Raw genomic sequence first — 56,153 nt, 5'->3', positions numbered from 1 at the left:
CCGCGCGGGTTCCGTCGTAGCTACGATCCAGCAGCAGCCACTCGTTCAGCGAGTCCAGCAGTGGCTGCACGTCGCCGACCGCCGGGCAGTCCGGGTGCTCCTCGCGGAGCTGGTCCAGCAGGTCACGGGCACTGGAGGCGTGCAGCAGCACCTGGTAATTGGCCCGGCCCCGGTCGAACGCCCGCAACAGCCACAGATACTCATTACGCTTCTCGGCCGCCGCGAAGTGGAACAGCCGCATCCGGTCGTCCAGCGTGAACGCGTCGATTCCGAAAGAACCGGTCCCGACAGGGCTGTCATCCACTGGAGTCTCGTCGGTGAGGGGCTTGGGGAGGTCCACTGTTCCCGTCCGGCTCAAGAGATCTGTGAGGACCCATCAAGCATGGCGCATCAGACCGACGACTCCGGCCATCTATGTCCCCTTCCAGCCACACTCCGCCGGAACCGTCGTCGCGTCAGGTGAGGATGAGCGGGCCGCTGGTGGTGAGGGCGCGCAGCACCTGGAGGGCCGCGCCGCGGCTGAGCTGGTCGTGGTGGCGGGCTGATGCGTCGAAAGTCTGGCGGCCGGGCACGGATACGGAGCACCTGCAGGAGAAGGGAGGTCGCTGCTCAGCATAGCTGGGCAGGTCCTGCCCCGACGGACCGCCTCAGCTGATCTTACTTGCCTCTGGACTGCCGATCTCCCTGAACAGCGCCAACGCCTCGGGCACTGGCGCGTGGGGTCGTTGCAGCCGGTTGGGGGGAAGGTTCGGAGGGGGTGGCGAAGGCGGCGGTCAGAGCGAGGGCTCCGGCCAGAGCGAAGGCGGCGGCGAAGCCGCTGCCTGTGATGAGCGCGCCGATGGCGCCTGGTGTGGCGGCGGCCACCACGTTCTGGGCGGTGTTCTGCGCGCCCAGCGCGCGGCCGGCCCAGGAGTTGCCGGCCAGTTCGGAGACGGCGGTGAAGGCCAGGCCGTTGCCGCTCATCGCGACGACGAGCGCGGCGATCACCAGCGGGGTTCCCCACGGGGTGGAGGCCGCCGCGGCGAGCAGGGTCATGCAGGTGGCGTTGATGACGGCCAGCCGACGCATGGGCCCGACCCTGCTGCCTGCCCGGTCCGACCACGCGCCGCACAACAGCCGCCCGCCCGCACCGGCGAACTGGGCGGCGGCGATCAGCTGCCCGGCCGCTGCGGCGTCCCAGCCCCGCGCGGTGACCAGGTAGGTCAGCGCGAACGCCGAGGTGGTGAACTGAGGCAGGACCAGCAGCATGCTCGCCCCATGCACGCGCCACAGCGCAGCCGTTCGGTACGGCGAGGCCGTACGCTCCCCCGGCGCGGCCTGTGGGCGCGGTGGGTCGGCCACGAACACCCCGACCGCCAACGCGGTGACCGCGCAGATCGCCGCCATGGCGAGCAGGGCGCCGGAGACGGTGGCGAAGCGGGGCGCGATGATCCCGGCGAGGGCGACGCCCAGCGGCTGCGCGGTCTGCCGCCACCCCATCGCGACGCCGCGCTGCCGCTTGGAGAACCAGCCGAGCACCACCCGCCCGCTCGCGGCGTTGGCCGCGGCTCCGCTCGCGCCGGCAAGTGCGAGAAGGACGGCCATGGCCACGGGCCGACTGGTGGTCGAGGCGCCCCAGAGGAACGCGGCGGCCAGTGCCAGGCCCGCGGTCATGGCCAGGCGCTCGCCGTAACGGTCGGCCACCCAGCCCCAGGCGATAAGCGTGCACAACATCCCGGCGCTGGGTGCGCCGACGAGGATCCCGGCCTGCGCCAGCGTGAGGTGCAGCTCCTCCTGGAAGGCGGGGAGCAGGAACGGCAGCCCGTACATGAAGACGCATCCAGCGCCCTGCGCGGCCATGCCCAGGCTCAGCATGGCCCAGCGGTTGGGGGATCTCATGGCCGCCACCTTAGAACTTTCTCAGAAGTTAAGACAATGCATCTCAAAGTATGAGAAGGTTCTGCGACGGCCGAGCTGGACGCTCTAGCGTCCGAACGCCAACGGCGGACCGACCGCCGGCTCACCACTCAGCTCGCGGGCGGACTCGGCCGGCCGTCCAGGGCACTGACGCGGCTCACCAGGAGGTCCACGAACCTGGGGTGGTCGAACTCGAGGGCCACGTGGGTGTTGGGTGCGTGGCCGGTCACGCCGTGCACGTCCACGACGGTGGTGCCACGGGTCAGGCCCTGGCCGTACTCGACCTCCACGTACAGGTGGCTGGTGTGCACGATGCCGGGTGCGACCACCTCGGCCACCGCGAGCGCGTCGTGCTGATAGGTGTCCGTCGTGCCGTAGCGGTCCTGGTGGAAGCGGCTGTAGAAGTCGACCGCCTCCGCGACGAAGTGGGCGATGTCGCCGCCGGTCCGCAGGACGTCCACATCCTGCGGGGTCACCACCGACCGGTCTGTCACGTCCAGGCCGACCATGGTCAGCGGAAGACCGGCGGCGAAGACGCGATGCGCCGCCTCCGGGTCGGTCCAGACGTTGAACTCACTGGTGGGCGTCGAGTTGCCGCCACGGGCCACGCCACCCATCACCACCAGCCTGCCGATACGTGCGGCGGCCGCCGGGTGTGTGGCGACGAGCAGCGCGATGTTGGTCAGCGGGCCGATCGCGACGATGGTCACCGGCGCCGCGGAAGCCAGCAGATGTCCGGCGATGAAGTCGACGGCATGTGCGTCCACCGGGCGGGTGCTGGGCGGCGGCAGCGGCAGGCCGCCCAGGCCGTCGCTGCCGTGGACGTACTCGGCGGTCCTGGGGGCCTCGCGGATCAGCCCGCGTGCGGCGCCCGCGGCCACCGGAACGTCGGTGCGGCCTGCCAGTTCGAGGATGCGCAACGCGTTGGCGGTGGTGTTGGCGAGGGTGGTGTTGCCGGCGACGGTGGTGACACCGATCAGGTCGACCTCGGGGCTGCCCAGGGCGAGGAGCAGCGCGAGGGCGTCGTCCAGGCCGGGGTCGGTGTCGATGATAACGGGGATGGTCACTTGACTTTCCATTCGTCTACCTGAGCTGCCGTGGGCATGGCGCTCTGTGCGCCTTCGCGGGTGACCGTGAGGGCTGCGGTCGTTGACGATGATGCGTCGGCACGGGCGAGCGCTTTCTCAGCCCGTGACCGTCTCCCCCGGTGTGGGAGACGGTCACAGCGCAGGGTCGGATCGACGTTCAGGCTGGCCCAGACCGCGATGTCGGGGTCAGCGGCTCACTGGCTCACGTACTGGTTGGTGTAGTACTCAGAGGGCGGCAGCACCTTGTCCAGCTGGCCCGCGTCTTTGAGCGCCTGGCCGAGCTCGGTCCACTGCGCGTCAGTGGCGGTGAACAGGCCCTTGGATGCCTTCAGCAGCGGGACCGTGGCTTTCCACTGCGCCAGGTCGGTGGCATAGCCGGTGGTCTTGAGCTTGTGGAAGGTCTCGTAGGCCTTGACGGCGTCCTCCGGGTGCGCCATCGCCCACTCGGTGGCCTTCGCGGTGGCGGCCAGCCACTTGCGGGCCAGATCAGGGTTCTTCTGCAGCCACTGCTTGTTGCCGGCGTAGTTCCAGATGGGGATGTCGGGTGCTCCGGCGGCGGTGGCGAGCAGCGTCTCCGGCTGCTTGCCGGTCTCCTGGGCGTACTGCGGGGCCGCGAAGTTGGTGGTGTTGGTGGCGGCGTCGATCTTGTTCGCGATGAGCAGCGGAACATCGCCGTCGGTGGCGGTGATCTGCTGGATGTCCTTGGTTGTCAGGCCGGCGCTCTTGAGCACCACACCCAGCATCGCCTTGGTCCACGCGTCGTCGAAGACCCCCACGCGCAGGCCCTTGAGCGAGGCACCACTGATCTTCTTGCCGGGCGGAGTGAAGAAGCCCCAGTTGTTGGTCTGCGACAGGTTCGCGATGGAGATGACCGGCAGGCCCTCCTTGGCCGCGAACATCTGGTCGGTCAGGGTGGTCTCGGCGATGTCGGCCTGGCCGCTGGCGACGAGCTTGACCGACGAGGAGTTGTCCGGCGGCGGCACGAGCGAGACCTGGAGGCCCTCGGCCTTGTAGAAACCGTTGCTGATGCCGACGGTGTAGGGGATCCAGGTGATGTCCGGGGCGATCCAGTCGGGGGCCACCTTCACCTCGGTGAGACCGTCGGCGGTCTTGGCGGCCGGGCTGCCACCACCGCAGGCCGCCGTCAGCGAGAGCGGCAGCAGTGCGGCCGCGACCATCCATGTGGAGAACTTCATCGTGAGCCTTTCGTGTCTCGGGGTGCGCTAGGGCGGAACCAACGACGGGCCGTCCCCCGGGTTCGCCAGGGTGTGGAGAGGCGTTCGAGGATGGTCATCAGCAGGAATCCGGTGAGACCCACCGCGGTGAGCAGCAGGACGTCGGCGTACACACCGGCGGTGTCCAGCCGTGAGTTCTTCAGCAGCAGGTCCTTGCCGAGTCCAGGGGTGATGGAGGCGGTCCACTCGCCGATCACCGCGCCGGTGACGGCGTACGCCGCGGCGAGCTTCAGCGCGGAGAACAGCGGGGTGAGGGTGGCCGGCAGGCGTACGAGCAGGAAGATCTTGGTCGCTCCCGCGCCCATGGAACGCGCCAGGTTGACCATGCCGGCGTCGATGCCGCTCAACCCGTCCAGGACGTTGACGACCACGGGGAAGAAGACGATCAGGCCGACGATCACCAGTTTGGGGGCCAGACCGTAGCCGAGAATGATCACCAGTGGCGCCGCGATGGCGACGATGGGGACGGCCTGGCTGGCGATCAGGATCGGGTACAGGACGCGGTGCACGATCGGCACGTGCGCCATCGCGACGGCCAGCAGGAAACCCACCCCGGTACCGAGGAGGAATCCGACCACCGACTCGTACACCGTCTGCCCGGCCAACGAGCGGACGTTGTCCCAGTCATCCATCAGGGCCTGCCACGTCCGGTGCGGGCTGGGAAGTACGTAGGGCTGGACGTGCAGGACGCTCACCGCCAGTTGCCACACCGCCAGCACCAGCAGAACGGCGAGCAGCGGCGAGGCCAAGCGCAAGACCTTCATTTGGCCTCCTTGTGGTACAGGCCGGACAGCACCCGGCTCTTCAGATCCATGAACTCGGGGGTCATCAGGGTGTCCACGGTCCGCGGCCTGGGCACGGCGACCTCATGGACGGCCTGGATGCGACCCGGCCGCGCCGACATCACGACCACGCGGTCGGCCAGGAAGACCGCCTCGTCCACGTCGTGCGTGATGAACAGGACCGTGCGCCCCGAGTCGGCCCAGACCTCCAGCAGCCACTGCTGCATTTCCAGACGGGTCTGCGCGTCCAGGGCGCCGAACGGCTCGTCCAGCAGCAGCACGTCCTTGTGGAAGGCGAGGGTGCGCATCAACGCGACGCGCTGCCGCATGCCGCCGGACAGAGCATGCGGGTAGTGGTCGACGAAGTCGCCCAAGCCGTACCTGGCGGCCAGTTCGCGCGCGGCCGCCCGGTCCGCCTTGGTGGCACGGCCGGTCAGCGCGGCGCCGAGCACGATGTTGCCGGTGACCGTGCGCCAGGGGATCAGCAGGTCCTTCTGGAACATGTAGCCGACGTGGCCGGGCTTGCCGGCGATGTTCGCGCCGTCCATCATCACCTGGCCCGAGGTCGGCTGCTGCAGACCCGCGATCACGTTCATCAAGGTGGTCTTGCCGCAGCCGGACGGGCCGACGAGGGTGATGAACTCCCCGTCCTTGACCTCGATGCTGGTCTCCGCCAGGGCCAGCGTCTCGCCGAACCTGACCTCGACGCTGTCGATGGTGAGCTTGTTGTCTGTCATGACGGCGTCCTAAGGGTGTCGCGGACCACGAGCTTTAGTGGGCACGAGGCGTCGGTCGTCGGGGATAGCCGTTCGTGGGCGCGGACGACGGCGTGGAGGGGGGCCGGCCTCTGTGGACGGTCACGCGGACGGGAATGTCACACGGATCGCACGGACCGAACATCCCGACACGTCACGGCACGCAACGTGGTCTGCGACGGCACCGCGGCACTGGGCGCCGGCCCTGCCGCCGTACGTCGGCCACGACGCGTCGTGTTGATGTTCAGCCTGGTCTCGACGGCGTTCCCTCATCGATTGGAGGAATATAGGGGGTCCACCGAGGGCGATGTCAAGAGGGGATTTCCACGGAGACGAAAGTTCCTTGCGAACGACGGACCCGCGGGGACAAATTTCGCCCCACCTCTTGCGCTCCGGATTAATACGTGTTCGGATTAATCGTCGCGGGGCTCGATAGGCCGTTCCCTCCTCATCGTGCAAGCCCTGTGCCCACACTCCTTCGTCACGCAAACCTCCAGGTCATGCGCGCTCGCCGGGCGCGATGCCGCTATTTCCTCCTGCCCTGTGGAGGCAGCCCATGTTCGATCTCTCCTCCGTCGACCTGCTCGATGCCTTCACCCGCGAGCTCCAGCTGTGCAAGTTGAAGAGCGACGAACACGTCGTCGTCCTCGCCGAGCCCAGCAGCCGCGGGGACTACGTGGCGGCCGCCTACGGCGCCGCCAAGGCGCTCGGCGCGCACGTCATCGCCGCGACCGTCCCCGGCGGTTCGCCGGCGCCCATGCCGAGCACGCACACCGGCGCCGGCCCCGGGCTGGTCTCCGTGCTCAACGACACCGTCGCGCAAGACCTGCTGAAGTCCGCCGACCTGGTCGTGGACCTCACCCGTGAGGGATTCATCCACGCCCCGGTCCAGCAGGAGATCCTCGCCGCCGGAACCCGGATCATCTTCGTCTGCGACGCGCCCGACGTGCTCATCCGCAACCTTCCCGGCGCGGGCGACAAGGACCGCGTGCAGCGCGGCGTCGACCTGCTTCGCGGGTCGTCCACCATGCGGGTGACGTCCCAGGCGGGCACCGACCTGACCGTCCAACTGCGCGACTCCCACCCGATGTTCCAGTGCGGCTTCGCCGACGACCCCGGCCGCTGGGACCACTGGCCCAGCACGATGGTGATGTGCTGGCCGGAGATCTCCGACGGGCGCATCGTCCTGGCCGGGGGCGACATCCTGCTGCCGTTCAAGGAGTACGTGCGGGAACCGGTGACCCTGGAGGTGGCCGGCGGCCACATCACGAAGGTGACCGGCCGCGCCGAGGCGGAGTTGCTGTCCACGTTCTTCGACGACTCGCAGGACCAGTGGGCCCGGAGCCTGTCGCACATGGGCTGGGGCCTGATGAAGACCGCGGACTGGTTCGCCACCGCCATGTACGGCAAGGACGAGCTCATGGGCATGGACGCGCGGGCGTTCGCCGGGAACTTCCTCTGGTCCACCGGGCCGCATCCGGTGCTGAACCGGGAGTCCTACGCCCACCTGGACATCGCCATGCGCGGCTGCACCGTCAGCGTGGACGGTACGGATGTCGTGGTCGACGGCAGACTCGTCGCGGACTGACCCCATCAGGTACTGGAACGACCTCGACATTGCCCTTCGGAGGAACGGTGGCGTGCAGCCAGTCGTATGAAGTCACCATCGTGGGCGCCGGTCTCGGTGGGCTGACCGCGGCGCTGTCGCTGCGGCAACGCGGACTGCGCGTCCTGGTGCTGGAGCAGGCGCCCGAGCTCGGCGAGGCCGGCGCGGGCATCCAGACCGCGCCGAACGCCAGCCGGATCCTGATCGGGCTGGGGCTGCGCAGGCAGCTCGAGGCCATTCACACCGAACCGCTGGACCAGGTGCGGCGCCGCTGGAAGGACGGCAGCGTCATCGGCCTGACCTCGCTGGGTGACTACTGCAAGCGGAACTACAACGCGCCCTACTGGCACTACCACAGGGCCGACCTGCACAAGGTGATCCTGGACGCCTGCCTGGACCCGGACGGGCCCGGCCCGGTGGTCGAGGTGCTGACCGGCCGCAAGGTGGTCACGCTCGACCGTGCGAACCCACAGCGCCCGGCCGTGGTGACCGAGCGGGACGAGCGGTACGAGTCCGACGTCCTGATCGGGGCGGACGGCATCCGCTCGACCGTCCGCGACCTCATGGGCGCCCCCGAGACCCTGCGCTTCTCCGGCGAGATGGCGTACCGGGCGCTCATCCCGGGAAGCCTCATCGCGGCCGACCCGGCGACCCGCTGGCTGGTCGACCGCTTCCAGAGCACGATCTGGTACGGGCCGGACCGGCACCTGGTGCACTACATGATCCGCGGCGGGGAGTACCTCAACGTGGTCGCGATCGTGCCCAGCACCGATGAGGTCGCGGAGAAGTGGACGGTGCCGTCCACCGCCCAGGACCTGGTGGAGGAGTTCCCCGGCTGGGACGACCGGGTGGAGGCGATGCTGTCGAAGGCCAAGGAGGTCTCCTGCTGGGCCATGTACTACCGGCGGCGCGACCCGGTCTGGCTGGACGGACGGGTCGCCCTGCTGGGCGACGCCTGCCACGCCATGCTGCCCTACCAGGCGCAGGGCGCCTCGCAGGCCATGGAGGACGCCGCGGTGCTGGCCGAGGAGCTCGGCGCGGTCACCGCGGGGGGCGTGGAGGGGGCGCTGCGCCGCTACGTGGACAGGCGGGCCAAGCACGCCGGGATGGTCCAGGAAGCGTCGCTGCGCAACAAGGACTTCTACCACATAGTCGACGGTCCCGAGCAGGAGGCCCGCGACCGGAAGCTGCGGCACTTCAGCGGGGAGTCGGACGTGTCCTACGACTGGCTCTGGCGGGGTACCCCGCTCAACGACCCCGATCTGGAGACGTTCGGCTACCAGTTCCACCAGTAGGGCACCGCCGTCCGCACGTCCGGATCGCCCCGGCCGCAGACCTGACAGGAGGACCATGAAGCCTGCCGCATTCACCTATCACCGCGCACGGGACGTGGCGGGAGCGATCCGGCTGCTGGCCGAACTCGGCGACGAGGCGAAGATCATCGCAGGCGGGCAGAGCCTGGTCGCGATGATGAACTACCGCCTGGCCCGGCCCGCCCACCTGGTCGACATCGGCCGTATCGGCGGGCTCGACCACCTGCGCGGCGACGGGAGCACCCTGCGCATCGGGGCGCTCACCACCCACCACGCGGTTGAGGTGGCCACCGACGCGTGGCTGGGCAGGGGCTTCACGCTGCTCCGCGACGCCATGGCCTGGGTTGGACACCTGCCGATCCGTACCCGGGGCACGGTCGGGGGCAGCCTCGCCCACGCCGACGCGACCGCGGAGTGGTGCCTGCTGGCGGTGCTGCTGGACGCCGAGATCGTCGCGAGTGGCCCGCGGGGCACGCGCACGATCGCGGCCGGGGACTTCTTCCACGGGTTCTACACCACCGCCCTGGCGGCGGACGAGATGATCACCGAGGTCGTCTTCCCCCGCCCGGCGCCGCACTCCGCGCTGCTCGAGTTCGCCGAACGCCGGGGCGACTTCGCGATCGTGTCCGCCGCGGTGGACCTCGACGTCGACGAGCACCGCGCCGGGCGGGCGGTGCGCGGAGGCCGGGTCGCCCTGGGCGGCGTGGCCCCGGTCCCGGTGCGGGTCCCCGAGGCCGAGGCGGTGCTGGCCGAGGGCGGCCAGGCGGGACCCGACCTGTTCCGGCGGTGCGCCGCCGCCGCGGCGGCGGCCATCGATCCGCCCGGCGACGGCAACGGCAGCGCGGACTACCGCAGGGCCCTCACCCAGACCTTGATCGAGGACGCGTGTGCGAAGGCGGTGTCGAGATGAGCGCCCACACGACGGAGAGCCGGCACGCTCCGGCCGGGCGGTACGTCGGCGCCTCGGTTCCCCGGCGGGAGGACCCCCGGCTGCTGACCGGGCGCGGGCGTTTCGTGGACGACATCCGGATACCCGGGCTGCTCCACGCCCAGTTCGTCCGCAGCCGCGTGGCCTCGGGCGTGGTCACCTCGATCGACCTGTCCGCGGTGCTCGACGTGCCCGGCGTGGTCGCCGCGTACACGGCCGCCGACCTGGATGTCATCGGCATCACAGCGGTGCTCGACCGGCCCCGGACGCAGTTCGTCCCCACCGAGATGCCGATCCTGGCGCGCGACCGGGTCCGTTTCGCCGGCGAGCCGCTCGCCATCGTGATCGCGGAGGATCCGTACGCCGCCGAGGACGGTGTCGAGGCCGCCGCCGTGACCTACCAGGTGCACACCCCGGTGACCTCCGCCGAGCAGGCGCTCGAACCGGGCGCGCCCCTGGTGCACGACGAGGCGGCGGACAACGTCCTGCTGGACGTGTCGATGTTCGCCACCGAAGGCATCGACGAGGTGTTCGCCGAGGCCCCGTGCGTGGTGCGGGTTCGTACCAGGACCGGACGGCAGAACGCCGTCCCGCTGGAAACGCGCGGCGCGGTGGCCGACTGGGACGACCGCGACGCGCAACTGGTGGTACGGACCTGCACCCAGGTCCCGCACCAGGTGCGCACCGTCATGGCGCGCAGCCTGCGGCTCGACGAGCGCGCGGTCCGCGTGATCACCCCCGACATGGGCGGCGGGTTCGGTCAGAAGTGCGTGGTCGGACGTGAGGAGATCGCCGTGGCGGCGGCCGCGCTGCGCCTGCGCAGGCCGGTCAAGTGGATCGAGGACCGCAAGGACGCGCTGACCGCGTCGTTCCTCGCCAGGGAGCAGCGCTACGACGCCCGTGCCGCGTTCGACCGAGACGGCCGCATCCTCGCCCTGGACGCCGACATCGTGTGCGACATGGGCGCGTACTCCTGCTACCCGTTCACCGCCGCGGTCGAGCCGCTGATGGCGTCCGCCGAGATGCCGGGGGTCTATCGCGTTCCCGCCTACCGGGTCCGCGGCCGCGCCGTCACCACCAACAAGGCGCCCAGCGCGCCGTACCGGGGGGTGAGCCGGCCGCAGTACGTGATGGTGATGGAGCGGCTGTTCGAGCGGGCCGCCCGGGAGCTGAAGGTGGACGCGGTGGAGCTGCGGCGCCGCAACCTCATCACCGAGTTCCCGTACAGCGGAGTCAACAACATCACCTACGACGCCGGCTCCTACCTCGACTCGCTGAACCTGTGCGAGCAGGTGCTCAAGGACGAGGGCTGGTACGACCTGAAGGCGGCCGCGGCGGCCGGAGGGCGGCACGTCGGCATCGGATACTCCTGCTTCAACGAACGCACCGGCTACGGCTCCGGCGCGTTCGCCCAGCGCAAGATGTCCGTCGTCCCAGGGTTCGACATGACCGAGGCACGGATGGACACCACCGGATCGGTCACCATCACCACCGGAACGCTGAGCCACGGCCAAAGCCACGAGACGACGCTGGCGCAGATCGCCGCGGACGAGCTCAAACTGGACATCTCAAAGATCAAGATCGTGCAGGGTGACACCGACCGGGTCATCTACGGCTGGGGCACCTTCGCCAGCAGGTCGGTCGTCGTGGGGGGCAGCGCGGTACGGCTGGCCGCCGTGAAACTGGCCGAGAAGCTGCGGATGCTGGCCGCGGGACTGCTCGACACCACGCCGGACGACGTCGAGCTGGACGACGGCCGGGTCCGGCGGCGCGACGACCCCGGCCGCGGCCTCGGCTACGCGGAGCTGGCCGACATCGCCTACCTCAAGGCGCACCTGGTGCCCAAGGACCTGGAGCCGGGGCTGTCGGTCACCGCCACGTTCGACGTGTTCACCGACGGGACCTTCGGCAACGCCACGCACGGCGCGGTCGTCGAACTGCACAAGGGCACCGGCAGGGTGGAGATCCTGCGCTACGTCTGCGTGGAGGACTGCGGGGTGGCGATCAACCCCATGGTGGTCGAGGGCCAGTGCCGGGGCGGGATCGCGCAGGGCATCGCGGGCGCCCTGTTCGAGCAGGTCACCTACGACGAGCAGGGCGAGCCGTCGGCCACCGGCTTCCTGGATTACAAGGTGCCCACCGCGAGCGAGATCCCCGACGTCGCGATCCACCACCTGGAGACCCCGAGCGCCCTCACCGAATCCGGTGCGAAGGGCGTCGGCGAGGGCGGAACCATCGGCGCCCCCGCCGCGGTGCTCAACGCGGTCAACGACGCGCTGGCGCCCACCGGGGTCGAGCTGAACGACACCCCCATCACCCCCGAGACGGTGCAACGAGCCCTGGAGCAGGCGTCATGACGGACCGGCAACTCATCACCCTCCGGGTGAACGGCGAGCCGTACGAGCTGGTGATCGAACCGCGTCGCACGCTGGCCGACACCCTGCGTCAGGACCTCGGCCTGACCGGCACCCACCTCGGGTGCGAACACGGCATCTGCGGCGCGTGCACCGTGCTGGTGGACGGGGCGCCGGCGCGAGCCTGCCTGATGTTCGCGGTGCAGGCGGAGGACAGGGACATCCGTACCGTCGAATCGCTGGCCGACGGTGACGAGCTGAGCGATCTGCAGCGGGCCTTCTCCGCGCACCACGCGTTGCAGTGCGGATTCTGCACCCCCGGTTTCCTCATGCTGGCCGAGGGCTTCCTCGCCGAGCGCCCAGAGGCGACCAGGGAGGAGATCAGGGAGCTGGTCTCGAGCAACCTGTGCCGCTGCACCGGCTACCAGCCGATCGTGGACGCGGTCGAGGACTGCGCGAGGCGGCGGCAGGCGAGCCGGAGGGAACACGACCGCGCCGCGTGCGGCGAGGCAGAGAGGAGCGGCCATGCTGCTGGAGCATGAGATCACCGTGCCAGGAGGGGCGGACCGGCTGTTCGCCCTGTTCAACGACATCGAACGCGTCGCATCCTGCATGCCGGGGGCGACCCTGGAAGGCCGGGACGGGGATGCCTACCTCGGCCGGGTAACGGTCAAGATCGGCCCGATCACGGCCGCGTACGCGGGCAGCGTCCGCTTCCTGGAGGTCGAGCCGGACGACCGCCGGCTGCGGCTGCAGGCCAGCGGCGCCGAGACGCACGGCAGCGGCGACGCCGAGGCCGCCATCGACCTGGTGGTGTCCGACACCCCCGCCGGCGCGCTGGTTCGGCTCACCACCGACCTGGTCATCCGGGGCAAGATCGCGCAGTTCGGCAAGGGCGCCATCAAGACCGTGTCGGATCGGATCCTGCACCAGTTCGCGCAGAACCTCGCCGGCCTCCTCGCACAGGGCGGCGCCGCCGAGCCCGGCGGCCTCGACGCCGTGCCTGCCCCCGCCGCGGCACCCGCCGCCGCCACACAGGCGCCGCCCCGCCCCGCGGCGGCCGAGCTCGACGGGCTGTCGCTGCTCCTCGGTCCCACCCTCTCCAGGTACGCGCCGGTGGCGGCGGCGTTCGCGGTCGGCCTGTTCGAAGGCTGGCTGCTCTCGCGGGCGTTCGGGCGGCGCGGCTGCCGATGCGAGGCGAAGAACGGGAGCATCCGATGAGCGGGCGGTACGGCAGGCAGACCGACATCGTCTACGACCGCGCCGGTTTCGGCGCCCCGATGCGGCGCGGACGCCGCCCCGCCCTCGTGGTCGTCGACCTCACCCGCGGGTTCACCGAGGACGCCTTTCCCTCGGGCGCCGACCTCAGCGACGTGGTCGAGGCGACCGGCACCCTCATCCGGGCGGCCCGGCCGGCCGGAGTGCCCGTCATCTTCACCGCCATCGTGTACACGCCGGCCGAGGCCACCGGCGACGCGGTCACCTGGCTGCAGAAGGCGCAGGGGATGCGGGCGATGCTCGAGGGCAGCGACGAGGTGGCGATCGATCCGCGGCTGCCCCGGACGCCGGACGACGTTCTGATCACCAAGAAGGGGGCGTCCGCCTTCTTCGGCACTTCCCTCGCCGCCACCCTGGTCGGGCTGGGCTGCGACACCGTCGTGGTGTGCGGCGCGACGACCAGTGGCTGTGTCCGCGCGACCGTGGTCGACGCGGTTCAGTCCGGTTTCCCCGTGCTGGTCCCGCGCGAGTGCGTGGGAGACCGAGCCCAGGGACCGCACGACGCCGCCCTCTTCGACATCCAGGCCAAGTACGGCGATGTCGTCGAGCTGGCCGACGCCGTCGGCTATGTCTCCCGACCCACCGATCCCGTCCCCGTCGTCTGACCGGGTTGCCGTCACAGGAGGTCCGCATGGCCACGAGATCCCTCTACCAGGCCGCGCTCGCCGATCTGGCCGACGTCCCGGCGCGCAGCCGGTGGGTCGCCAGCGGCCCGGTGCGGCTGCACGCGCTCGACTATGGCGGCGACGGGAGGCCGCTGGTCGTGCTGCCCGGCATCACCAGCCCGGCCATCACCATGGACTTCGTCGCCCGCCGGATCGGCGACCTCGTGCGGCCGATCGTGCTGGACGTGCGCGGCCGCGGGCTCTCCGACGGCGGCGGAACGTACTCACTGGAGGAGTACGCCGAAGACACCGAGGCGCTGATCCGCGGGCTCGGACTAGAAGCGCCGCTGCTGCTCGGGCACTCGATGGGCGCCCGTATCGCAGCGGTCGTCGCGGTGCGCGCCCGGGTGCCGCTACGTGGCACCGTGCTGACGGATCCGCCGATGAGCGGACCGGGCCGGGGCCCGTATCCGACGTCCCTGGAGGTCTTCCTCGCCCAGCTCGAACAGGCGAAGCGGGGCACCGACGCCGACGAGGTGGCCAGGTCGTGGCCACGGTGGGCGCGCAGGGAGCAGGAACTGCGTGCTCGCTGGCTCTCCAGCTGCGACGAGCGGGCGATCACGCTGACCCACCGCGGCTTCGAGACCGAGGAATTCTTCGACTGGTGGCCCGCGGTGCCCGCCCCCACGACGCTGATCTACGGTGCGGACAGTCCTGTGGTCACCGCGGCCGGAGCCGAGGAGGCGGCGCGGGCGAACCCTGCGGCCACCCTGCTGAAGATCCCCGATGCCGGGCACATGGTCTTCTGGGACAACCCGTCCGCCTCGATCGACGCGCTCAGGCAGGTCCTCGGCGCCCTCTCCCAGTCCCCCTGATCGTGGCGTCGAAAATGCCGTACGTCCCGTTTCCTCATGCTTAAGTTGGCCCTCATGGATCACCACGCCGGTCGCCCGGCAGACCCCCCCGCCATTCCCCCCGCACTGCTGGCCGCCCCCGGCTACCTGGTACGGCGCCTCTATCAGGCCTATCTCGCCACTTGGGTACGCAAGGTCGACTCGACGCTGACCGGCCCGCAGTTCGCGCTGCTCACCGCCGTCAACGCCAGCCCTGGCATGGACCAGCGTACGCTCGCCTCCGCCGTGGCGCTGGACAGCTCGACCATGACGGACGTCGCGCGGCGCCTCGAGGACCAAGGGCTGATCGCCCGCACACCCGCCGCCTCGGACGCGCGCCGCAAGCTGCTCTACCTCACGGACAAGGGCAGGGAGGTACTCGGCGCGGCCGACCGCCGGGCCCGGGAACTCGACGCACTGCTTCTGCAGCCGTACTCGGCCGAGCAGCGCGAAGAACTGATGCGCCTCATGACCGCTCTGGCCGACCACTGGGAGGGGCTCTCCCAGGGGTCCTGATCCGCGGACTCCCCGGCGACGGCTCCCCCGTCCGCACGCCGTTCCGCGGCGCCGCACCCTATGCCGATGACGAACCCAGGTGCGCGTACGGTCGCGCACCTTCACCCCGAGCCGCCTGGAGACCACCGTGAGAACGCACCACATCGGGATGATCGTGCCCAGCTCCAACCTCACCATGGAGACCGAGTTGCCCCGCATGCTGCGGGAACGGGAGGCCGTCGAGCCGGACGACCGGTTCGTCTTCCACAGCAGCAGGATGCGGATGCGGCACGTCACGCCGGAGGAGCTGCGCGCGATGAACGCGCAGACCGAGCGGGCCGCTCTGGAACTCGGCGACGCCCGCCCCGACGTGGTCGCCACCGCCTGCCTGGTAGCGATCATGGCCCAGGGCCCCGGGTACCACTGCACGGCGGAGGACCAGATCACCACCGTGCTGGCCGGCCAGGGGGTGTCCGTGCCCGTGGTGTCGAGCGCGGGCGCCCTGCTCGATGGCCTCGCCGCGCTGCGGGCTCGCAGGATCGCCATTGTCACCCCGTACATGAAGGAGCTCACCAAGCTGGTCGCCGCGTACATCGAGGACTCCGGCGTCGAGGTGGTGGACGCGCTGAGCCTGGAGGTCCCCGACAATCTGGCGGTCGCCCGCCTCGACCCCGAGGACCTGCGGCGGCACTGGCGCCGGCTCAACCTGACCGGCGTGGACGCCTTGGTGCTGTCGGCGTGCGTGCAGATGCCCTCGCTGTCGGCGATCCAACCGGTGGAGGACGAGGCCGGTCTGCCCGTGCTGTCGGCGGCCACGGCCACCACCTTCAAGATCCTCACTGAGCTGGGCCTGCCGCCGATCGTGCCGGGCATGGGCAGCCTGCTCAGTGGCCGGGTCTCCCCCGCCCCCCTGACCGCGTGAATGTTCGCGGACGTCATGAAAGGCATGGCTCAGCGGTGGAGGCACGCCCTGACTGCCCTTCCGAACGCCGCGCGCTCGCCGCCGGCGAGCTGGTCTCCAAAGTTTCGGGTCGACGACCGAGCAGTCGACGGTGACGCCTATCGTCTCCTTGACCGCGGAACGCTCGGTCGGCGAACTCCGCGGCCTGGTGGACCGCCGAGACGGCGAGAACCGCTGCGAACGCCCTCGACCATCAGCCCACGGGCAACGCCCCCGGTGGCCACCAGGAGGTCAGTCCCACCGCTCGACGACAGGCACTCCGTCCCATCCCGCCACCAGAGTGTCCGGTCCAAGCTGGCCGTTCGGCAACTTCGGTCATCAGGCGCGGGTTCGCGGTGACGTCGGGACGGCCGGCGGGGTGAGCACGGCGACGAAGACCAAGCTCAATGTGTCAGCTCTGCCGACTGGATCGGGTCTTCATTGCGTCCCTGAAATGGCGTCTCTGGAATGGCGTCCCTGGAATGGCTTGTCGGTGCCGGCTTAATGCTGTTGGACAAAGGAGTTCATCTCATCGAAACCTAAGGTGGGATCGCGCTGGGTAGATTTCGGCCATCCTCGACAACGTTGATCCATTCATCGGCATCGCGGCGACCGACCTGCCTCGAGCGCGCGGTCTGGCCGCCACTTGGTGGTGGCCGAAACCCCAGGTAGGCAACACCCACCCGGGTGCGACGTCGCCGCTGGGCATGGTGTCGGCCTGCGCCTACTCCGGCGCGTACCCCACCGGGTACGGGCGGTACACGAAGAACACCGAGGGTGTACCTGAGGAGATGTTCGAGCAGCTGCTGGCGTCCGGGTTCACCCATTTCCAGCAGTCCGGTACCGGCGCGATCCGCAAGTACTACAACTACGTTCGGGTCACCCCGATGGTGCAGCCGCTGGACGTGCTGGGGGAGGCTTGGCCGCTGCACGACGAGGTGGCGGAGGCGGGCTACTACGCGGCCACCCTGGACACCGGGATTCGCTGTGAGCTCACCGTGGGCACCAAGGTCGCCGTGCATCGATACACGTTTCCGGAGCACAGCAGCGCCCGTGTAGTGGTCGACCTGTCCTGTGGTGGCTTGGCCATCGAGCTCGGCCGTACGGTGCCGTTGCGGGCACAGGTGGAGAGCATGGGCCACGGCCGGGCCCAGGGCACGGTGGTGATGGAGGGCGTCCCGCTGTCGGTGTACCTGGACGTCGACAGCCCGGGCTGGCGGCAGATGCTCTGGTACGACCGGCGGCTCATCGACGGCGGTACTCGCTTGGACTTCGACAGCATCCGGCAGACCACGCTGCGGCCTTTCGGCATGCTCTTCATGGGCCCGGCCGCACCGGGGCAGACCATCGAGGTGCGGCTTGGGTTCTCGCTGCGCGGGTGCGACCAGGCGCGGCAGAACCTGGAGCGCGAGTGCGGGCACGATCAGCCGGCGTTCGACGCGGTACGTTCCCGGACCCAGGCCCGCTGGGGCGAGCACCTCGACCGTGTCCGGGTCGAGGGTGGCACGCCGGCCCGCCGCACTGTGCTCGCGACGGCGCTCTACCATGCGCTGATCAAGCCGTGCTTCGCCGACGACGAAAGCCCGTTCTGGCCGACCCCCGGACCGTTCGCGTTCGACGTGTGCACCATGTGGGACATCTACAAGACACAGCTGCCGCTGCTCGCGGCCATCGTCCCGGACCGGGCCGCGGACCTGCTGGAGTCGCTGATCCGGGTCTGCGAGGAGGAGGGCAACTTCCCCATCGGGTACCGGATGGCTCGCGGCGCCGACCGGTTCTTCCGCCAGGCCAGCGCGCTCGTACACACCGCGCTGGCGGACGCCCACGCTCTCGGCCGGGCGGGCCTGGACTGGAACTGGGCGCTCGTGCACATGGTCGGTGACCTGCGTCGTTCGTACGGCGAAGACTTCTTCGAGCACGGACTGGTGCACCCGATCACGCACACCCTCGACCTCGCCTACGCCCACCACTGCACGGCGCAGGTCGCCCGGGCGCTGAACGACCGGAGCCTGGCCGACGATCTCGAGGACCGCGGCCGCCAGTGGTCCAACGCCTTCGACCCGAGCACGGGACTGCTGCGCGACTCGGAGTTCTACGAGGGCGGCAAGTGGAATTACTCGTTCCGGTTGCTGCACGACATGGCCGCGAGGATCGCCCTGGCCGGCGGCGACGAGGCCTTCATCGACAAGCTGGACAGGTTCTTCGGTTTCGGTGCCGCACCGGTGACGCAGCCTGGCCGGCGCCCGCAGGCGGCGGAGATGGCGGCGGGATACGCCCTGAACCGGTTCGAGGGGTTGAACAACGAGCCCGACATGGAGGCGCCGTGGGCGTACCACTACGCGGGCCGTCCCGACCGCACGGCCCAGGTGGTACACGCGGCGCTGACCTGGCAGTTCGGTACCGGACCCGGCGGGCTGCCCGGTAACGACGACTCCGGCGGCTTGAGCTCGTGGTACGTCTGGGCGTCGCTGGGGCTGTTCCCGATCGCTGGGCAGAACCTGTTCCTGGTCAACGCGCCCGCGTTCGCCCGGGCCGCGCTCCGGGTCGGCGGCAACGAGTTCGTCATCGAGACCAGCGGGCACCGCGAGACGCCGATCGGCGTCGACGGCATCGATCGTGACCCACCGGCGCAGTACGTGCAGTCGGCGACCCTCAACGGCAAACCCTTGCACGCAACGCACCTGAGCGCCGCCACCGTGCACCGCGGCGGCCTGTTGCACCTGCGGCTGGGCCCGGAGCCATCGGCGTGGGGGCGGGGGATCCGCCCGCCGTCCCTTTCCGATCCGTCCGCGACACCGGAGGTAGCGCGATGACCCACCCCCGTCGCCGTCTCGTCATCGTGGTCAGGGCTGACCCGGTCATCTGTGGCCACTCCGGCGAAGCCCGTAACCTCGCCGAGGTCGCGCTGACCCGCGGGTTCGACGACGTACGGCTGTTGACCTGGCCGATTCCGGCGCTGCAGGCGGCCGGGCTGCCGCTCAAGCCGCTGGACCGGCTGCTGCCGTACAGCGCCGGGATCACCGTGGAGCGGCCGGAGGCGGTTGGGGATTACCGGGTGCCGGACGGGCGTCACCAGGCCGGCCTCACCGGCCGCCTCGTCGAGTTGCTCGCCGAACCGATACCCACGACCTGCCTGTCCATGTACCTCGTACCGCACACCTCGGTGGTCATGGACGCGGTCACGGCAGCGCGCGCGGCCGGGTTCGCGCCCAACGTGCACACCGTGGCGAAAGCGGTCGGCTCCGACGTGACCAACGTGATCCGGTCGTGCCTGCGGGAAGGCCGGCTCGGCGCGGCGACCGTGCTGTTCACCACGTTCCTGGCCAACGACGAGGTCGTCGCGGTCTCCGAGTACACCCGGGAGGAGATCATCGCCTGCGCCGAGCAGGTGGACGCTCACCGCGGCACCAGGTTCGCCGAACAATGCCGGCGCCGAGTGACCGTCAGCTACCCGCCGATCGACTCCGCTGCCTTTGTCGACGTGGATCCGGCGCAGGTGGACGCCGCACTCGCGCAACGCGGTCTGGAGCGTGACGGGTACATCCTGTTCCTGTCCCGGGTGACTCGGGCCAAGGGGATCTACGACCTGTTGATCGCCTTCGGTCAGATGCGCTGCCGTTCGCGCGTGAAACTGGTCGTCGCCGGCACCGGGCCGGCGCTGCAGCACGTGCAGGCGATGGCCAAGGAGGACGACCGGGTGGTTTTCCTCACCGATGTCGACGACCACGAGAAGCCGCTGCTCATGCGCGGCTGTGCGGCCTACGCCCTGCCCACCAAGCCCGAGCCCGACTTCGTCGAGACGTTCGGCATCGCCCTGGCCGAGAAGATGCTGGCCGGCGGTGGACCGATCATCACCACCATGACGGGTGGGACCCTCGAGGCGGTCGGCGACACCGCCGTCTTCGTCGAGCCCGGGGACATCGCCGGTCTGGCCGCGGCTGTGGACCGGGTGGTGCTGGACATGTCCGCCGCTGAGCGGCAGGACCTGGAGGTTCGTGCCCGCGCCCGCGCGATGCCCTTCGACCGGGCCGCCGTATTCGACGGCCTGTTCCCGCAGGAAGCGCCCGTCGTCGGGGTACGCTGATCGGCCCCCTGACGCCACCAAAGAGCCGAGCGCGTCGGTGATCACGTGGACGAGTCTGTCAGCCGTGCCCGTTGCGTGCCCGATGGAGCAGGGACAAGAGGGAGGTCACGGGGAATGCGATCGGCGGGCTGGACGGCAGGATGTCAGCGGTTCGAATCCGCTTGGCTCCACCGCAGGTCAAAGGCCACTTCCCGTGATCGGGTAGTGGCCTTTGACGTCTTGTACGGCTGAGAGGACCAGTCGTCAGAGGAGCACTTTCACGGCCCTTTCAACGACCGACCAGCAAATGAGCCACGCTTTTAACCGCAGTGTTCGAAGGGGCTGGTGTATGAACTACTGCCGGTCGAGCCACCCCACTTGACGCATTGTCCGGACGCGGCGCGCTTGACGGGCCCCGCGTAGTAGCCGTAGCTGCCTGAGTCGGTCGTCCTGCTTTCCCCTTGTGGCTCCAGGAAGGCCGACACCGACGACGGTGTGCCGAGGCTCGTCGTCTTCAGCGTCACGACGCAGTTGTAGCCGTTGCCCGAGTTGTAGAGCAGGTAGGTCCGGCCACCAGTGAGACCGGCTGAGTCGATGACCGTGTAACCGCTGCCGCAGACCTCCTCAGGGGTGTAGGGGTTGCCGCTGCAGGTGTTGGAGCTCGAAATGGCCTTCTTCTCGCCCAAGGACACGGTCACGCCGTCTACGGTCGGGCTGGTGTCCACCGCACCCGTGGAGGTCCGCTGTTCGTAGTGCAGGTGCGGAGCGCTGGAGCCGCCCGTTGAGCCGACAGTCCCGATCGTGGTGCCCTGGCTGACGCTCAGGGAGCCTCCGGCCGACTTCACCATGGTCGCGAGGTGGGCATAGCGGGTTCTGGTGCCGTCACTGTGACGGACCTCTACCCACTTGCCGTAGCTCGTGCTTCCCTCGTCGTAGAAGTACGCGGTGCCCGAAGCGGTGGCACGCACGGTTTCACCGTTGATGTCATCGCCCCCATAGTCTTGCCAGTCGATGGCACCCGATGGGCTGTGGCCGGGGGACCAGTTGTTGGCATAGAAGGTCTTTCCGCAGTTGAACGGGCTCTTGTGGGACACAGCCAGGACGCTGATGCCCTGCGCTGAGGCCGCCTGGGGAAGCAGCGCTGCCGCGAGAGTGACTAGCAGGGCAAGGATCGCGGATCTGAGGGTCATCGGCCAGGTCGGCCTGCCGGGTGTGGGCATGCTCACCTCTCTGAACAGGTGCGTATGGGGATACGGTTAGGCGCCCAGTTCCTGGATGTCGATGAGCCCTGTGGCGGCAGAACTACGTTGGCGGCATGGTGATCAATCTCGACGGGAGGGGAAGGCCGCCGTCAGGGAACATTTCGACATCTCACCGCCCATGGGGAAGGACGGGTCGATCATGAACATATGTCTGAAAGTTCCCTTCATCAAGCTCTGCGGACATGAAATTTTGCGGCTTTCTCCGAGCTGGGCGTCGCGGCCGAACCGGCCGGTCCACGATGATCCAGCTGCGATCCGGCACCACCATTAAGCGGCGCGGTCAAGCGGAGCGGGCCAGGGGATCGTCGCCGATGATGGGGGCGGTGTGGGTGTCGACGTCGACGGCGGAGCGGGCCAGGACGGCGCCGTTCGACACCAGGGCGATGTGCAGCCGGCCGCTCGTCCAGCCGTCGGGGAGCTCGGCGCGTACCTCGGTAGGGGCGCCCAGCAGGAACGGCTTGGCCTCGGCGGAGGCGGCGGGTGTCTCTGTGCCGGGGTCGGCGGGGGCGGCGCCGAAGACGGGAGTCCAGGCGGTGTGCAGGTGCCCGTTGACCGGTTCGGGGCCATGGTGGGAGACCCGGACCGGGACGGCGACCTGGCCTGTCTCGCTGAGCAGATCGCGGCCGGGGGCCACGGGGATGACGTCGAGAACCAGGGTGGTGACCGCGTTGACATGGGCGGGATCCACGCCCGCGAGGTCCTTGGCGCGGCGTTCGAAGTCGAGCAGGCCCGCGGACTCGTGCTCGATGTCGTACAGCTCGGTGTACACGTATCCGGCGACGCGGTCGTGGCGGCGCAGCTCCTGGGTCTGCCAGCGCAGGTGCCAGGCACGTTCGACGGAGGTGAAGCCGGTGCCGTACTCGCTGTTCAGGTTGGGCAGGCCGCGTAGCGGCTGCTCGGACACGGCCAGCTTCTTGCGCACCACGTAGTCGGGGCCGAGCTTGACCGGGAAGTCGTCCTGCTCTCCGCTCAGGAGGGCGGAGACGGTGCGCGCCCAGGAGGCGGCGGACTCGTCGTAGTAATGCCAGTCCAGCAGGTCGGTGCGCACGTGCGTCCAGCCGGAGTTGTCCACCGCCGGCCGGCTCGGGTCCAGATCCTTGAGCAGGTCGTAGGCGCCGGCGACGGCGGCCTGCTTGGCGGGGTCGCCGGGGATGTCCCAGTCCAGGCCCCACTCCTCGTTGTACAGGCCCCAGATGACGATCGCCGGTGAGTTGCCGTCCCGCTCCACCATCGGCGCGATCTGGCTCTCGAACGCGGCGACCGACTCGGGCGAGAACCGGCCGGTGGCGGCGGGCTCGGCCCAGACCAGCATGCCAAGGGTGTCGGCATGGTAGGCGAAGCGAGGGTCCTCCAGCTTGAGGTGCTTGCGCACCAGGTTGTAGCCCGCCGCCGCGGCCAGCTCGACGTCGCGGCGCAGGGCGTCGTCGTCCGGCGCCGTGATGCCGGTGCGCGGCCAGTAGCCCTGGTCGAGTACGCCGCGCACGAACATGCGGCGGCCGTTGAGGTACAGTTCCTCCCCCACCACCTCGATGCGGCGCAGGCCGGTGTGGCCGGTGACCCGGTCGATACCGTCCGCCGACAACAGCTCCGCTTCGACGTGGTACAGGTGCGGGTCCTCGGGCGACCATGGCCGCGGCGCGACGACCGGGAGCTCGGCGCGGGCGACGCCGTTCGCGTCGACCGTGACATGCTGCGCCGTGTCATCGCCGCGCACCGCCAGCCGCAGGGTCGCGCCCGCGATCGCCTGCCCGTCGATCCGCGCCTCGACCACGATTCCGTCGAGTGTCTCGTTGGGGCGCAGTTTGAGTGCGGCCAGGTACGTGGCGGGCCGCGCCTCCAGCCAGACGCTCTGCCAGATTCCCGACGACGGGGTGAAGCACACGCCGTCGAAGTCGTCGCGTGGGACGCTGCGCTGCTTGCCGTGCGCGATGTCCCGCTTGTCGAGCGGCGCGGCGACACGGACGGTGATCTCCTGCTCGCCGTCACGGAGCGCGCCGGTGATGTCCGCCTCGAACGGCGTGTAGCCGCCCTCGTGCCGGGCCACCTCGACGTCGTTGACCCATACGGTCGCTTGGTGGTTCACGGCCCCGAAGTGCAGCACGACGCGCTGCCCCGCCCATCCGGCCGGGACCGTGACCTGGCGGCGGTACCACGCGACCGGGAGCCAGTGTGCCTCGACACCCGACGCGGGGGTCTCCCAAGCGAACGGCACGATGATGCTCCGGTCCCAGTCCGGGCTCGTGTCGGCCCGGAAGTCCCAGGTGCCGTTGAGGCTGGACCAGGTGTGCGACCGGTCGAAGTGGGGCCGGGGGTATTCCGCACGGGGCGTCATGGGCAGGGTGCTCCGATCGTGAAGGGTGAAGGGACGGCGGCCAAGGGGTCAGCCCTTGACGCTGCCGGCGAGGATGCCGCTGATGAAGTGGCGTTGAAGGAGGACGAAGATGACCAGCAGGGGCAGCATGGCGATGCTGCCGGCGGCGAGCACTTCGCCCCAGACGGTGGCGAAGTCAGCGCCGACACGGTTGCCGGTGACGTTCTGCGCCAGGGTGGACAGCACCACCTGGAGGGTCTGGTGCGAGGTGTCGTTCACCGCGATGACCGGCCAGACGAAGTCGTTGTAGACGTTCATGGTCGTCAGCACGGCGAGGGCGGCCAGTCCGGGACGGATCACCGGGACGACGACGCGGGCGAAGACACCGAACTCGCTCGCGCCGTCGACCCGCCCGGCGTCCAGCAGTTCGTTCGGGATGGCCGCGATGCTCTGGCGCATCCAGAAGATGCTGAACGCGTCGATACTGCCCGGCAGGATCAGTGCCTGGTAGCTGTTCACCCAGCCGAGGGTGCTCATCTCCAGCAGCAGCGGGATGATCAGCACCAGTGTCGGGAGCATCAGGGTGAGCAGCACCACCCCGAACAGCAGATCCTTGCCGGGGAAGGTGTACTTGGCGAAGGCGTAGCCGGCCAGCGGGCAGAAGAACATCGTCATCGCGCCCTTGACCACCAGCACCAGCGCCGTGTTCGCGAACCCGGTGCCGATCGGCACGTCAGCGAACATCGCACGGTAGTTGCCCAGATTGGCATGGGCGACGTCGAACGCCAGCGGATCGCTGATGATCTCGGCGGCGGGCTTGAGCGAGGAGCTGAACGCCCACCAGATCGGGTAGAGGAAGGCGATCGCGAGCACCGCGAGCACCGCGTACTGGACCGGCCCCGGCCGGGCCGTCGTCGCGTTCATCGCACCTCGTCTCGGGGGCGCAGCAGGCGGACGGCGCCGAGGGACAGGCCGAAGACCAGCAGTACCAGGAGGAAGGAGTTGGCGGCGCCGGTGCCCAGGTCGGAGGCCGTGATGTGGTCGTACAGGTAGAGCCCGGCGGTGGTGGTGGAGCCGTACGGGCCGCCCTTGGTGACCACGAACGGCTCGGCGAACATCTGGAAGACGGCGAGCGTCTGCACGACCATGAGGAACGCGATGCTCCGCCGTACGAGTGGCACGGTCAGCGACCAGAACTGGCGCCACCGGGACGCGCCGTCCAGTCCTGCGGCCTCGTACACGCTGTCCGGCACGGCTTGCAGGCCCGCGAGCAGGATGATGATCGCGAAGCCGGTGGTCTTCCACAGGAACAGCAGCGCCAGCGTCGGCTTGGACCACACGGTGGAGGTCAGCCAGCCCACATCGGGCAGGCCGACCAGGTTGAGCAGGTGGTTCGCGAGGCCGTAGTCCTGGTCGAAGACCACGATCCAGACCTGTGCCATGGCCACCAGGGGGGTGACGAACGGCGCGATGAACGCCACCCGGAAGAACCCGCGCAACCGCAGTTTCGCGTTGGCCAGCAGCACGGCCGCCCCCAGGCCCGCGATGATCTGGAGGGGCACGATGAGCAGCCACATCACCGCGCTGTTGGCCAGCGACGCCCAGAAGTCCGGGCTGGTCAGCAGGTAGGCGTAGTTGCCCACGCCGACCCAGGTGGCCGCACCCGCTCCATGCCAGCGGGTGAAGCTGAGCTGCAGGGCGAAGACCAGCGGGTACACCCCGAACGCGGCGAAGACCACGAAGAAGGGAGCGATGAACAGGTAGGGCGGCAGCCACCTCGCGCGGCGGCCGCGGGGCAGGTCACGGGCGGCCCGCCCTGTCCTCGTCATGGTGGTGAGGCTCGACATCAGGAGCGGTCGATCAGGTTGCGCTGAATCTTCTTGGTGGAATCGCCGATGACGTCGTCGGGGGACATCTTTCCTTCCATCAGGTGCTGCAGGTTGTTGCCCAGGTAGTCCACCGACTGGGCCCACCACGACGGGATGGGCCCCGCGGCCGGGATGGTGGCGGCGGCGTCGACGGCGATCTTCCACAGGTCCTGTCCGCCGAGCGCGTCGATGGGCTTGAAGAGCGGCTTGTCCGGTTGCAGCGCCGGCGTGAAGCTGGGTACGGAGGTGGACAGCCCGGCCGGGTACACACTGTTGGGGCCGTACAGAGCGGTGTAGCCGGGCTCCTTGAAGCACAGGAACTCGTACAGCAGCCACGCCAGCTCGGGATTCTTCGCCTTTGAGGGGATGACGAAACTGCTGCCGCCCATCGCCCCGCTGCGCGCCCCGCCGGGCGTCCACGCGGGCAGCGGTGCGGCGCGCCACTTGCCCTTGGTGGATTTGAGCAGCTGCTGCGGCGCGAAAGACCACCAGATCGCCCAGGGGACGAACACCTGCTGGCCGTTGTCGAGGGTGTTGACGTCGGTCGGCTCAAGGTAGGGGGCGTGGGTGACCAGGCCGTCGGAGACCGCGGTCTTGATCCAGCCGAGAATGCGCCGATACTCGGCGGAGTCCAGCCGCAGCATTCCCTTCTCATCGGTGAGACCGGTGCCCTGCTGGTTGGCGAGCATCTCCAACCAGAGCTGGCTGAGGAACGGGTTCTTGTCCAGGTGAATGGGCCGGCTGTCCGGGTTCTTCTCCTTGATCGTGCGGGACGCGGCCAGCAGGTCGTCATACGTGGCCAGCCCGGCGGGGTCGACACCGGCCTCCTGCAGGATGTCCTCGCGGTACCAGAGCAGGCCGGGATCGAGGTCCCACGGCACGCCGTACATGCGGCCTCCCACGGTGTTGACCGAGACCTTGTAGGGCGCGATCTGCTCGCGGTAGGGCCCGATGAGGTCGGTGAGGTCGTACAGGTGCTCGGCCTGGCCGCCGATCTTGGCGTCGTCCCAGAAGCTGCCGTCCGGCACGTCGGTCCCGGTGATCAGGGTGTTGGCCAGCTTGGCGTCGATGTCCACAGCCATGTGGTGGACCTTGATGCCCGGGTACGCCTCGCGGAACTTCCCGATCGCCGCGTCGAAGACCTTGAACAGGTCGCCCGAACGGTTCCAGATGGTGATCTCACCTTTGGCCGCCGCCGATGCCGTGGGTTTGGCGAGCTTGCTCGGGGCCGCACTCGAGCCGCCTCCTGGAGCGCATGCGGTCAGGGCGCCACCGGTCGCGGCGAGCGCGCCAACGCCGAGGGCTCCCTTGAGGAAGCCACGGCGGGCTATAGGGGATGTGGACATCTCGTACTCCTCCGACGATGCGCGGTGCCAAGCCTGTCGCCCCGAGACGACCTCTGTGAATGCTCTGCAACGATGCAGTAATAATGCATACACCTCTGCAACGATGCAAGAGTCAGCTAGGATCTGGTCAAATCGACCACCGGAAGGTATAGGAGACGCATGGCCGGCCCAACCCTCCGTGACGTCGCAAGACGTGCCAACGTTTCCATCCGCACCGTCTCCAACGTCGTCAACGGCTATGCACCGGTCTCCGCCGAGCTGCGCGCCCGGGTGCAGGCCGCGCTGGACGAGATGGACTACCGGCCGAACCTGATCGCCCGCAACCTCAAGCAGGGCCGCACCGGCATGATCGCGCTGGTCGTCCCCGAATTGGACGTGCCGTACTTCGCCGAACTGGCCCGCGAGGTCATCACGGCCGCCCGGGCGCACGGCTACGTCGTGATGGTCGACCAGACCGACGGCGACGGGGAGCGCGAGCGGGAACTCCTGGGTCGCGACTCACGCGCCACCATGTTCGACGGCCTGCTGCTCAGCCCGCTGACCATCTCCGCCGAGGAGCTTCGCAGCCGCGGCAACCGCGTGCCGATCGTGTTACTCGGCGAGCACCTCTTCAACGGCAGCTTCCACCACATCGCCATCGACAACGTCGCAGCGGCCCGGGACGCCACCGAGCACCTCCTGAGCCTGGGCCGCCGCCGCGTCGCCGCCATCGGCGACCAGCCGTACAGCACCGGCCAAACCGCGCAGCTGCGGACCGTCGGCTACCGGCAGGCGCACACGCGGGCGGGTCTGGACGTCGACGAGCGCCTCATCGTGCCCACCGCCAATTTCCATCGTCGCCTGGGCGCCGAGGCGATGCAGCACCTGCTCGCGCTGCCCGAACCGCCGGACGCGGTGTTCTGCTACAACGACCTGCTCGCCTTGGGCGCGATGCGCGCCCTGACCCGAGCCGGCCGGCACATCCCCGACGACGTCGCCGTGGTCGGCCTCGACGACATCGAGGAAGGCCAATACAGCACGCCCAGCCTCACCACCGTCGCGCCCCACAAGGCGGAGATCGCGCGCACGGCGGTGGACACCCTCCTCGGTTTGATCAACGGATCGGCGGTCCAACCCGCCGAGATCGTGACGTCGCACCGCCTCGTGGTGCGGGAGAGCACGGTGGGCGAGGCGCCCGGACGTCCCTAAGAGGGCATGCAGGGCAGATCGCGGCGAGGATCAACGACCCGTACGAGCTGGAGGCCGCCCGGGCCGGGCTCGCCATGCCGACCTGAGCCCGGCCTGGCCGCTGGTCAGCTCAGCCCGATGGCGGCGGCGGGGCAGACGGCGGCGGCCACGCGGACCAGGGCGTGCTGCTCCTCGCCGGGCTCGGGCTCGAGCAGGATGACGATGCCGTCGTCCTCGCGCTGGTCGAACACCTCCGGCGCGATCAGCACGCACTGGCCGGCACCGCAGCATTTAGCCTCGTCCACGGTGACTTTCATACCGGTTTCCTCTCTGGTGGTCGGGTGTGGCGGTGCCGGGTCACCAGCGGACCGGGACCGTGCGCAGGCCGCCGACGGCCAGCCCTTCCACCCGCTCCAGCTCCTCCACGGGCACGGCCAGTTCCAGGGACGGGAGCTTGCGCAGCAGCACCTCGAGGACGACCTGCAGCTCGGTGCGGGCCAGCGCCTGCCCCAGGCAGGAGTGGGCGCCGGCGCCGAAGGCCAGGTGGGGGTTCGGGCTGCGGCTCAGGTCCATCTCGGCGGCGGCCTCGAAGGCGCTCTCGTCGCGGTTGGCCGCGGCCATGCTGCACACCACGGTGGTGCCGCGGGGCAGGACCGTGCCGCTGACCTCGGTCTCCTCGCGCAGGTAGCGCGGCAGGCCGAAGCCGGAGTTGGCATCGAGCCGCAGCGTCTCCTCCACCGCGGTGCGGATCAGCGACGGGTCGGCCAGCAGCCGCTCCCACCGGCTGCGGTCGGCCAGCAGCATGGAGACCATCTTGCCGATCATGTTGGCGGTGGTCTCGTGCCCGGCGACCAGCAGCGCCATGCCGGTGACCAGGATCTGGATGTCGGACAGCCCGCCGTCCTCGGGGCCGCCGGCCGCGATCAGCGCGCTCAGCAGGTCATCGCCCGGCTCGGCCCGCTTGGCGGCGATGTGCTCGGACATGTACTGGACGAACTCGCCCTGGGCGGCCTCGATCTCGGCCTGGCCGTAGCGGGTGAGGTTGAGCAGGGTGTCGGACCAGTAGGAGAACCGGTCCCGGTCCGCGGCCGGCACGCCGAGCATGTCGCAGATGACGTACACCGGCAGCGGGAAGCCCAGGCTCGCCTTGAGGTCGCCGGGCCGGCCGCGCTTGACCATGTCGTCGATGAGCCGCTCGGCGATCTCCGCCATCGCGGGCCGCAGGGCTGTCATCCGCTTGGCGGTGAACCACTTGCCGACCAGGCGCCGCCAATGCTGGTGCTCCTCGCCTCCGTCGGGGATGATCGTCGCCATCTCGCTGTTGAACACCCCGCCTCCCTCTGCCGACATCCGGGCCGCGTCGGGCGCGTTGAGCCGGCGGGTGAAGCGCGGGTCGGCGAGCACCTGCTTGACGTCCTCGTAGCGGGTCAACAGCGTCGCCTGGTCGCCGCTGGGCAGCTTCACGTGGGCCACCGGGCACTTGCCGCGCAGCTCGGCCCATTCCGCGGGCGGCTCCAGCGCCGCGTCGCCGGGGATCGGGTAGCTCAGGACCTGCTCGTTGAGACTCATTCGCCATCTCCTTTGAACGGATGGTCGGACGCCTGCGAACAGGCGGCTGATCGGCTCGTGTCGTGTGCCTGTGCTGTTCCTCCCCGTTGTCACGCGGGCGCGAGCGGCCGGGTGCCGAGCGAGGTCACGGGGCGTCGCTCAGATGAACGGCGGCGGCCCGGCCTGCACGTATCCGCATAGGTCGTCTTCCCCTCGGTCGCCCCATTCCATTACATCCGCCGCCGCATCGCCGCGACCCCCGGCCGAAATGGACGCCCTCTGACCGCCGCCCGCAGGCCGGGGCTCACAAGTGACCGTCCGGGTTGTGATGACTCTGTACAGCGAACCAAGCGCTTGCTACGCTCCGGCCATGAGGTCCACGATCGTCTGGGGTACCGGCAACGTCGGCCGCGCGGCCATCCGCGCCGTCGAGGCCCATCCGGCACTGAAACTCGCGGCCGTACTCGTCCACGACCCCGACAAGGTCGGCCGGGACGCGGGCGACCTCGGCGGGCTCGGCTACGACCTGGGGGTCGCGGCGACCGGCGACATCGACACGGTGCTGGCCGCCGGTCCGCGCGCCGTGGTGTACGCGGCGTCCGGCGACATCCGCCCCGACGAGGCCCTCGCCGACATCTGCAGGGCGATCCGAGCCGGGGCCGTGGTCGTCACCCCCTCGCTGTACGCGCTCTACGACCAGCGCAACGCGCCGCCCGAGGTGCGGGAACCGGTGCTGGCCGCCATCGCGGAGGGCGGCGGCTCGCTGTTCGTCTCCGGTGTCGACCCTGGCTGGGGCAACGACGTGCTGCCGCTGCTGATCAGCGGGCTCGGCACCACCGTGGACGTGATCCGCTGCCAGGAGATCTTCGACTACTCCACCTACGACCAGCCCGACTCGGTTCGGTACCTGGTCGGCATGGGCCAGCCGATGGACTACGAACCACCGATGATCGCACCGACGGTCCCGACCATGGTGTGGGGCGGGCAGATCCGGCTGATGGCCAGGGCCCTCGGCGTCGAACTCGACGAGATCCGCGAGACCCTGGACCGGCGCCCGCTCGACTCCACGGTGAGCACCCTGAAGATGGGCGAGTTCGAGGCCGGCACGCAAGGTGCGGTGCGGTTCGAGGTGCAGGGCATCGTCGAGGGCGAACCGCGCATCGTCATCGAGCACGTCACCCGCATCCACCCGTCCTGCGCGCCGGACTGGCCGACGCCGCCCGACGGCGACGGGGCGCACCGGGTGATCATCGAGGGCCGCCCGCGCATCGAGGTCACGGTCGAGGCCACCGACGAGGGCGGCAACCGGTCCGCGGGCGGGAACGCCACCGCGGTCGGCCGGCTGGTGAGCGCCATCGACTGGCTCTTGGACGCGGAACCCGGACTCTACGACGCGCTCGACGTTCCCCTGCGCCCCGCCGTCGGCAAGCTCGGAAGGAAACACCCGTGAACATCGACATCCCCGAGGGCAAGGACGCGATCCAGTACGTATGGGGCGAGATGGTGCCCGGCATCGGGATCGCCGCCTCGAAGTTCTCGATGTCGGTGTACGCGCACACGACCCTCGGACTCCGCGAGTTCGAGGCCGCGCGGCTGCGGATCGCCCAGATCAATGGGTGCGCCTTCTGTCTCGACTGGCGGACCGAGCGGGACGGGCAGAAGGTCGAGGAGGAGTTCGCCGACGCGGTGACCAACTGGCGCACCACCGACGCCTTCGACGACCGCACCCGGTTGGCCGCCGAGTACGCCGAGCGGTACGCCGTGGATCACCACGGCCTCGACGACGAGTTCTGGACCCGGATGACCTCGCACTACAGCCAGTTGGAGATCGTGGAGCTGAGCATGTGCATCGGCTCCTGGCTGGCGTTCGGCCGGCTCAACCATGTGCTGGGCCTCGACACCGTGTGCATGCTGCCCAGCGCTTCCTCACCCTCCACCAAGCGAACAGAAGCGCGCTGACCTCGCGCTCCAGGTATGCGACCGCAACACAGATACGTGGTGACTCAACGCGCGAATCGCGTGTAGAACGTGTTCTCATTTCGTAGAGAGTGAGGAACATCGCATGGATGCCAACACCCCGGACGGCACAGGTGGCAAGGGCCTCTCACGCCGTGGATTCATCGCTGGAACCGGTTCTATCTTAGGGGTCATGGCCCTGACAGGCCGCGCCACCGCGGCCCAGGCGGCGGCCGTCCCCGCGGCCGGCCCGATCGCCACCGGGGCCCACGTCCCGGCCCTGGTGATCGGCACCGGATACGGCGGCTCCGTCGCCGCTCTGCGTCTCGCTCAGGCGGGCGTCGACGTGCACATGATCGAGATGGGTATGGCCTGGGACACCCCCGGCTCCGACGGCAAGATCTTCTGCAGCACGCTCAATCCGGACCAGCGGTCGTACTGGCTGCGCACCACGACCAAGCAGCCCCTCAACTATTTCCTCGGCTTCCCGATCGACAAGAGCATCTCCCGCTACACCGGGATCCTGGACGCCGAGGAATTCAGCGGCATCACCGTCTACCAGGGCCGCGGCGTCGGCGGCGGTTCGCTGGTCAACGGCGGCATGGCGGTCACCCCCAAGCGCGAGAACTTCAGCACCGTCCTCCCGTCGGTGAACGCCGATGAGATGTACAACACCTACTACCCGCGTGCCAACGCCGGGCTCGGGGTCGGCACCATCGACCCGGCCTGGTTCGAGTCCACCGCCTGGTACCAGTACGCCCGGGTCGGCCGTAAGCACGCTCAGCGTTCCGGCTTCCCGTTCGTCTTCGTGCCCGACGTGTACGACTGGGACTACATGAAGCAGGAGGCGGCCGGAACCGCCACCAAGTCGGCGCTGGCCGGCGAGATCCTCTACGGCAACAACTACGGCAAGAAATCACTGCAGAAGACCTACATCGCCCAGGCCACGGCCACCGGCAAGGTCACCATCTCGCCGCTGCACAAGGTCACCTCGGTCGCTCCGGCGGCCGGTGGCGGCTACACCGTCGTCATCGAGCAGATCAACACCAATGGCGACACCACGGCCACCAAGACCGTGACCGCGGACAAGGTGTTCTTCGCCGCCGGCAGCGTCGGCACCAGCAAGCTGCTGGTCAAGCTGAAGGCGACCGGGGCGCTGCCCAACCTGAACGGCGAGGTCGGCAAGGGCTGGGGCGACAACGGCAACGTCATGTGCGGCCGCGCCAACCACCTGTGGGACCCGACCGGCGCGCAGCAGGCGACCATTCCCTGCGGCGGCATCGACAACTGGACCGCCGGTGGCGCGTTCGCCGAGGTCGCACCCCTGCCCATCGGATTCGAGACCTTCGCCTCGTTCTATCTGTCGATCACCAACAACCCGAACCGCGCCCAGTTCTCCTGGAACGCCGCGACGGGCAAGGTCGACCTGAACTGGCAGACCGTCTGGAAGCAACCGTCCATCACCATGGCCAAGACGATCTTCGACAAGATCAACACGACGGAGGGGACGATCTACCGGACCGACCTCTTCGGCGTCTACAAGATCTGGAATGACCAGCTCACGTACCACCCGCTCGGCGGCGCGGTGCTGAACAAGGCCACCGACAACTACGGCCGCCTCACCGGCTACCCCGGCCTGTACGTCATCGACGGCTCGCTGATCCCCGGCAACACCAGCGTCAACCCGTTCGTCACCATCACGGCGCTCGCCGAGCGGAACATCGAAAAGATCATCGCCACCGACCTGTGACCATCCCCTGATGTGCCGGCCGGCCACCGATGACGCGTGGCCGGCCTTTCAGGCGTTCGTGAGCAGGTCCGGGGTCAGGTCGGACGGGCGGGCGCCCCCCGCCAGGGCCATCGCGATCTCCAGCTCGGCCAGCAGGCAGCGGATGACGTGCCGGACCCCGGCCTCCCCGGCCAGGGCGAGCCCGTAGGCGTACGGCCGGGCCAAAAGGACGGCCTGGGCGCCCAGGGCCAGCGCCTTGATCACGTCCGCGCCGGTGCGGACGCCGCTGTCGAAGAGGATCGTCGTCCGGTCTCCGACGGCGCTCGCGATGGCGGGAAGCGCGTCGAGGGACCCGATCGCGCCGTCGACCTGGCGGCCGCCGTGGTTGGACACGACGACGCCGTCCATGCCCGCGTCCACGGCCCGGCGCGCGTCGTCGGGATGCTGGATGCCCTTGAGCACGATGGGCCCGTTCCAGTGCTCCCGCAGGAAGCCCAGGTCGTCCCAGGTCAGAGAGGCGTCGCCGAAGTTCGTCGCCCACTGCAGGATCGCGGCGTCCCGGTTGGCGTCGTCGACCGGGCCGCCGAGCGCCTTCTGGAAGGCGGGGTCGGTGAAGTAGTTGGCGACTCCGACGGCGCGCAGGAACGGCAGATAGGCCTGGTCGAGATCGCGTGGCCGCCAGCCGAGGGTGTGGGTGTCCAGCGTGACGACCAGCGTCGTGTAGCCGGCCGCGTCGGCGCGCCGCAGGAGGCTCGCCGTGACCTCCCGGTCTCTGGACCAGTAGAGCTGGAACCAGCGGTGTCCGCCCGCGTTCGCCTCCGCGACCTGCTCGATGGAGTGGGAGGCGGCGGTGCTGAGGACCATCGGGACTCCCTGCGCCGCGGCGGCGCGTGCCACGGCCAGTTCCCCCTCGGGGTGGACGATCGTCAGGACGCCGATCGGGCCGAGCAGCACCGGAGCCGGCACCGTCCGCCCGAACAGCTCCACCGAGAGATCGCGTACGGCCACGTCACGGAGCATGCGAGGGATGATGCGCCGGCGGTCGAAGGCTTCGCGGTTGGCTCGGGCGGTCGACTCCGTTCCGGCGGACCCGAAGACGTAGCCGAACGCCTGCGGGCTGGTCCTCTCCCGGGCGAGATCTTCGAGCGCGGTGAGGTTGGTGGGCAACTCCGGCAGCACGTCGCCGAGCCCGTTCAGATAGATCTCGTTCTGGAAATCGGCGAGCGAACTCATGATCACTCCTCGGCAGGGCCACACCATCGACTGGATACCAGACGATTATTCCAGCCAAGCCCTGGGGCAGGGATGACCACTCCATCCTCCCGCCTGCTCCCGGCGTCGTCCGATCGCCGATCCCCAGACCATGTGCCACCCGCTTGAGGCCCCCGGGACGCGCTCGACCACGCCCAGATGCGACGACGCTCTGCGGCGCCTGACCATGCCGGTGCTGGTGAGGCTCGGCGGACGCGACGGTCTGCTCGACTCCTACGACACCCGCCGGCGGCTACAGCGGACGGTGCCGCACGCGACAGTCGACCTCCGGCCCGACGCCGGCCACGTGCGCCAAGGCCAGACGCTGCCGATCCTGGAATTCCTGCTGACCCCGGAAGGGACCGAGTCCCATGCCTGACAGCCTCCGGCACCCCCACGGGACGTCCGTCCTGGTGTGCGGGCAGGACGGCGCGAAGCTGTCCGGCGGTGAGTCTGGCTTAGGGGCGCCGGCCCGCGCCGGTCGCCAGTTCGCGGATCCGTCCCGGGCCGCCGGCCTGGGGAGCGAGCGGCGGCGTCTCCATTCCGGCGCCGGTACGCATGCCCTCCAGCAGTTCCTCGACTGCATCCAGCGCGGTGTGGCGGGGCCGCCAGCCGAGCACGGTCCGGGCGCGCTTGGTGTCCATCATCGGAATCTGCAGCATCATCTCCACCAGGCCGGGAGAGGCCGGGATCAGGTGCAGGTGCCACGCCGCGGCGACGGCGGTCCTGGCGAGCCACGGCGACCAGGGCACGAGCCGGGCATCGAGCAGCCCGGCCAGCATCGCGGCGTCCAGCGGGGGGTCGGCGGCGAGGTTGAACGCGCCGAAGACCGAGCGGGTGACGGCCAGGCGGTAGGCCTCCCCCGCGTCGGCGGAGTGCATGCCCTGGAAGCGCAGGCCGGCCACGTCGGGCACGAACGGGACCAGGCCGCGGCGGACGAGCCGGTGCGGCAGCAGGGGTCCGGCGAACAGGCGGCGCTGCTCGGCGGCCGACTCCCGCTTGAAGATGAAGCCCGGGCGCATCCGCACGACCCGGATGCTCGGATGGTCGCGCTCGAAGGTGTCGAGCACCCGTTCCAGGTAGGCCTTCTCCCGGGAGTAGGCGGCGCGCGGCCACCCGTCGGTCGGCCAGCTCTCGTCCACCGGACGGTCCTTCGGCCCCGGCGAGTATGCCCCTACCGAGGAGGCGTGCACCAGGATCTGCACGCCCGCCTCCGCCACGGCCCGGATGACCCGCATGCCGCCCAGGACGTTCGCCCGCCAGGTCGCCACCGGGTCGTGGGTCGGCTGGAACAGCCAGGCGAGGTTGATCACGGCGTCGGCGCCGGAGAACAGGCTTCTGAGGTCGCTCGTGGTGACGTCGGCCGACCGCCACTCGGTCCTGCCGGGCCGCCGGGCGGGCAGCCGCCGGGCCACTCCGGTGATCGAGGTGACGTCGGGGTCGGACTCCAGCGCGGAGATCACGCTCGTCCCGACGTTGCCGGTCGCGCCCACCACGATGACTCTCATATGACGCTGCTGCCCCGCGCCCACGTGGCGAAACGCGGGCATAGATGACCATATGCCCGCTTTGGTGCACCCCTTGCCCCGATCTCTCACCCGGCATGGGGCCCCAGCGGACGGCTGAAAGGAGCGGGGTTCTGCACGAACTCGTGAACAACTTGGCGCCGTCCAGGTCCTGCTCGTCCCGTAGGCGGTGCCGCGGGGGATCGACGCGGCCGGGGGCCGCCGGTGGGACGCCTATGCGAACGCGTAGCACTCCACCTCGGCGCGCCGGCGTGTCACCCCGGCCCTGACCGCCCGCGTGACGCACCGGCGTTCATTCCTGCTCAGCATGAGCTTCCCGCAGACGACGATGCCGGAATACGCGCGGCAGTCGAGCCGTGGATTGTTCCTCCTGCCGATGCGGTAATGCGTTTTCACCGCCGCCCGGCATTTCTTCCGCAGGGCCGGCGTGTTCGAATACCGGCACTGGCGGATCATTATCTTGTACTGCGCCCTGCCCACCGTCGTCTTTCGCGAGGCCTCCGCCGCGCCGCCCGTGACGACGAATCCCGCCGCGGTCACCATGAGCAGCACGGCCATGGCGAATATTCGCTGTATTCGCTTCATCATGCTTCCCCCCGCGCCAACGATAACGCGCGGCCCGCCGCCGCTTCCTCGCCGGGCTGAGCGGGGACGCGGAAGGCGCGTCAGGGACGGGGGAACGCCGAGGGGCATCGGGTGCCGGGGGCGTCAGACGCGTGAGAGGGCCGCGAGGATCGTGTCGGCGATGAGCCGGTGGCCGGTCGCGTCGGGGTGGTCGCCGTCGGCGGCCAGCAGGTCGGTGTCGTCCCTCGTCCCGTCGTGGCCGTTGAACGGCGTGTAGAGGTCGACGTAGCGCACGCCGGCGTCGGCGGCCGACGCGGCGAGGGTCGCGTTGACCGCCCGGGTGAGCGCGTCACTGGTGGCGACGTACTCCTGTCCCCGGGAACGCCCGGGGGCGCCGTCCACGAACACGTTCCAGTAGCCGGTGACGACGATCCGGCCGCCGGCCCGCGTGTTCAGGGCGTGCACCTGGCGCAGGACGGAGGCCATGCCGGTGCGAAGCCGCGCGAGTTCGTCCTGGTAGCAGGCCAGGCCCGCGCTCGGGGCACAGGCCTCGTCGGCGATGGGGTCGCTGTCGAAGTCGTTGGCGCCGACGGTGATGACGATCAGATCGGCCTCCGACACGGCCGAGCGGGTCTCGTCCTCCGCCAGCAGGTCGAGCAGGCCCTGTGTCGTCAGCCCGGCCACGGCGAGGTTCCTGCTCTGGACCGGCGTGCCCTGCTCGGCCTCCAGCGCCTCGCCGATGAGCGAGACGTAGGGACGGCAGTCGCACGCGGACCCCGCCGGCACCGAGTCGCCCAGGCCGACCACCGTGCCGACCTTGGCGGTGGCCCGCGCGAGCCCCTTCACGGCAGGGGGCGCGGCGGCCGGCGGCGGGCCGGATGCGGCCGACACGGAGACGTGGCCGCCTTCCCGCGCGCCCGTGCCCAGCACTCCGGCGGCGGAGGCGGCCTCCAGCGCGCCGCCGAGGACGGCGGGCACGGCGAGCAGCATGATGCCCGCCCGCATGCGCAAGCGGCGTGCGGCTCCGGCCGCCCGCCGGGCACGACGCGGGCGGAGGCCGCCGCCGACGCGTGGAGTGGGCATGGGCCCATGGTGCGCCGCCATGCTGGACGCGGGGTGAGCGCTGCCTGAGGACACGCTGAGAGAAGCTACTCCTCCTGCGGCCCGCGCTCAGGCCCGGCGGGAATCCTCGACGTGGTTTTTACCGGCGCTCCCGGATTCCCCGAGGAGTTCGGCGATGATCGCGGCGTGGCTGTGCTCGAAGTCCCTGGTGGCGGTGAGCAGCGTCATCGGACCGTCCTCGGCCAGTTCCCCGAGCCGGTCGAGGGCGGAACGGCGGACCGGATCCGCCAGCTCGGCACGGTAGCGGTGCCGGAAGTCCTCGAACTTGGCCGGGTCGTGGCCGTACCAGATGCGCAGCTCGCCGGACGGGGCCACGTCCTTGACCCATTCATCGACGTTCGCCTCCTCTTTGGACAGGCCACGTGGCCAAAGGCGGTCTACGAGCACCCGCTTGCCGTCGTCGGGGGAAGGATCGTCGTAGACGCGGCGCAGCCGTACGGTCATCTGCCGCCCTCCCATCACCCGGGCACTGGAAATATGCCGCAATAAGGGAGATATGCCCGGTTCAGCGGCCCTCACCCTGACTGCCGGCACGCAGCCGCCGTCGCGGCGACGAACCGGCCCCGCCGGGCGCCGATCCCCTGAGCACGACCCTGGGGTCCCGCGTGCCGAGGTCGAGGTACATGCGGACCTGGTCGAAACGCTCGAGGCCGACCTCGACGACGTTGGGCAACCGGCCCCACACCCGGAACCCGAGCTCCTCGTACAGCTCGATCGCCCCGTGGTTGTTGCCGCGGGCGCTGAGGGTCAGCGTCTCCATTCCCGCGGCGCGGGCGCCGGCGATCAGGGCCTCCACGACCCGGCGGCCGAGGCCGAGACCGCGTGCCGACGGGTGCGCCATGACCTTGCCGATCTCGGCCGAGTGCGCGAAGACCTGCGCGGACGCGCGCTTCCAGAGCCCCATGGCCTGCGCCACGCCGTCCACCCGCGCGACGACCAGGGCCGCGCGGCCGTGCCGGACGTCGGCCAGGACGCCGTCCAGGAAGGGGTCGGTCTCGTCCCTGCCGGGCGGACGCAGGAAGCCGACGGCTCCGCCGAGCTCCACGACCGCGTGCACCACGCGGTGGACCTCCTCGCGCAGGACGTCGTCGGCCATGGACGGCCAGGTCAGATCGATCCGGGGAGACATGACTTCGAATTATGCACGCTCGCCGCCCCCCGGCCTCCAGCACCCCGTCCCGCACCATCCCGGCCCCGCGAGGGGAACATGACGTGGATCACAGCGGCCGATGTCACGCCACCGGACCGGGTTGCGGAGGGCCGGGGGGCTCAGCCCCGGCGGGAGGCGAGGGCGAGGTCGAGCCGGTCGCCGTAGGCCGCGAGCAGCAGGCGGGCCTCGTCGGCGTCCAGGCGGCGCTCGACCATGATCACGGCGGTCTTCACCTCGTGACCGGCGTCCTCCAGGGCGCGGCGGGCCACGGAGAGGTCGGCGCCGGTGATGTCCCCCACGATGCGCGCGGCCCGGTTGACCAGCTTGGTGTTGCTCGCCGACACCTCGATCATGTAGTTCCCGAAGGTCCGGCCACACTTGATCATGGAGATCGTCGAGATCATGTTGAGGACGAGCTTCTGCGCCGTACCGGCCTTCAGCCGCGTCGAGCCGGCCACCACCTCAGGCCCGACGATCACCTCGATCGCGTGGTCGGCGGCCTCCGAGAGCGGCACGCCGGTGTTACAGGAGAGCCCCGCCGTGAGCGCGCCGAGGCGGCGGGCCTCCGCCACCGCGGCGACCACGAACGGCGCCCGCCCGCTGGCCGAGATGCCCACCACGGAGTCACGGGGGCCGGCACCCTGCTCGCGGATGGCGGCGGCGCCCGCCTCCGCGTCGTCCTCCGCCCCCTCGACCGACCGGGTCAGCGCGTCCACTCCGCCGGCGATGATGCCGCGCACCCTCTCGGGGTCGGTGCCGAAGGTCGGCGGGCATTCGGAGGCGTCGAGCACCGCCAGCCGCCCGGAGGTGCCGGCGCCGACGTACAGCAGCCGCCCGCCGTCCCGCATCCGGGCGGCGATGTCGTCGATGGCGGCCGAGATCGCCGGTACGGCTCGCGCGACCGCGGCCGGCACCATGGCGTCGGCCGCGTTCATGAGCCGCGCGATCTCGTCGGTCGGCAGCCGGTCGATCTGGCGGTACCGCGGATCGTTCTGCTCCGTCGTGGCCAGAGTGGCGGCTGGTCGCATCATGACTCCTCATCTTCCGGGGGGATTTCCGGGGATCGTCCAGTGGTCTGCCGGGGGCCGCGCCCGGCGTCCGGTGGGTCCGCGGCCGAGGTCAGCCGAGGAAGCGGCGGTAGAGCCAGAAGACCCGCTCCACGCGCGCGCCGACGGCCCTGGCGTAGAAGTGGACCGGCCCTACCCAGGCGATCTGGGTGCTGCGCTGCCCGGCCGCCGCCTGCTCCTCCAGGCAGCGCCGCAGCAGGACCCTGCCGACGCCGAGCCCGCGCGCGGCCTCGGCGGTGCCCATCGGGCCGAACCACAGCGGCCGGGTACCCCAGGCCGCGAAGCCGAGGATCTCGCCCTCGCGGGTCGCGTAGTGGCAGCCGCTCGCCTGCTCGACCTCCCAGGCCCAGGCGTCGTTCCAGTGCTCCCTGACGAACGCGGCCACCTCGGCGCGCTCGCCCGGCGCCGCGTAGTGCAGGGCGACCCCGGCGGCGGCCAGGCGGGCCCGCTCGCCGTCGTCGCCGCCCGCCGCGCCGCCCGGGGCGTACGCCGTGAGGTCGGCGGTCATGTTCCAGGCGGTCCGGTACCTCTCGTAGCCGAGGCTCTCGGCCAGGCAGGCCGCCGGGGTGTAGCGCACGTCGATGCCCGGCCACGCGTAGCAGGGCGGGTTGCCCGCCAGGCGCACCTCGCGCACGCCCCGCTCGGCCAGCCAGTCCTCGGCCGCCCTGAGCAGGTCCCTGCCGACGCCCCGGCCCTGGGCGGAGGGGCGTACGGCGATCAGGTCCACGTGGCCCACGCCCCCGGTGGACGACAGCGAGGCGAACACGACCCCGTCGAGGCAGGGCGCGACCAGGGCCGTCCACTCGCGCCCCTCGGGCGGGTGCGCGAGCCTGGACACGATCAGCGCCGCCTCGGGCGCGTCGAAGGTGAGGGCGTCGCGCGCGAGCTCCTCGATGACGGGCAGCTCGGTGGGGAGCGCGGCGCGGATGCCGCCGCTCATGCGACCGCCTCCACGGGGATCACGTCGCGCCGCTGCGGGTGGAAGCACGCGTACTGGTGCGCGGGGTCCGTGCCCGCGGTGAGGATCGGCAGCTCGGCCTCGCAACGCTTGGTACGGAAAGGGCATCGGCGGGCGAACAGGCATCCGCCGTCCGCCTGGCGCTCGTCGAGCGCCTCGGTCGGCACGACGCGCTCCGGCCCGGGGCGCTCCAGCCCGTGCAGGACGGGGATCGCCGACAGCAGCGACTGGGTGTAGGGGTGCACGGGGGCGGAGATGACGGTCTCGGTCAGCCCCCGCTCCACGACCTGCCCCCGGTAGAGCACGTACAGCTCCCCCTCGCCGCCGATGTACCTGGCGGTGGCGATGTCGTGGGTGATGAACAGCACGCTCACCCCGAGCCGCTCACGCAGGTCCTTGAGCAGGGCGAGGATGCTCAGCCGCATCGACACGTCGATCATCGACACCGACTCGTCGGCCACCAGCATGTCGGGGTCCACGGTGAGCGCGCGGGCGATGACCACGCGCTGGCGCATGCCGCCCGAGAGCTGGTGGGGGTAGCGGCCGAGGACGTACCCGGGGTCGATGCCCACCAGGGAGAGCAGTTCCTCGGCGCGCTCGTCGATCCACGACGCCGGGCGGCCGGTCTTGGACGCCCGCAGCGACAGCGGGGCCCGCAGGGTCTGGTGGATCGTGCGCGTCGGGTTGAGCGCCGAGTACGGGTCCTGGTGGATGAGCTGGATCCTGCGGAAGTACGGCCGGCGCCGCCTGGGGCTGAGAGGCGTCATCGGCGTGCCGTCGATGACGATCTCGCCGGAGTCGTAGGTCTCCAGCCCCGCGATGATCCGCCCGAGCGTGGTCTTGCCGCATCCGGACTCGCCGATGAAGGAGACCGCTCCGCCCTTGGGGACGGTGAAGTCGACCCCGCGGAGCGCCTGGACGTTCCGGCCGCCGAGGACGTCGCCGCGCTGCTTGTAGGTCTTGGTGACGCCGGTTCCGATGATCATGGGTGCTCCTCCCGCTGTGCCGTGTGCCGGGACCGCTCCACCGCGTGACAGGCGACGGTCCTGCCGTCCTCGATGACCGGCGGCGGCTCCACCGTCGCGCAGATGTCCATGCGGAGCGGGCAGCGCTCCTGGAACACGCAGCCGCTCGCGGGCAGCGTGCCGAGCGTGGGCGGGCGTCCGGGTAGCGCCCGGGCCTGCTCGATGTCGCCCGACAGGCGCGGAATCGCCCTGATCAGCCCCTGGGTGTAGGGGTGACTGGGCGCGCCGAGCACTTCCATGGTGGGGCCGTGCTCGACCACCCGCCCGCCGTACATGACGGCGAGGCGGTCGGTGACCTCGGCGGCGACGCCGATGTCGTGGGTGACCATGAGCGTGGTCAGCCCGCGCTCTTTGTGCACCTCGCGGATGATCCGCAGGATCGTGGCCTGGGTGATCATGTCGAGTGCCGTGGTGGGCTCGTCGAGGATGACGAGCTGGGCGTTGAGCACGAGCGCGAGCATGATCCCGACGCGCTGGCGCATGCCCCCGGACAGCTCGTGCTGGTGGGAGTCCAGCACGCGGGCGCCGTCCAGGCCCATCCGCTCCAGCAGGCTCTTGGCGTCGCGTACGAGCGCGCGCCGGTCCTCCACGCCGTGGGAGCGGCCGAGGTCGAGGAGTTGCTTGCCGACCGTCTTGAGCGGGTTGAGGGAGTTCTGCGCGGCCTGGAAGACGTACCCGAGGTGCCGGCCGCGCGCCTGGCGCAGCCGGTCGCCGTGCAGGTCGACGACGTTGCCGAGCCCGTCGATCTCCACGCTGCCGCCCGCGATGCGGCCGGGCGGCTGGACGGCGTTCAGCAGGGAGAGCGCCAGCGTGGACTTGCCGGAGCCGGACTCCCCCACGATGCCGGTGATCGTGCCGGGGTCGATCGTGAGGCTGACGCCGCCGAGGGCGGGCAGTTCTCCGAGCGGGGTCTTGTACACGACGGTGAGGTCGCGGACGCGGACGCCGGGCGCCGTCGTGGCCCCCGGTCCGGCGATCAGGCCGGACGCGGAGTGGGAATCGGGACGGGGGGTCTCCCCGGCCCTGTGGGAGATGGTGATCACCGGTTACTCCTCACGCAGCCGTGGGTTGAAGATCTCGTCCATCGCGTCGACGATGAGCACGATGCCGAGCGTGAGCAGCAGGATGGCGAGCAGCGGCGCCAGCAGGTACGGCAGCGCCGCGGCGCTGGTCAGCGCCCCGCCGCCGAAGACCGCGAGGTTCAGCATCACGCCCCAGTTGTTGGAGTCGAACGGCAGTACGCCGAGGAAGAACAGGCCCACCTGGGCGTAGATCGCGCCGGTGACCGCGATGAGCATGTTCATCGCGATGTAGGGCGCCATGCTGGGCAGCAGTTCGCGCCCGATGATGTGCGTGGTGGACAGCCCGAGCCCCCGGGCCGCCTCAATGAAGCCTCGCTCGCGCAGGGACAGCGTCTGGGACCGCACGGCCCGCGCGATGCCGCCCCAGCCGAGCAGGCCGAGGACCAGGCCCATCTCCAGCGGGCCCTGGAACTTCCACACGGTCGACAGCACCAGCAGCAGCGGCAGGCCGGGGATGGTCAGCTGCAGGTCGGTGATCCGCATGAGAACGGTGTCCCAGCGCCCTCGGTGGAAGCCGGCGAGCAGGCCCAGCACCGTGCCGAGCGCGACCGTGATGACGGCGGTGACCAGGCCGGTGAGGATGACGTAGCGCGCGCCGGTGACCACCAGCGCGAGCACGTCGGTGCCCTCGAAGTCCGTGCCGAAGGGATGCGCCAGGCTCGGCGCGGCGTAGAGCGCGTTGTCGTCGCGCGGCAGGTGCGCCGGGTAGAGCATGGGCCCGACCAGGGCCATGGCCGCGAACAGGGCGACGATGGCGACGCCGAGGATGCGGCTGGGCTTGCGGCGCAGCACGCGCCCGACGCCCCGCCAGAAGTTGCGCCGCAGGCTCGCGCGCCTGCTCCCCTGACCGCCGCCGCCTGGGAGGATGGCCGTCACCGTCATGCCGTGCCTCCAGTGCGCACTCGCGGGTCGATCACCGCGTACAGCAGGTCCGCCGCGATGTTGGCGATGATGATCGCCACCGTGGTCACCAGGAAGGTGCCCCCCATGAGCGCGTAGTCGCGGGCGCCGATGCTGTTGACGAGCAGCAGCCCGAGTCCCGGGTAGTTGAAGATCCGCTCGATGAAGATGGCGCCGCCGAACAGCATGCCGAGCGAGAGCGCGAGGATCGTGAAGAGCGGCAGGATCGCGTTGCGCGCGATGTAGCGGAACAGGACGCCCCGCGAGAGCCCCCGCAGCTCGGCGGCCAGGATGAAGTCGTCGCCGAGCACGGTCGCCACGCTCGACTTCATCGCCAGCACCCAGCCGCCGTAGCTGGCCAGCGCGTAGGTGAGCACGGGCAGCGTCGCGTGCTGGATGAGCGAGGCGAGGTATCCGGCGTTGAAGCCGGGGACGAACTCGACGTCGACCGGCCCGCCGGCGGGGAGGATCGGCCACAGCGTCGTGAAGATCGCCAGGACGAGGAGCCCGATGACGTACTGGGGCACGCCGTGCAGCAGCGAGCCCGAGATCGACAGCAGGTCGCCGAGCTTGCCCGACCGCTTGATGCCCGCGTAGACGCCGAGCGTCACGCCGAGCACGAAGCTCAGCAGCGTGCCTCCGAGCACCGGTAGCACGGTCCACTTGGCGGCCGAGCCGAGCAGCGTGACCACCTCGGTGCCCGGGGTGCTGAGCGACTGCCCGAGGTCGAGGTGGAGCAGCGCCTTCATGTAACCGGTGTACTGCTCCCACAGGCTGCCGGTGGGCAGGAACCCGTAGAGCGCGGCCGTGGCGCGCTGCGCCTCGTCCGGGGACATGCCCTTCTCGATCAGCGTCTCGTACTGGCCGAGGACCGGGTTGCCGGGGATGTTGCGGATGATCACGAAGCTGATGGTGGTGACCACCCAGATCATGACGAGGCCGCGGACGACGTGGCCCGCGAGCCGTCGTACCACAGGGTTCACCCGGGGAGCACCCCGGACAGCGATGAGCGTCATAGGCTACTTTTTCCTGATCATGCCGAGTTGCATCCACACGCCCGCGGGGAGCCGCAGGGACTCGTCGCCGGCCGGCGGCCAGCCGTTGTAGCGGGTCGTGTTGACGAACTGGGTGTTGACGTAGTCGTAGATCTGGACGACCGGCAGCTGCTGGTTCGTCAGCCTGGCGAGCGTGCCGACGATGCGCTTCTGCTCGGCCGGGGAGGCGAGGTTCAGCCGGTTGGTGAGCTCACCGGGGTTCAGCCCGCCGATCGTCTCGGGGCCGCCCATCCAGTTGCCGTCCTTGCCCGGCGGAGAGTGCCTGAGCTGCCCGGCCAGGAGCGACCAGCCGTTGGCCGACCCGTACAGGCGCTGGTAGATGTTGTACGGCGAGGGCCCGAGCGCCATCAGCCAGAAGCCGATGTCGATCTTCCCGGCCGCGAGCTCGTCCAGGTACAGGACGTAGTCCGCGGAGGTGATCACGCTCGCCTCGATGCCGTGGTCGTTGAGCTGGCTCGTGATCGACTTGGCGGCGGCGACCCAGTCGGAGAAGGACGCGGGCACGTTGATCCGTACCTTCCAGGGCTTGCCGTCCGGCATCGCCCACACGCCGTCCTTCTTGACCATGCCCGCGGCCCGCAGCTCCTGCTCGGCCTTGGCCGGATCGACCTTGTAGGGGTCCAGGGCGGCGAGCCCGTCGCCCAGCCAGGCCTTCGCCGAGCTGCCGTGGATGCCGGTGGTGGTGACCGCGGGCGTCCCCGCCTCGGGCGAGGCGATCTTCGTGACCTGGTTCCTGTCGATCAGGTAGGCGAGCGCCCGGCGCACGTGGACGTTGTCGTACGGCTTGCGTGCCTGGTTGAACGCCATGGACACCGCCACCGGGGAGTAACCCTTGCGGATCTCGTTGCCCGGGGCCTCCTTGATCTTCGCCATGACCGCGGCGGGCACGGCCGTGAACGGCGCGCTGTCCAGCTTGCCGGAGACCAGGTAGTTCCAGATCTGCTCGTTGCCGGTGTAGTTCAGCACCTTCACCTTGTCGGGCACGATCCTGGCCGCGTCGTAGAAGTGCGGGTTCTTCTTCAGCAGCGCCGCGCCGGGGTTGATCCGCTCCAGGACGAACGGGCCCGCCGAGACGTCCTCGCGGGGCGCGAAGGTGATGACCTTCTGCGCCAGCCCGGTGATCGCGGCCTTGGCCTTGTCGGCGGCCGGTCCGGTGCCCCTGGCGGCCTCCAGCGTGGTCCAGAAGCCCGCGGGCAGCAGCGAGCCGTAGACGTGGGCGGGGACGACGACCGTGGACAGGACGTTGCGCAGGAACACGTTGCTGTGGTTCGCCCCTTGGGTGACCTTGATGGTCTTGTCGTCCAGGATCTGGATGTCGGCCGCCGCGCCGGCCGCGCCCGCGTTGACGGTGTACGCGCTGCCGCCCTGCGTGTAGGCGAGGCCGATGGAGGTGCGGATGTCCTCGCTGGTGACCGGTCTGCCGTCCGACCAGCGGGCGTTCGGCTGCAGATGCACGACGACCTCGCCCTGGTCGGGCGTGGTGGTCCAGCTGCGGGCGATGCCCGGGTAGAACTGGTTGGGGTCGGTCAGGTTGTTCTTCGGCCAGGCCAGCGCCATGGCGTCGTAGCCGACGAAGGTGCTGCCCTGAGGGTTGAAGGGATTGATCGGCGCGGTGGCGTCGATCTGCTTCGAACCGTCGATCGTGGTGTAGATCCCGCCTGTACCGGCAGTATCGGCCGTCTCCGTGGTGCCGCAGGCAGTGGCTGTGGCGATCGCCGCCAGGGCCGCGATCGCTGCGAGTCGCTTCATGAAGTGCTCTCCAGGTCCCCGATTGCCAGGACCATACGGGCGCCAAGGCGAGGTGGTCAATATTTTCCTCCATGCAGACTAGCATGGAGTTTCTTTTTACTTACCCCGTCTAGCTGCGGAAACGCCCCGTAGACCCTGTGCCGACGGCCTTCCGGGCATGCGAAAGGGCCGCCATCCGAACGATCCGGATGGCGGCCCTCGACACGGCGCCGAAGCCGTCGGGCTCCCCGCGCGGGCGGCGGCGAAGACCGCCCGCGCGCGGGAGGCGGGCTCAGGCGCCCAGCAGCTTGCGGACGCGATCGGCGCCCACCGCGAGCAGCAGCGTCGGCAGGCGCGGACCGGTGTCCCGCCCGACCAGCAGCGTGTACAGCAGGGCGAAGAACTCGCGCTGGGCGACCTTCAGCTCGGGAGTCGGCTTGGCGTCCGGCGCCAGCCCCGCCCGCACCTTGGGCACGCCGTACACCAGCGAGGTCAGCCCGTCGAGCGACCAGTGCTCGTCCAGGCCCTCGAGCAGCAGCCGCAGCGACTCACGCCCGTCCTCGCCGAGGGAGGCCAGCAGCGCCGTGTCGGGCTCCTCACGCACGCGCGTGCGCTGCTCGGCCGGCACCTGCGTGGTGATCCACCGCTCCGCGCGGTCGAGCCGCGGCCGGGTCTCGTCCAGGGACGTGATGGGGTGCTCGGCGTCGAGATCGCGCAGGATTCGCAGCGTCTGCTCGCTGTCGCCCGTGGTGATGTCGACGATCGAGGCGAGCGTGCGGTAGGGCAGCGGCCTCGGCGTGACCGGCAGCGGGCCCGAGGCCGTGCCGATCGCCCGGGTGTACGCGGCCACGTCCGCGGGCAGCGCCGTGCCATCGTCGATCTTGCGCTCCAGGGCGTCCCACTCGTCGTAGAGCCGCTGGATCTCCTGGTCGAAGGCGACCTTGAACGACTGGTTCGGCTTGCGCCGGGCGTACAGCCAGCGCAGCAGCGGCGCCTCCATGATCTCCAGAGCGTCGGCCGGGGTCGGCACGGCCCCCTTGGAGCTGCTCATCTTGGCCATGCCGCTGATGCCGACGAAGGCGTACATCGGCCCGATCGGCTGGTCGGCGCCGAAGACCTCCTTGATGATCTGCCCGCCGACGACGAACGAGGACCCCGGCGAGCTGTGGTCGACGCCGGAGGGCTCGAAGACGACGTCTTCGTACGCCCAGCGCATCGGCCAGTCGACCTTCCACACGAGCTTGCCCCGGTTGTGCTCCGACAGCCGCACGGTCTCGGAATGGCCGCAGACGCAGGTGTAGGACAGCTCGGTGGTGTCGTCGTCGTAGGCGGTGACCGTGGTCATGTCGCGCTCGCAGACCGAGCAGTACGGCTTGTACGGGAAGTAGCCCGCCGCGGCCATGCCGTCGTCCTCGGAGGCGGCGCCCGAGCCCTCGGCGGCGGCCTCGGCCGCGGCCGCGTCGGCCTCGTCGAGCTTCTGCTGGGGCTTCTTGGCCGCGGCCGGCTTGGCCTTCGTGCGGTAGCGGTCGAGGATCGCGTCGATGCGCCCGCGCTCGCGCATGGCGAGCAGGATCTGCTCGCGGTAGGCGCCCGAGGTGTACATAGCGGTCTGGCTGATGCCGTGGAACTCGATGCCCAGCTCGGCCAGCGCCGCCTTCATCGGCGCCTTGAAGTGCTCGGCCCAGTTGGGGTGCTCGCTGCCGGGCGGCGCGGGGACGGAGGTCAGCGGCTTGCCGATGTGCTCCGACCAGGACGAGTCGACCCCCGCCGGGACCTTGCGGAACCGGTCGTAGTCGTCCCAGGAGATGATGTGGACCACCTCGTGGCCACGGCGCCGGATCTCGTCGGCGACCAGGTGGGGCGTCATGACCTCGCGCAGGTTGCCGAGGTGGACGGGGCCCGAGGGGCTGAGGCCCGAGGCGCAGACGATCGGTTTGCCGGAGGCGCGGCGCTCCGCCTCGGCAATGACCTCGTCCGCGAATCGTGAGACCCAGTCGGCCTCAGCGCTCATAGCCACGATCGGCACTTCCTTCCTCGAAAGCCTGACGCCTCCATTGTCCCGGACCGATGCGGCAACCCGCGCCAGCCTCTCCGAGTACGCCGGATAAGGGCTGTTATGTCGGTCGGCACTGGCAAGATCATGTGCTGGGAGACGCGATGTCGAAGGGATCCCACCATGAGCGGTGCGACGGCGGCCGATTATGCCTGGTTCGACGAGGAATACGGAGAGAGTTTTGTCATCACAGGCTTCTGCCTGACCTTCGTCAAAGACGTCGTCCCCGAGGAGGCGTTACGCCGGATCGGCGTCACTCCCGATCCGGCGGCCGGCCTCGACGACATCTCGGGCCACCCCATCGCCGCGTACGCCGCCTTCGGCGGCACCGTCCTGCTCGAACCGAACGGCTTCGCCGGAACCATGACCGAGGTGGTCCGGCGGCTCTCGGCGGGCACCGCCATGGCCTCCGTGTTCCTCAACGTCAACGCCCACCAGCAGTTCCTCTTCGCCGCCGACGGGCGGCTCGTCACCGGCTTCGAGCCCGACGGCCCCGACGTGCGCTGGGGCGCCGACCCCGACCGCCTCCTGCCGTACATGTCGGATCTCGGCATGCCGACCGAAGAGGAAGAGGTCGACGCCGCCCTCGACGACGACGAAGGCGACGACCCCATCCTGACCACGATGGCCCTCGCCGAGCGCGCGACCGGGGTCCGGCTGACCCGCGACCACCTCGCCCGGCCCGCGCTCATCGGCTCCTCCGGACACCTTTACTGACGCCACCGGCACCGGCCGCGCCGGTCACCTGCCGGGCGGCCCATCGACGGCGCCGGCCCGTCACGGCGTGTCGGCCGCCTCGCCCACCGCGATGTCGGCGAACGCGGCGTCCATGCACGGGCCGAGCGCGTGGCCGGAGGCGGTGAGCAGGTCGGCGATCAGGAGCGAGGCGTGCCGGACGACGTCCTTGGCCTCGATCGGGAACGCCTCCGGATCCAGCTGGTGCACGCCGAGGGCCCCGGCCACCAGCATGACCAGGACGTCCACGTCGACGGTGGGGTACCAGCCCGCGGCCGACCGCGCGCAGCGCCCGACCAGCGCCCGCACGTCGTCGGCGGTGAGCCCGCCGGGGTGCATGTCCTCCAGCAGCACTCTGGTCACGGTGCCGAGTACGAGGCCGGCCTGCGCCGCGTCCAGCGCGGCGAGCGGCCCGGCGGCCCGTTCGAACTCCTCCGGGTCGCGGGCCTGCGCGGCGGCCACGGCGCCGGCCGCCGCCTCGGCGATGGCCCGCGCGGGCTTGGGCAGGTGAACCCAGGACACGCTCATCGGCTCCTTCGGCGACGGGGATTTCCAGACCAGCCATTATGCGCCGTGCGCGGCCCGGCCGAACGGGCCCATAGGGCAGAGGGCTCCGGCGCCGGTTGGTAGTGTTCATTGCGGCGGGCAGGCGGCCCTGCGCGAGCGCACGCCGAGACGGGAGGCCACATGACGTCGCGATCGGCCCAGCAGTCCTCTCAGCTCGATCAGTCCCCTTCCCGGGGCACCCGTGTCCGGGGCACCCGGCAGGCGGAGGCGCTGGTGGCGGTGCTCGGCACGCTGTCGGGGTTCCACAGCGCGCAGGAGATCCACGCCGAGCTGCGCCGCCGGGGCGAGCGCGTCGGCCTGACCACCGTCTACCGCCACCTGCAGGTGCTCAGCGAGGACGAGGCGGTCGACGCCATCCGCGACGAGAACGGCGAGACGCTCTACCGCCGCTGCGTGACCGGCTCCCATCACCACCACGTGACCTGCCGCTCGTGCGGGCGCAGCGTCGAGGTCGAGGGCAAGGACGTCGAGCGGTGGGCCGAGCGGGTCGCCGCCGAGGCGGGCTTCGTCGACGTCGACCACACCGTGGAGATCTTCGGCGTGTGCCCGCCCTGCGCCTCCGCCCGGACCTGACCCCGAAGCAGGACGCCCGATCTGTCGCCTTTGAGGGGAAAACCCCCGATATGCCACAAGGACCGGTGCACCGGATGTGCCATGGAGAGGGCTCGCCGATTGTCGGACCCCCGGCCTACGCTGCTGGAGACCAGACAACGGAGGTGGCCATGGGCTTCGATCTCGACAATCCGGTCGTCCGGCTGTGCGGCGAGGGCATGCGAGCCGAGTCAGAGGGCAGGCCCGAGGTCGCGCGCCGGCTCTTCGACCAGGCATGGGCCGAGCGGGCCGACGACTTCGACGCCTGCGTGGCCGCCCACTACGTCGCCCGCCAGCAGGACTCCCCCGAGGAGACCCTCCTGTGGAACGCCGTCTCCCTGCACCACGCGAACGCCACGGGCGACGAGCGGGTCATCGACTTCTATCCCTCGCTCTACCTCAACATGGGCGCCTCCCACGAGCTGCTCGGCGATCCGGACGAGGCCGCGCGCTACTTCCGCCTCGCGGCCGAGCACGCCGGTGACCTGCCCGCCGGCCCCTACGGCGACATGCTCCGGCGCGGCATCGCCGACGGCCTCGACCGCGTGAGCCACTGAGCCACTGACCACCTGCGCCTCATCGGGCGCGGGCGGCGGCGCCGTCACCTCAGGGCGTCACAGGCTGACCCGTACGTGGTAGCGCTCCAGCCAGGAGTTGAACTGCAGGAGCCCTTCCATCGCGGCGCGCACGTCGTGGCGGCTGACCGTGCCCTGGGGCTGGTCGATCATGGCGCGGATCTTGACCATGTCGAGCAGCGGCTCCGCGAGCACGTGCCCGCTGTCGAGCAGCCGGGCGACCTCGTCGCGCAGTGCCTTCTCGTAGGCCGGGTCCTGCGTCGAGGGGTAGGGGCTCTTCCTGCGCTCCAGGACGGACTGCGGCAGCAGGTCGGCCACGGCGGCCCGCAGCAGGCTCTTCTCCCGCCCGTCGTAGGTCTTCATCGACCACGGCGCGTTGAAGACGTACTCCACGAGCCGGTGGTCGCAGAAGGGCACGCGGACCTCCAGGCCGACGCCCATGCTCATGCGGTCCTTGCGGTCGAGCAGCATCTGAACGAAGCGGGTGAGGTGGAGGTAGCTGATCTCGCGCATGCGCGCCTCCAGGCCGCTCTCGCCGGGCAGGCGCGGCACCTCGGCCAGGGCCTCGTGGTAGCGCTTGTCGCGGTATCCGGGGATGTCCAGCCGGCGCAGCACCTCCTCGTTCAGGACCTCGTCCAGCGCGACCAGCCGTGTCCCCGCGGCGAGCCAGGGGAAGGTGCCGGCGTTGACCGTCGCGGGGTCGTGGAACCACCGGTAGCCGCCGAAGACCTCGTCGGCCGACTCGCCGGACAGCGCGACGGTCGAGTGCGCCCGGATCGCCCGGAACAGCAGGTAGAGCGAGGTGTCCATGTCGCCGACGCCGGTCGGCAGGTCGCGGGCCCGCAGCACCGCCGCCCGGACGCCGGGGTCCATGAGGTCGCCGGAGTCCAGGACGATGTCGGTGTGCTCGACGCCGTGGTGTTCCAGGTGCAGTACGAGATCGCGGACGTAGGGGGCGTCGGGGGTGTCGCGCATCGCGTCCGGGCTGAAGTTCTCGGTGTAGCCGGCGAAGTCGACGGAGAACGAGCGGAGCTTGCCCTGGCCGTGCTCGCGCAGGGCCTCGGCGGCGAGCGCGGTGACCGCGCTGGAGTCCAGCCCGCCGGACAGCAGCGAGCACAGCGGCACGTCGGAGATCAGTTGCCGTTCGATGATGTCGTCCAGCAGCCCGCGGACGGTGCGGATGGTGGTGGGCAGGTCGTCGGGGTGCTCGCGGGACTCCAGCCACCAGTACCGCCGCTTGGTGAGGCCGTCCCGGTTCACCTTGACGACTCCGCCGGGACGTACCTCGCGCATGCCCCGGAAGATCGCGTATTCGGGGGTCTTGACGAACACCAGCAGCTCTCTCATGCCATCGGCCTCGACCACGGGTTCCCCGGCGAGGGAGTTGGCGAGGATCGCCTTGGGCTCGGAGCCGAACAGGACGCCGGCGGGGGTCGGGTAGTAGTACAGCGGCTTGATGCCGAGCCGGTCGCGCACGAGGAGGAGCTCCTCGCTGCGGGCGTCCCAGATACCGAAGGCGTACATGCCGTTCAGGTGGTCGCCGAGGTGCTCGCCCCATTCGAGGTAGGCCCGCAGCACGACCTCGGTGTCGCTGCGGGTGCGGAACCGGTGGCCGCGCGCCGCCAGCTCGGTGCGCAGTTCCTGGAAGTTGTACACCTCCCCGCTGTAGGTGAGGGCGGCGAGCACCTGACCGTCCTCCTCCACGACCATCGGCTGGCGGCCGCCCGCGATGTCGATGATCGCCAGCCGCCGGTGTCCCAGCGCGCCGTGCGGGGAGATCCACGTGCCCTCGTCGTCGGGTCCGCGGCAGCTCATGGTCTCGGTCATGTTGCCGAGCGTGTCGCGTGACTCCCGTAGGTCACTGCCGAAGTCCACCCACCCACAGATTCCGCACATCTCGACGACCCCACGTCTCGTCGGAGCAGGATGTTGTTCCACCTGGTCAAACGGCTATCCGGTGGCTTGTATGCCCGATCTCGCACCCCAGGGGCTAACATAGTTAGCCATGACGATCGCGAAACACGCCGAGGCGCCGGGCGCCGTCACAGGGCCCTCCCAAGGCGGCGACCTGCCGCGGCCGAGCCCGCTCAGCCCTCGCGCCGCGCAGATCGTGGCCGCCGCCCGCGAGCTGCTGGAGGAGGAGGGCCCCGGCGCCCTCACCATGCGGGCGCTGGCCGAGCGGATCGGCATCCGGGCGCCCTCGCTGTACAAGCACTTTGCCGACAAGGCCGCCGTCGAGGCGGCGCTCATCGAGCAGGGGCTCGCCGAGGTCGGGACGGTGCTGTACGCGGCGCTCGACGCGCCAGAGCCGGTCGTCTCGGTGCTCGAGGCCTACCGCCGCGCCGCGCTGGCCGCCCCGAACATGTACCGGCTGACCACCTCCGGGCCGCTCCCCCGGCACCGCCTCGCCGCAGGGCTGGAGGAGTGGGCGGGGACGCCGTTCTTCCTGGCCGCGGGCGATCCCCATCTCGCCCAGGCGCTCTGGTCGTTCGCGCACGGCATGGTGATCCTCGAGCTGGACGGGCGCTACCCGGAGGGCTCCGACCTCGGCCGCACCTGGAGCGAGGGCGCCCGCGCCTTCACCGCTCGCAAGGCTCACTGACGATGGCGGGGTGGCGGGGGTCGTCCACCCTGACCACCAGGTCCGCGGTGTCCCGCGGCGCGGCCTCCTCCTCGTACCGGGCGTAGGCGGGCAGGGTCCAGCGCAGGTCCTCGGCGGTACGGCGTGCCAGCGCGCCGGGCGACAGCCACAGGTGCACCGTGAGCTCGAACGGCAGCCAGCGGCCGAGCAGCAATGCCCCGTCCAGGAGCAGCACCGCGCCGGGCGGCATGGTCACGTACGGCGCGCGGGTGGCCCGGTCCGCGACGGCGTCCCAGAGCGTGGGCAGGACCTTTCCCGATCCGCCCGGATCGAGGGGGTTCAGCACCTCGCGGGACAGCCCGCCGTAGTCCACCCAGCCGTCGTAGAAGGCGTCGGGGTCGGTGCGGCCGTACTCGAAGCGGAGCGACGCCGGGCGCAGGAAGCCGTCCGCCGAGACGCGGAGGACCTCACGGCCTCGCAGGCGCAGCGGGTCGACGAGCAGGTCGGCCAGCTCGCCGGGCCGCGCCGCCGGGGCGCCGTCGACCGCGACGCGCACCCAGTCGGACTTCGGCGTGCCGGCGATGCGGTCGGCGAGTTCCTCGACCAGAGCGGAGGGCGAAATGGGGCGTACGTCCACTCCCCCATCCTCACCGATCTCGCGTGCGGGCAGATCCTGACGCCCCTTGCGCGAAAATTTCATGGCGTTTCATCCGGCCCGCGGCGGCCGGCGATCGTGATCAGGGACCCCACCTGCGGCGGGACCACGGACGCTGGAGAAGGGCCGCCCGGGGCACCGGTGACCGTTTCCCAGCCGCAGCACCGGCGACCTAGAGTTCTTGACGCGTAGGCGCTTTCGCATCGCTGGTCGGCAGTCGACGGCTGTTCCCCCCACGGCGACGACCGGTTACTTCACCAGGTCCTCGGTGACTCCTTGACGTCCTTCGCGTCCGTGACGTGCTCGAGCGTGCCGGACGCGCTGCCGCGACGGGCGTTCTCGGAAGCGCCGTGGGCCCACGTCGTAACCCCTCGAAAGGTGTTCCATGAGAAAGCGACGAAAGTTCTCCATCGCCGGTGCCGCCGCCGCGATCGCGACCCTGCTGATGGTCACGCTGCTGCCCGGCGAGGCCTCGGCCCACGGCGCGATGATGATCCCCGGCAGCCGCACCTACCTGTGCTGGAAGGACGGCCTCACCGCCAACGGCGCGATCGTGCCCAACAACCCCGCCTGCGCGGCCGCCATCGCGCAGAGCGGCAACAACTCCATGTACAACTGGTTCGCCGTGCTGCGCTCCGACGGCGGAGGCCGTACCAGCGGCTTCATCCCGGACGGGAAGCTGTGCAGCGGCGGCGCGGTCGTATACGACTTCAGCGGCTTCGACCTGGCCCGCAACGACTGGCCGGTGACCCACCTGACCTCCGGGGCCAACATCCAGTTCCGGTACAACAAGTGGGCCGCGCACCCGGGCGCGTTCCGCACCTACATCACCAAGGACAGCTGGAGCCCGACACGCCCGCTGGCCTGGAGCGACCTCGAGAGCACGCCCTTCTACACCGCGCAGGACCCGCCGAGCGTCGGCTCGCCCGGTAACGCCGACTCCTACTACTACTGGAACGCGACGCTCCCCTCCGGCAAGAGCGGCCGGCACATCATCTACTCGGTGTGGCAGCGGTCCGACAGCCAGGAGACCTTCTACAACTGCTCCGACGTCGTCTTCGACGGCGGCAACGGCAACGTCACCGGCATCGGCCCGGGCAACGGCGGCGGTCCGACCCCCACGCCCACGCCCACCGTGACCCCGACTCCGACCCCGACCCCGACGGGCGGCGCCGGCGGGTGCGCGGCCACCTTCAAGGCCACCGGCACCTGGGACAACGGCTACCAGGGCGAGGTGACGGTGAAGAACTCCGGCTCCAGCGCGATCAGCGGCTGGACGGTCAAGTGGACGCTGCCGAGCGGCTCGTCCATCAGCAACCTCTGGAACGGCACCTACACCTTGAGCGGCTCCGCCATCACGGTGAAGAACGCCGCCTACAACGGCAGTCTCGCGGGTAACGCCTCCACGACCTTCGGGTACGTGGCGACGGGTAGTGCCGGCACCCCGGCGCTCACCTGCACCAGCCCGTAACAGGACGCCGCACAGGCGATCAAGGGTCTCGAGCGACTGCCAGGGCGGCGTCGCGCACCGGTCGGAAGGCCGGTGCGCG

Annotated in this window: 51 protein-coding genes and 1 pseudogene (1 of these 52 running past the window's edge); 22 read left to right on the top strand and 30 right to left on the bottom strand. The window is 70.3% G+C overall.

The window, feature by feature from the left end; translation table 11 throughout:
• The 6 genes and pseudogenes from MYF83_RS14685 to MYF83_RS14660 form a co-directional block, all read right to left on the bottom strand.
• Positions 1 to 241, bottom strand: a pseudogene (locus MYF83_RS14685) (TIGR02677 family protein); it reaches 1,207 nt to the left of the window's first position.
• A gap of 416 nt (positions 242 to 657) precedes the next feature.
• Complete coding sequence (locus MYF83_RS14680; RefSeq protein ID WP_248960864.1) at positions 658 to 1,878, bottom strand: MFS transporter; 1,221 nt, start codon at positions 1,876 to 1,878, stop codon at positions 658 to 660.
• 128 nt (positions 1,879 to 2,006) lie between these two features.
• Positions 2,007 to 2,963: a nucleoside hydrolase gene (locus MYF83_RS14675; protein WP_248960863.1), complete on the bottom strand. Its 957-nt coding sequence runs from the start codon at positions 2,961 to 2,963 to the stop codon at positions 2,007 to 2,009.
• 215 nt (positions 2,964 to 3,178) lie between these two features.
• Positions 3,179 to 4,180 carry an ABC transporter substrate-binding protein gene (locus tag MYF83_RS14670; RefSeq protein ID WP_248960862.1) on the bottom strand — a complete coding sequence of 334 codons (1,002 nt, stop codon included), beginning with the start codon at positions 4,178 to 4,180 and terminating at the stop codon, positions 3,179 to 3,181.
• Positions 4,177 to 4,983: an ABC transporter permease gene (locus MYF83_RS14665; RefSeq protein WP_248960861.1), complete on the bottom strand. Its 807-nt coding sequence runs from the start codon at positions 4,981 to 4,983 to the stop codon at positions 4,177 to 4,179. The genes MYF83_RS14670 and MYF83_RS14665 overlap by 4 nt, the downstream gene beginning before the upstream one ends.
• Positions 4,980 to 5,738, bottom strand: coding sequence for an ABC transporter ATP-binding protein (locus MYF83_RS14660; RefSeq protein ID WP_248960860.1), 759 nt, complete (start codon positions 5,736 to 5,738; stop codon positions 4,980 to 4,982). The genes MYF83_RS14665 and MYF83_RS14660 overlap by 4 nt, the downstream gene beginning before the upstream one ends.
• A gap of 574 nt (positions 5,739 to 6,312) precedes the next feature.
• On the opposite strand from MYF83_RS14660, the gene MYF83_RS14655 reads away from it, so the two are divergent.
• The 12 genes from MYF83_RS14655 (at position 6,313) to MYF83_RS14600 (ending at position 20,252) form a co-directional block, all read left to right on the top strand.
• The gene (locus tag MYF83_RS14655; RefSeq protein ID WP_248960859.1) at positions 6,313 to 7,344 is read left to right on the top strand and encodes a 2,5-dihydroxypyridine 5,6-dioxygenase NicX family protein; all 1,032 of its coding nucleotides are present in this window, start codon (positions 6,313 to 6,315) and stop codon (positions 7,342 to 7,344) included.
• Positions 7,345 to 7,391: 47 nt separating this feature from the next.
• Positions 7,392 to 8,657: an FAD-dependent monooxygenase gene (locus MYF83_RS14650; RefSeq protein WP_308201446.1), complete on the top strand. Its 1,266-nt coding sequence runs from the start codon at positions 7,392 to 7,394 to the stop codon at positions 8,655 to 8,657.
• A gap of 55 nt (positions 8,658 to 8,712) precedes the next feature.
• Positions 8,713 to 9,585 (top strand): FAD binding domain-containing protein, encoded by an 873-nt coding sequence (locus MYF83_RS14645; RefSeq protein ID WP_248960857.1) that lies wholly within the window; start codon positions 8,713 to 8,715, stop codon positions 9,583 to 9,585.
• Positions 9,582 to 11,960, top strand: a complete 2,379-nt coding sequence (locus tag MYF83_RS14640; RefSeq protein WP_248960856.1) for a xanthine dehydrogenase family protein molybdopterin-binding subunit — start codon at positions 9,582 to 9,584, stop codon at positions 11,958 to 11,960. Before MYF83_RS14645 ends, MYF83_RS14640 begins: the two co-directional genes overlap by 4 nt.
• On the top strand, positions 11,957 to 12,499 hold the full coding sequence (locus MYF83_RS14635) for a (2Fe-2S)-binding protein (protein WP_248960855.1): 543 nt from the start codon (positions 11,957 to 11,959) through the stop codon (positions 12,497 to 12,499). Before MYF83_RS14640 ends, MYF83_RS14635 begins: the two co-directional genes overlap by 4 nt.
• Positions 12,483 to 13,178, top strand: a complete 696-nt coding sequence (locus MYF83_RS14630) for an SRPBCC family protein (protein ID WP_248960854.1) — start codon at positions 12,483 to 12,485, stop codon at positions 13,176 to 13,178. The genes MYF83_RS14635 and MYF83_RS14630 overlap by 17 nt, the downstream gene beginning before the upstream one ends.
• Positions 13,175 to 13,840 (top strand): isochorismatase family protein, encoded by a 666-nt coding sequence (locus MYF83_RS14625; RefSeq protein ID WP_248960853.1) that lies wholly within the window; start codon positions 13,175 to 13,177, stop codon positions 13,838 to 13,840. Before MYF83_RS14630 ends, MYF83_RS14625 begins: the two co-directional genes overlap by 4 nt.
• Before the next feature lie 26 nt (positions 13,841 to 13,866).
• Positions 13,867 to 14,715 carry an alpha/beta fold hydrolase gene (locus MYF83_RS14620; protein WP_248960852.1) on the top strand — a complete coding sequence of 283 codons (849 nt, stop codon included), beginning with the start codon at positions 13,867 to 13,869 and terminating at the stop codon, positions 14,713 to 14,715.
• 54 nt (positions 14,716 to 14,769) lie between these two features.
• Positions 14,770 to 15,249, top strand: coding sequence for a MarR family winged helix-turn-helix transcriptional regulator (locus MYF83_RS14615; protein WP_248960851.1), 480 nt, complete (start codon positions 14,770 to 14,772; stop codon positions 15,247 to 15,249).
• 127 nt (positions 15,250 to 15,376) lie between these two features.
• Positions 15,377 to 16,150, top strand: coding sequence for a maleate cis-trans isomerase family protein (locus MYF83_RS14610; RefSeq protein ID WP_308201445.1), 774 nt, complete (start codon positions 15,377 to 15,379; stop codon positions 16,148 to 16,150).
• A gap of 581 nt (positions 16,151 to 16,731) precedes the next feature.
• Positions 16,732 to 18,981, top strand: a complete 2,250-nt coding sequence (locus MYF83_RS14605; RefSeq protein WP_308201453.1) for a glycoside hydrolase domain-containing protein — start codon at positions 16,732 to 16,734, stop codon at positions 18,979 to 18,981.
• Positions 18,978 to 20,252 carry a glycosyltransferase gene (locus MYF83_RS14600; RefSeq protein WP_248960850.1) on the top strand — a complete coding sequence of 425 codons (1,275 nt, stop codon included), beginning with the start codon at positions 18,978 to 18,980 and terminating at the stop codon, positions 20,250 to 20,252. Before MYF83_RS14605 ends, MYF83_RS14600 begins: the two co-directional genes overlap by 4 nt.
• Before the next feature lie 299 nt (positions 20,253 to 20,551).
• Here the strand turns inward: MYF83_RS14600 and MYF83_RS14595 are convergent, their stop codons facing one another.
• From MYF83_RS14595 to MYF83_RS14575, 5 genes are all read right to left on the bottom strand, one after another.
• Positions 20,552 to 21,421, bottom strand: coding sequence for a M23 family metallopeptidase (locus MYF83_RS14595; RefSeq protein WP_248960849.1), 870 nt, complete (start codon positions 21,419 to 21,421; stop codon positions 20,552 to 20,554).
• A 352-nt stretch (positions 21,422 to 21,773) separates the two neighbouring features.
• Positions 21,774 to 23,825 (bottom strand): glycoside hydrolase family 2 protein, encoded by a 2,052-nt coding sequence (locus tag MYF83_RS14590; RefSeq protein WP_248960848.1) that lies wholly within the window; start codon positions 23,823 to 23,825, stop codon positions 21,774 to 21,776.
• A gap of 48 nt (positions 23,826 to 23,873) precedes the next feature.
• On the bottom strand, positions 23,874 to 24,728 hold the full coding sequence (locus MYF83_RS14585) for a carbohydrate ABC transporter permease (protein ID WP_248960847.1): 855 nt from the start codon (positions 24,726 to 24,728) through the stop codon (positions 23,874 to 23,876).
• The gene (locus tag MYF83_RS14580) at positions 24,725 to 25,633 is read right to left on the bottom strand and encodes a carbohydrate ABC transporter permease (RefSeq protein ID WP_248960846.1); all 909 of its coding nucleotides are present in this window, start codon (positions 25,631 to 25,633) and stop codon (positions 24,725 to 24,727) included. Before MYF83_RS14580 ends, MYF83_RS14585 begins: the two co-directional genes overlap by 4 nt.
• A gap of 17 nt (positions 25,634 to 25,650) precedes the next feature.
• Entirely contained in the window at positions 25,651 to 27,018 is a 1,368-nt protein-coding gene (locus MYF83_RS14575) for an ABC transporter substrate-binding protein (RefSeq protein ID WP_248960845.1), read from the bottom strand.
• Positions 27,019 to 27,177: 159 nt separating this feature from the next.
• Here MYF83_RS14575 and MYF83_RS14570 point away from each other — a divergent pair, with 159 nt between their 5' ends.
• Complete coding sequence (locus MYF83_RS14570; protein ID WP_248960844.1) at positions 27,178 to 28,206, top strand: LacI family DNA-binding transcriptional regulator; 1,029 nt, start codon at positions 27,178 to 27,180, stop codon at positions 28,204 to 28,206.
• 104 nt (positions 28,207 to 28,310) lie between these two features.
• Here MYF83_RS14570 and MYF83_RS14565 read toward each other — a convergent pair whose 3' ends face one another.
• Both MYF83_RS14565 and MYF83_RS14560 read right to left on the bottom strand, forming a co-directional pair.
• Positions 28,311 to 28,502 (bottom strand): ferredoxin, encoded by a 192-nt coding sequence (locus MYF83_RS14565; RefSeq protein ID WP_248960843.1) that lies wholly within the window; start codon positions 28,500 to 28,502, stop codon positions 28,311 to 28,313.
• A gap of 40 nt (positions 28,503 to 28,542) precedes the next feature.
• Positions 28,543 to 29,754, bottom strand: coding sequence for a cytochrome P450 (locus MYF83_RS14560; protein WP_248960842.1), 1,212 nt, complete (start codon positions 29,752 to 29,754; stop codon positions 28,543 to 28,545).
• A gap of 349 nt (positions 29,755 to 30,103) precedes the next feature.
• Here MYF83_RS14560 and MYF83_RS14555 point away from each other — a divergent pair, with 349 nt between their 5' ends.
• From MYF83_RS14555 to MYF83_RS14545, 3 genes are all read left to right on the top strand, one after another.
• Complete coding sequence (locus MYF83_RS14555; protein WP_248960841.1) at positions 30,104 to 31,183, top strand: NAD(P)H-dependent amine dehydrogenase family protein; 1,080 nt, start codon at positions 30,104 to 30,106, stop codon at positions 31,181 to 31,183.
• The gene (locus MYF83_RS14550) at positions 31,180 to 31,692 is read left to right on the top strand and encodes a carboxymuconolactone decarboxylase family protein (protein ID WP_248960840.1); all 513 of its coding nucleotides are present in this window, start codon (positions 31,180 to 31,182) and stop codon (positions 31,690 to 31,692) included. Before MYF83_RS14555 ends, MYF83_RS14550 begins: the two co-directional genes overlap by 4 nt.
• A 190-nt stretch (positions 31,693 to 31,882) precedes the next feature.
• A complete protein-coding gene (locus tag MYF83_RS14545; RefSeq protein WP_248960839.1) occupies positions 31,883 to 33,439 on the top strand; it encodes a GMC oxidoreductase in 1,557 nt (518 codons plus the stop codon).
• 48 nt (positions 33,440 to 33,487) lie between these two features.
• On the opposite strand, the gene MYF83_RS14540 is transcribed toward MYF83_RS14545, so the two are convergent.
• A complete protein-coding gene (locus MYF83_RS14540; RefSeq protein WP_248960838.1) occupies positions 33,488 to 34,651 on the bottom strand; it encodes a lactate 2-monooxygenase in 1,164 nt (387 codons plus the stop codon).
• A gap of 205 nt (positions 34,652 to 34,856) precedes the next feature.
• Between MYF83_RS14540 and MYF83_RS14535 the strand changes: the two genes are divergently transcribed.
• The gene (locus MYF83_RS14535; RefSeq protein ID WP_248960837.1) at positions 34,857 to 35,048 is read left to right on the top strand and encodes a hypothetical protein; all 192 of its coding nucleotides are present in this window, start codon (positions 34,857 to 34,859) and stop codon (positions 35,046 to 35,048) included.
• A gap of 79 nt (positions 35,049 to 35,127) precedes the next feature.
• Here the strand turns inward: MYF83_RS14535 and MYF83_RS14530 are convergent, their stop codons facing one another.
• From MYF83_RS14530 to lysS, 13 genes are all read right to left on the bottom strand, one after another.
• Complete coding sequence (locus MYF83_RS14530; protein ID WP_248960836.1) at positions 35,128 to 36,177, bottom strand: NAD-dependent epimerase/dehydratase family protein; 1,050 nt, start codon at positions 36,175 to 36,177, stop codon at positions 35,128 to 35,130.
• A 231-nt stretch (positions 36,178 to 36,408) separates the two neighbouring features.
• Positions 36,409 to 36,753, bottom strand: a complete 345-nt coding sequence (locus MYF83_RS14525) for a hypothetical protein (protein ID WP_248960835.1) — start codon at positions 36,751 to 36,753, stop codon at positions 36,409 to 36,411.
• A 150-nt stretch (positions 36,754 to 36,903) separates the two neighbouring features.
• On the bottom strand, positions 36,904 to 37,842 hold the full coding sequence (locus MYF83_RS14520; protein ID WP_248960834.1) for an SGNH/GDSL hydrolase family protein: 939 nt from the start codon (positions 37,840 to 37,842) through the stop codon (positions 36,904 to 36,906).
• An 87-nt stretch (positions 37,843 to 37,929) separates the two neighbouring features.
• Positions 37,930 to 38,325, bottom strand: coding sequence for a DUF488 domain-containing protein (locus MYF83_RS14515; RefSeq protein ID WP_248960833.1), 396 nt, complete (start codon positions 38,323 to 38,325; stop codon positions 37,930 to 37,932).
• 61 nt (positions 38,326 to 38,386) lie between these two features.
• Complete coding sequence (locus tag MYF83_RS14510) at positions 38,387 to 39,010, bottom strand: GNAT family N-acetyltransferase (RefSeq protein WP_248960832.1); 624 nt, start codon at positions 39,008 to 39,010, stop codon at positions 38,387 to 38,389.
• Between the two features lie 140 nt (positions 39,011 to 39,150).
• Complete coding sequence (gene murQ, locus MYF83_RS14505; protein WP_248960831.1) at positions 39,151 to 40,062, bottom strand: N-acetylmuramic acid 6-phosphate etherase; 912 nt, start codon at positions 40,060 to 40,062, stop codon at positions 39,151 to 39,153.
• An 88-nt stretch (positions 40,063 to 40,150) separates the two neighbouring features.
• Entirely contained in the window at positions 40,151 to 41,038 is an 888-nt protein-coding gene (locus MYF83_RS14500; protein ID WP_248960830.1) for a GNAT family N-acetyltransferase, read from the bottom strand.
• Complete coding sequence (locus MYF83_RS14495; protein WP_248960829.1) at positions 41,035 to 42,042, bottom strand: ABC transporter ATP-binding protein; 1,008 nt, start codon at positions 42,040 to 42,042, stop codon at positions 41,035 to 41,037. Before MYF83_RS14495 ends, MYF83_RS14500 begins: the two co-directional genes overlap by 4 nt.
• Complete coding sequence (locus tag MYF83_RS14490; protein ID WP_248960828.1) at positions 42,039 to 43,124, bottom strand: ABC transporter ATP-binding protein; 1,086 nt, start codon at positions 43,122 to 43,124, stop codon at positions 42,039 to 42,041. The genes MYF83_RS14495 and MYF83_RS14490 overlap by 4 nt, the downstream gene beginning before the upstream one ends.
• A 3-nt stretch (positions 43,125 to 43,127) precedes the next feature.
• Complete coding sequence (locus tag MYF83_RS14485; RefSeq protein WP_248960827.1) at positions 43,128 to 44,045, bottom strand: ABC transporter permease; 918 nt, start codon at positions 44,043 to 44,045, stop codon at positions 43,128 to 43,130.
• Positions 44,042 to 45,079, bottom strand: a complete 1,038-nt coding sequence (locus MYF83_RS14480; protein WP_248960826.1) for an ABC transporter permease — start codon at positions 45,077 to 45,079, stop codon at positions 44,042 to 44,044. Before MYF83_RS14480 ends, MYF83_RS14485 begins: the two co-directional genes overlap by 4 nt.
• A gap of 3 nt (positions 45,080 to 45,082) precedes the next feature.
• The gene (locus tag MYF83_RS14475; protein WP_248960825.1) at positions 45,083 to 46,867 is read right to left on the bottom strand and encodes an ABC transporter substrate-binding protein; all 1,785 of its coding nucleotides are present in this window, start codon (positions 46,865 to 46,867) and stop codon (positions 45,083 to 45,085) included.
• Positions 46,868 to 47,138: 271 nt separating this feature from the next.
• A complete protein-coding gene (lysS, locus tag MYF83_RS14470; RefSeq protein WP_248961002.1) occupies positions 47,139 to 48,857 on the bottom strand; it encodes a lysine--tRNA ligase in 1,719 nt (572 codons plus the stop codon).
• 165 nt (positions 48,858 to 49,022) lie between these two features.
• On the opposite strand from lysS, the gene MYF83_RS14465 reads away from it, so the two are divergent.
• Positions 49,023 to 49,616 (top strand): DUF6461 domain-containing protein, encoded by a 594-nt coding sequence (locus MYF83_RS14465; protein WP_248960824.1) that lies wholly within the window; start codon positions 49,023 to 49,025, stop codon positions 49,614 to 49,616.
• Between the two features lie 60 nt (positions 49,617 to 49,676).
• Here MYF83_RS14465 and MYF83_RS14460 read toward each other — a convergent pair whose 3' ends face one another.
• The gene (locus MYF83_RS14460) at positions 49,677 to 50,156 is read right to left on the bottom strand and encodes a hypothetical protein (RefSeq protein WP_248960823.1); all 480 of its coding nucleotides are present in this window, start codon (positions 50,154 to 50,156) and stop codon (positions 49,677 to 49,679) included.
• Positions 50,157 to 50,321: 165 nt separating this feature from the next.
• Between MYF83_RS14460 and MYF83_RS14455 the strand changes: the two genes are divergently transcribed.
• Both MYF83_RS14455 and MYF83_RS14450 read left to right on the top strand, forming a co-directional pair.
• On the top strand, positions 50,322 to 50,774 hold the full coding sequence (locus MYF83_RS14455) for a Fur family transcriptional regulator (RefSeq protein WP_248960822.1): 453 nt from the start codon (positions 50,322 to 50,324) through the stop codon (positions 50,772 to 50,774).
• Positions 50,775 to 50,923: 149 nt separating this feature from the next.
• Entirely contained in the window at positions 50,924 to 51,349 is a 426-nt protein-coding gene (locus MYF83_RS14450; protein WP_248960821.1) for a hypothetical protein, read from the top strand.
• Positions 51,350 to 51,406: 57 nt separating this feature from the next.
• Here the strand turns inward: MYF83_RS14450 and asnB are convergent, their stop codons facing one another.
• Positions 51,407 to 53,263, bottom strand: a complete 1,857-nt coding sequence (gene asnB / locus MYF83_RS14445; protein WP_248960820.1) for an asparagine synthase (glutamine-hydrolyzing) — start codon at positions 53,261 to 53,263, stop codon at positions 51,407 to 51,409.
• Positions 53,264 to 53,372: 109 nt separating this feature from the next.
• On the opposite strand from asnB, the gene MYF83_RS14440 reads away from it, so the two are divergent.
• A complete protein-coding gene (locus MYF83_RS14440) occupies positions 53,373 to 53,969 on the top strand; it encodes a TetR/AcrR family transcriptional regulator (RefSeq protein WP_248960819.1) in 597 nt (198 codons plus the stop codon).
• Here MYF83_RS14440 and MYF83_RS14435 read toward each other — a convergent pair.
• Complete coding sequence (locus MYF83_RS14435) at positions 53,947 to 54,585, bottom strand: nucleoside/nucleotide kinase family protein (protein ID WP_248960818.1); 639 nt, start codon at positions 54,583 to 54,585, stop codon at positions 53,947 to 53,949. The two genes, MYF83_RS14440 and MYF83_RS14435, sit on opposite strands and share 23 nt — an antisense overlap.
• A gap of 403 nt (positions 54,586 to 54,988) precedes the next feature.
• On the opposite strand from MYF83_RS14435, the gene MYF83_RS14430 reads away from it, so the two are divergent.
• Positions 54,989 to 56,074, top strand: coding sequence for a lytic polysaccharide monooxygenase (locus MYF83_RS14430; RefSeq protein WP_248960817.1), 1,086 nt, complete (start codon positions 54,989 to 54,991; stop codon positions 56,072 to 56,074).
• Positions 56,075 to 56,153 lie beyond the last annotated feature (79 nt).

It is taken from the genome of Sphaerisporangium perillae, assembly GCF_023276435.1.
GTDB lineage: Bacteria > Actinomycetota > Actinomycetes > Streptosporangiales > Streptosporangiaceae > Sphaerisporangium > Sphaerisporangium perillae.
This window is presented reverse-complemented; position numbering and strand designations above follow the sequence as displayed.

What these genes read in the sequence shown, in the direction of transcription:
- MYF83_RS14680 (WP_248960864.1), bottom strand. Translation starts at nt 1,878, where the DNA reads ATGAGATCCCCCAACCGCTGGGCCATGCTGAGCCTGGGCATGGCCGCG.
- MYF83_RS14670 (WP_248960862.1), bottom strand. Translation starts at nt 4,180, where the DNA reads ATGAAGTTCTCCACATGGATGGTCGCGGCCGCACTGCTGCCGCTCTCG.
- MYF83_RS14665 (WP_248960861.1), bottom strand. Translation starts at nt 4,983, where the DNA reads ATGAAGGTCTTGCGCTTGGCCTCGCCGCTGCTCGCCGTTCTGCTGGTG.
- MYF83_RS14660 (WP_248960860.1), bottom strand. Translation starts at nt 5,738, where the DNA reads ATGACAGACAACAAGCTCACCATCGACAGCGTCGAGGTCAGGTTCGGC.
- MYF83_RS14655 (WP_248960859.1), top strand. Translation starts at nt 6,313, where the DNA reads ATGTTCGATCTCTCCTCCGTCGACCTGCTCGATGCCTTCACCCGCGAG.
- MYF83_RS14645 (WP_248960857.1), top strand. Translation starts at nt 8,713, where the DNA reads ATGAAGCCTGCCGCATTCACCTATCACCGCGCACGGGACGTGGCGGGA.
- MYF83_RS14640 (WP_248960856.1), top strand. Translation starts at nt 9,582, where the DNA reads ATGAGCGCCCACACGACGGAGAGCCGGCACGCTCCGGCCGGGCGGTAC.
- MYF83_RS14635 (WP_248960855.1), top strand. Translation starts at nt 11,957, where the DNA reads ATGACGGACCGGCAACTCATCACCCTCCGGGTGAACGGCGAGCCGTAC.
- MYF83_RS14630 (WP_248960854.1), top strand. Translation starts at nt 12,483, where the DNA reads ATGCTGCTGGAGCATGAGATCACCGTGCCAGGAGGGGCGGACCGGCTG.
- MYF83_RS14625 (WP_248960853.1), top strand. Translation starts at nt 13,175, where the DNA reads ATGAGCGGGCGGTACGGCAGGCAGACCGACATCGTCTACGACCGCGCC.
- MYF83_RS14620 (WP_248960852.1), top strand. Translation starts at nt 13,867, where the DNA reads ATGGCCACGAGATCCCTCTACCAGGCCGCGCTCGCCGATCTGGCCGAC.
- MYF83_RS14615 (WP_248960851.1), top strand. Translation starts at nt 14,770, where the DNA reads ATGGATCACCACGCCGGTCGCCCGGCAGACCCCCCCGCCATTCCCCCC.
- MYF83_RS14600 (WP_248960850.1), top strand. Translation starts at nt 18,978, where the DNA reads ATGACCCACCCCCGTCGCCGTCTCGTCATCGTGGTCAGGGCTGACCCG.
- MYF83_RS14595 (WP_248960849.1), bottom strand. Translation starts at nt 21,421, where the DNA reads ATGACCCTCAGATCCGCGATCCTTGCCCTGCTAGTCACTCTCGCGGCA.
- MYF83_RS14590 (WP_248960848.1), bottom strand. Translation starts at nt 23,825, where the DNA reads ATGACGCCCCGTGCGGAATACCCCCGGCCCCACTTCGACCGGTCGCAC.
- MYF83_RS14585 (WP_248960847.1), bottom strand. Translation starts at nt 24,728, where the DNA reads ATGAACGCGACGACGGCCCGGCCGGGGCCGGTCCAGTACGCGGTGCTC.
- MYF83_RS14580 (WP_248960846.1), bottom strand. Translation starts at nt 25,633, where the DNA reads ATGACGAGGACAGGGCGGGCCGCCCGTGACCTGCCCCGCGGCCGCCGC.
- MYF83_RS14575 (WP_248960845.1), bottom strand. Translation starts at nt 27,018, where the DNA reads ATGTCCACATCCCCTATAGCCCGCCGTGGCTTCCTCAAGGGAGCCCTC.
- MYF83_RS14570 (WP_248960844.1), top strand. Translation starts at nt 27,178, where the DNA reads ATGGCCGGCCCAACCCTCCGTGACGTCGCAAGACGTGCCAACGTTTCC.
- MYF83_RS14565 (WP_248960843.1), bottom strand. Translation starts at nt 28,502, where the DNA reads ATGAAAGTCACCGTGGACGAGGCTAAATGCTGCGGTGCCGGCCAGTGC.
- MYF83_RS14560 (WP_248960842.1), bottom strand. Translation starts at nt 29,754, where the DNA reads ATGAGTCTCAACGAGCAGGTCCTGAGCTACCCGATCCCCGGCGACGCG.
- MYF83_RS14555 (WP_248960841.1), top strand. Translation starts at nt 30,104, where the DNA reads ATGAGGTCCACGATCGTCTGGGGTACCGGCAACGTCGGCCGCGCGGCC.
- MYF83_RS14545 (WP_248960839.1), top strand. Translation starts at nt 31,883, where the DNA reads ATGGCCCTGACAGGCCGCGCCACCGCGGCCCAGGCGGCGGCCGTCCCC.
- MYF83_RS14540 (WP_248960838.1), bottom strand. Translation starts at nt 34,651, where the DNA reads ATGAGTTCGCTCGCCGATTTCCAGAACGAGATCTATCTGAACGGGCTC.
- MYF83_RS14535 (WP_248960837.1), top strand. Translation starts at nt 34,857, where the DNA reads ATGCCGGTGCTGGTGAGGCTCGGCGGACGCGACGGTCTGCTCGACTCC.
- MYF83_RS14530 (WP_248960836.1), bottom strand. Translation starts at nt 36,177, where the DNA reads ATGAGAGTCATCGTGGTGGGCGCGACCGGCAACGTCGGGACGAGCGTG.
- MYF83_RS14525 (WP_248960835.1), bottom strand. Translation starts at nt 36,753, where the DNA reads ATGGCCGTGCTGCTCATGGTGACCGCGGCGGGATTCGTCGTCACGGGC.
- MYF83_RS14520 (WP_248960834.1), bottom strand. Translation starts at nt 37,842, where the DNA reads ATGCCCACTCCACGCGTCGGCGGCGGCCTCCGCCCGCGTCGTGCCCGG.
- MYF83_RS14515 (WP_248960833.1), bottom strand. Translation starts at nt 38,325, where the DNA reads ATGACCGTACGGCTGCGCCGCGTCTACGACGATCCTTCCCCCGACGAC.
- MYF83_RS14510 (WP_248960832.1), bottom strand. Translation starts at nt 39,010, where the DNA reads ATGTCTCCCCGGATCGATCTGACCTGGCCGTCCATGGCCGACGACGTC.
- murQ (WP_248960831.1), bottom strand. Translation starts at nt 40,062, where the DNA reads ATGATGCGACCAGCCGCCACTCTGGCCACGACGGAGCAGAACGATCCG.
- MYF83_RS14500 (WP_248960830.1), bottom strand. Translation starts at nt 41,038, where the DNA reads ATGAGCGGCGGCATCCGCGCCGCGCTCCCCACCGAGCTGCCCGTCATC.
- MYF83_RS14495 (WP_248960829.1), bottom strand. Translation starts at nt 42,042, where the DNA reads ATGATCATCGGAACCGGCGTCACCAAGACCTACAAGCAGCGCGGCGAC.
- MYF83_RS14485 (WP_248960827.1), bottom strand. Translation starts at nt 44,045, where the DNA reads ATGACGGTGACGGCCATCCTCCCAGGCGGCGGCGGTCAGGGGAGCAGG.
- MYF83_RS14480 (WP_248960826.1), bottom strand. Translation starts at nt 45,079, where the DNA reads ATGACGCTCATCGCTGTCCGGGGTGCTCCCCGGGTGAACCCTGTGGTA.
- MYF83_RS14475 (WP_248960825.1), bottom strand. Translation starts at nt 46,867, where the DNA reads ATGAAGCGACTCGCAGCGATCGCGGCCCTGGCGGCGATCGCCACAGCC.
- lysS (WP_248961002.1), bottom strand. Translation starts at nt 48,857, where the DNA reads ATGAGCGCTGAGGCCGACTGGGTCTCACGATTCGCGGACGAGGTCATT.
- MYF83_RS14465 (WP_248960824.1), top strand. Translation starts at nt 49,023, where the DNA reads ATGAGCGGTGCGACGGCGGCCGATTATGCCTGGTTCGACGAGGAATAC.
- MYF83_RS14455 (WP_248960822.1), top strand. Translation starts at nt 50,322, where the DNA reads ATGACGTCGCGATCGGCCCAGCAGTCCTCTCAGCTCGATCAGTCCCCT.
- MYF83_RS14450 (WP_248960821.1), top strand. Translation starts at nt 50,924, where the DNA reads ATGGGCTTCGATCTCGACAATCCGGTCGTCCGGCTGTGCGGCGAGGGC.
- asnB (WP_248960820.1), bottom strand. Translation starts at nt 53,263, where the DNA reads ATGTGCGGAATCTGTGGGTGGGTGGACTTCGGCAGTGACCTACGGGAG.
- MYF83_RS14440 (WP_248960819.1), top strand. Translation starts at nt 53,373, where the DNA reads ATGACGATCGCGAAACACGCCGAGGCGCCGGGCGCCGTCACAGGGCCC.
- MYF83_RS14430 (WP_248960817.1), top strand. Translation starts at nt 54,989, where the DNA reads ATGAGAAAGCGACGAAAGTTCTCCATCGCCGGTGCCGCCGCCGCGATC.